Below are 57,671 nucleotides of genomic sequence, written 5' to 3'. Positions count from 1 at the left end.
CCGCCAGCACCGCCAGGCTCAACGATTCGTCCCGCTCATTGCGCACCGCGCGTTTGCTGATGCGACGTCTTAGCGTCTCGTCGTCGGCCTCGAAGCTTACCAGCAGCACCGGCAGTCCCCTCGCCTCGGCCTGCCAGCGCAGCAGCTCGCGCTGCTTGCGCTCGAGGAAGGTTCCGTCGACACAGACCATGTAACCGGCGTCCAGCAGGATCCCGGCGCAGGCGGCCAGGCGCTGGTAGGTCTTGTCGGTGGCCTCGCGGGTATAGATATCCACAGGCAGATCGTCACTACCCTGTTGTGGATTGAATCCATGCAGCACCAGGCGCTGAACATCTGAGCTCAGTCGCACCGCACCCTGGCGTCCCACCAGGGTACGGGTGAAGCGGCTCTTGCCGCTGCCCGACACCCCGACGCCGATCACCAGCGGCGGAAAGCGGAACTCCGCGTGGCGCTCCGCCAGGGTCAGGTAGCGGCGGAAACTGTTCATGGTCTCGGCCATCAGCGACGGACGCTCCTGGCCGCTCACCTGGCGACGCTGCAGCGCACGGCGCATGCCCGCCATGGACTCGATGACCTGCAACAGTGACAGGATCCGTGCCAGCTCGTAGTCGCCACTGCGACGTAGATAGCCATCCAGAGCCTGATGGGAGAGCGTCATCTCGCCACGCAGTTCGAGTTCCACCCTGAGACTCGCCAGGTCATGGCCGGGATCTGCCATCTCGGGATAGTCGAAGGGCTTGGGATCCTGGGCGGCACTCTGGGCGACTACCAGACGCCCGTTGTCACACAGACGTACATCGGAGTACTCCATGTACCAACGGCTGGGACGCAGGCGATCCTTGCGCACCTCGATGATCGGAGCGAGACGATCGAATTCCTGATCCAGCCACACCTTGAGGGCATCCAGGCGCTCGACGTCCTCGTCCCCGGTCAGCAGTGATCGACAGGCCGAGAACTCGGCCTCGCTGCGGTGCTTGAGCACCGTCAGCGGTTCCGGCAAATCGCTCTCCGGCGGCAACGGCTCGGCGTGAAACTCGGCCAGCGCGTCCAGCAGTTCTTCCAGGGTAAATGGCTCCAGCGCGGTGTCCGGCGAAGCGGCGTCATTGCCAGTCATGGTCGGCTCCTGTCAGGCCTGGGTCGTCATCTGGGCGAAGGCTTTCTCGGCAGCGTCCAGGGTCACCTGGATATCCTCCGGCGTGTGTGCACTGGACATGAAGCCAGCCTCGTAGGCTGACGGCGCCAGGTAGACTCCCTGCTCGAGCATGGCGGTGAAGAAACGGCGGAAGGCATCGGCGTCACAGGCGGTGGCCTGGGCAAAGTTCTCGACGCTGCTCTGGGCGGTGAAGAATACCCCGAACATCCCTCCCACGCGCTGGGTGATCATGTCGATACCAGCCTCGCGTGCCCGGCTTTCAAGCCCGTTGCACAGGGTCTCGACACGCTGCGCCAGGGCCTTGTGAAAGCCCGGCTCTTTCAGCTTGGTCAGCAGTGCCACCCCCGCCGCCATGGCCAGCGGATTACCGGCCAGGGTGCCGGCCTGGTACACCGGCCCCAGCGGCGATAGTTCGCTCATGATCTCGCGGCTGCCACCGAAGGCACCCACCGGCATGCCGCCACCGACGATCTTGCCGAGACAGGTCAGATCTGGGGTCACGCCAAAGTGTGCCTGGGCGCCGCCCAGGGCGACACGGAAACCGGTCATCACCTCGTCGAAGATCAGCACGCTCTGGTGGCGGTCACAGACCTGACGCAGGGTCTTGAGGAAGTCGGCACTCGGCGGGATGCAGTTCATGTTGCCGGCCACCGGCTCGACGATGATGCAGGCGATCTGACTGCCGATCTCCTCGAAACAGCGCTCCACCTCGTCGATGTCATTGTAGGACAGCGTGATGGTATGTTCGGCCAGAGCGGCAGGCACCCCGGGAGAACTGGGCTCACCGTGAGTCAGCGCGCCGGACCCCGCCTTGACCAGCAGCGAATCGCTGTGGCCATGGTAGTTGCCCTCGAACTTGACGATCTTGTCCCGCCCGGTGTAGCCACGGGCCAGGCGAATCGCCGACATGGTCGCCTCGGTGCCCGAGTTGGTCATGCGCACCATCTCGATGCTCGGAATGATCTCGCAGATCAGCTCCGCCATGGTGGTCTCGACCGCGGTCGGGGTACCGAAGGACAGGCCCTTGTCGAGGCGCTCGCGCACCGCGCCCAGAACGTCGGGATCGGCATGGCCGGTGATCATCGGTCCCCAGGAGCCCACGTAGTCGACGTAGCGCTTGCCTTCGACATCGAAAAGGTAGGCGCCCTTTGCGCTCTCCATGAACACCGGCGGACGATGCAGCCCCTTGAACGCGCGCACCGGTGAGTTGACGCCACCGGGAATATGCCGACAGGCCTGTTCGAAGAGCTCAGCGGATGTGGTCATGGCAACCTCTTTGCCCAAAAGTGAAATTCAATCATCGATGCCACAGACATCGATTCAGCGCGACACCGCCTGTGGATAACCCTGTGGAGGGCATGGGATAACCCGGTGAATTGGGCGCCAATACCTTCCAACAGGGGCTGATCGGGGTCTCTCATGCCGACTGCCGTGTCGCCATCATACCTTGACCTCGTCCGGCGAAAAGCGCGGCGTCGGCATTTTCCACAGCCGGCGAGGCAACGACTGCCCCTGGCCGGGCGTCCAGCCATGGGCCAGCGCCTGCCAGGCAAACACCTGAGCCTGCTCACAAGCCTGCACCAGACTTTCTCCCGCCGCCAGTCGCGTAGCCACGGCAGCGGCCAGGGTACAACCGGAACCATGAAAGGTCGCCGGCAAGCGGGGCCAGGTCCACTGACGATCGCTGTCCGGAGTATGCAGGGTATGGGCGACGCGCCCCTTGGCCGTCTGGCCCTGGGGATCATCGGTGCCGGTCACCAGCACCGCCTGGCAGCCCTGGTGCATCAGACTGACACAGCGCTCGGTATCATCCTGGTAGTCGAGCCCGGCCAGGCGTGCCAGTTCGCCGCGATTGGGGGTCAGGATATCGACCCTCGGCAGCAGACGCTCGAAGTAGGCGTCGATCAGCTCCTGGGTCGCAAGCGGTGATCCGCCCCCCGCCTTGAGCACCGGATCGGCAACCACCGGCACACCGGGCCGGCGGCGCACCACATCGACCACCGCGTCCAGCGCCTCGAGGTCGGCGATCAAACCGATCTTGATCGCCGCGATCGGCAGGCTCTCCAGCGCTGCGGCCGCCTGGCGAATGGTCGAGGCCGGCACCGGGTGAACCGCCTGGACGTCGACGAGGTCCTGTACCGTCAGTGCGGTAGGCACGGTCAGCGCCCAGCCTCCGCAGGCGGCCACGCTCTCGGCGTCGGCCACCAGGCCGGCACCGCCGGTCGGGTCATGCCCGGCCAGCACCAGCACCATCGGCAGGTGGGGCGAAGTCGAAGGACTCAGGCTATTCAAAAGGGTTTCACCACGGCCAGGATCACGATAGCCACCAGTGCCAGCACCGGCAGTTCATTGAACACACGAAAGAAGGTGGCACTGCGACGGCAACGATCCTCGGCCAGCTGCTTCAGGTAGATCAGGCAGACATGGTGATAGGCCACCAGCGCCACCACCAGCGCCAGCTTGGCGTGCAGCCAGCCCTGGCTCATCAGGGCCGGGTTCAACCACACCAGCAGGGCCCCCAGCAGCAATACCGCCACCATCGAAGGTGTCATGATGCCGCGATAGAGCTTGCGTTCCATCACCATGAAGGTATCCATGCTGGCGTACTCGCCCTTGTCCCGGGCCATGGCGTGGTACACGTAGAGCCGTGGCAGATAGAACATGGCGGCGAACCAGGTCACGATCGACATCAGGTGAAAGGCTTTTATCCACAGATACATGGCGACTCCTCAGGCTGTGGATGGATCAGACAGGCGGTAGTACCGCTCAATGGCATCCCGGGTGATGATACCGGAAATTCGCTTCTGCTTCGGTCGATAGCCGTGTTCCACGTAGAGTCCATCCACCTTGCTTTCGTTCAGCACGTTCAGCGCCTCGGTCAGGGTCGCCTGCAGGTGGATGGCCACCAGGTCCAGTCGCTGGCCGGGGATTTCCAGCAGGTCCAGCAACGCCTCCTTGTCTTCATCGGGGCTGGACGCCGCTGGTGACACCGGCGGTGGCGAGCGATCGACGTTCTTGCCCGCGATGACATCCGCCTGGCCACCGGGGGCGCCCCCCTTGTCCATCAACACGTCCATGGCAGCATTGTCGTCGCTGGCTTCGCGCTGATCTTCCGGCGCCGCCTGCGCCGCCTTGTGTTCCTGTTTCTCCCGCTGTTCCTGCTGTTGCTCCTGCTGCTCGAGCAGATAGCGCGCCAGGTCGGCCGCCTTCAGCGCCAGGGTCGGCTTGTCGTCGGTGGAACGTTCGATGATGATCCACACCGGTTTGGCCTCGAGCAATGCGCGAGCCTGGGTCTCCGAGATCCGTCGCCTGGTGCGCACCAGGCTGCGCTCCATCACCGCCGGCACCGACACCCGCGACAACGCCTGCATCAACGGTTGCTGGAGGGGGTGCAAGCCATGGCGCTTGACGCTGATAAAGAAGCCGTCACAGCGACACAGCTGGCGCGCGGTCAGGCAGGACACCACCACCGCCAGCATGCCCGGCAACAGAATATGCGGCATATGGGTCAGTTCGAGCAGCGCCATCAGCGCCGCCAGCGGCGCCTGCAATACCGCCCCCATCATCGCCGCCATGCCGATCATCGCGAATAGCCCAGGGTCTGCGGCCTTGTCCGGCCACATCCAGCCCCCGGCAATGCCGAACAGCGCCCCGGCGGCCGCGCCCACCACCAGCACCGGGCCGATGATGCTCACCGGCACCCCGCAGCCTACCGCGAAGGCAGTCAGCAGCAGCTTGCCCAGCACCAGCGCCATCAGAATATCCAGCGTCAAACGATTGAACAGCGCATCGGACAGGCTGTCGTAGCCGATGCCCTGGACCTGGGGGTAGCACCAGGCCAATAGCGCCGCCAGGGCACCGACCAGTGCCAGGCGCCACCACAGCGGCAGGCTGGCGATGCGCTCCGAGCGCGAGACATGGATGAACAGACCCGCCAGCAGACCGATACCGAAGGCCATGGCGGCGATCCAGTAGATATTGAACAGCGAGCCCATGGACAGATCGGGAACCGCGAAGGCTGGGTCGGCGCCATAGACCAGCTGGGAGACCAGGGCTCCCATGCAGGCCGCCAGGATGACCGGCATGAAGCCAACGATGGTGTATTCCATCATCACCACCTCCATGGCGAAGATGACCCCGGCGATGGGCGTATTGAAGGAGGCGGCGATACCTGCCGCGGTGCCGCAGGCCACCAGCACCCGCAGGCTGTTGTGGGGCAGGCGCAGCAGTTGGCCGAGGCCACTGGAGGCGGCGGCGCCCAGGTGGATCGCCGGGCCTTCGCGCCCGGCGGACAGCCCCCCGACCACCGACACCACCCCCACCCACCACTGGTTCAACCAGTTGCGCAGCGGAAAGCGGCCCTGGTGATAGGTCAGGCGTTCGATCACATGGCTGACGCCGATCTTGCGGGCGGCCAGTGGCTGACGCCACAGCAGCACACCAATCACCGTCACCGCGATGATCGGCAGCACCATGCGCAGGCCGGTAGACAACTGCTCGAAGGCTTCGGGATCGTCGTAGGGCATCACCAGCATGGCGCCGACCATCAACGCCAGCCGGAAGACCACCATCAGACTGCCGGTGATCAGCCCCGTCACCACCCCCAGCACGCACAGTTGCGGCAGGGCGTCGACGCTCGCCAGCTGGCGACGGAAGGCATCAAGACTGAGATCGGGCAGGCGCATGGAGGTGTGGGTCGCTTCCTTGAGAGCGAAGGGTCGAGTCCCTGACGCAAGATGAAAGGCAGGCTTACCTTAGGTGACTATCTCTTGTGTATCATAGAACGTGACTTGGCACCCAGGCCGCCGTCATCGTCGTCTCTCGGAACCCCCATCGCCTGGCCCGAGAATCTCCAGGCAGGCCTGTGGCCAGGCCATTCGGCTCGCCTTGCGGGCGGCCACATTTCCATGGCAATGCGCTGAAACAGCAAAGTGCAAAGGAGCGTTACGTGATCAAGGTTGGAATCGTCGGCGGCACCGGCTACACCGGCGTCGAACTGCTCAGGCTGCTGGCGCGCCACCCCGAGGTGGAGGTGGACGCGATCACCTCACGAAGCGAAGCCGGCCTCGGCGTGGCCGAACTCTATCCCAACCTGCGAGGTCACTACGACGAGCTGCGCTTTTCCGAGCCTGACCCGGAGCGCCTGGCGCGCTGCGATGCGGTGTTCTTCGCCACGCCCCACGGCGTCGCCCACGCGCTGGCCGGCGATCTGCTGGAGCGAGGCACCCGGGTGATCGATCTGTCAGCCGACTTCCGCCTGCGCGACGCCGGCGTCTGGGCCGACTGGTACGGCCAGCCTCACGGCGCCCCGGGTCTGCTCGAGGAAGCCGTCTACGGCCTGCCCGAGGTCAGCCGCGATCAGATTCGCCAGGCCCGCCTGATCGCCGTCCCCGGCTGCTATCCCACCGCGGTGCAGCTTGGCTTTCTGCCGCTGCTGGAAGCCGGGCTGATCGACGCCGACCACCTGATCGCCGACTGCAAGTCCGGCGTCACCGGTGCCGGCCGTGGCGCCAAGGTGCCCTCGCTGCTGGCCGAGGCCAGTGAATCGATGAAGGCCTACGGCGCCTCCGGCCATCGTCATCTGCCGGAAATTCGCCAGGGGCTCGGCGACGCCGCAGGGGGTGAGGTCGGGCTGACCTTCGTGCCCCACCTGACGCCGATGATCCGCGGCATCCATGCCACCCTGTACGGGCGCCTGACCGGCGACCCCGGTGATCTCCAGCGCCTGTTCGAAGACCGCTTCGCCAACGAGCCCTTCGTCGACGTGATGCCCGCCGGTAGCCATCCCGAGACCCGTAGCGTCAAGGGCGCCAACCTTTGCCGCATCGCCGTACATCGCCCCGGCAACAGCGACACCGTGGTGGTGCTGGCCGTCATCGACAACCTGGTCAAGGGCGCCTCCGGCCAGGCCATCCACGCCCTCAATCTGATGTTCGACTTCGACGAGACCGCCGGTCTCGACGCCCCAGCGATGATGCCCTGAGGCCCATCCCCCCGCTTGCTGCGGGGGAATGTCGACGTAACAGGCACCTTACCTCCGAGGAAAAGTTGACCCTTTTACTCTGGCTTGGGGATAATGACCGATGCGGTCGACGTCGGCTGATCCGCGACATCGACCGCTTTGACCCTGTTTCTCGACCCCGGGAGCTCTCATGAGCGGTGCCGAATCCTTTGTCCCCACCCCGCTACTGCTGTCCGACAACGCCCAGCGCCGACTCAAGGCATTGATGGCCGAAGACGGCGCCAGCAACATCGCCCTGCGCGTCTATGTCACGGGAGGCGGCTGCTCGGGATTTCAGTACGGCTTCGACGTGGCCGACGGCGTCAACGACGACGACACCGAGATTCCCTTCGGCGATGTCGCGTTGGTGGTCGACCCGCTGTCCTACCAGTACCTGGTCGGCTCCACCATCGACTATGAAGAAGGCCTGGCCGGCGCGCGCTTTCTGGTGCAGAACCCCAACGCCACCACCACCTGTGGTTGCGGCGCCTCCTTTATGGTGTAGCGACCTTGCTGCGCGTCAGCCGACGCGACAGCAACACGCCTCTCCAGACAGCGCTTGATGCAGCCCTTGATGTCACCCTCGACGCAGCCTCCCGGCTGCGTCTTGCGTTGTGTCGTGGCGCCACCAGCGTTGGCCCAGCGGATTCTCCCCCAACTTGACCCCTTCCCCGCAACTCGCCATGGTAGTTGAGGATTTCACAATAACGTCAACTGGGGAAAATCATGAAAACCGCCCTTACTTCTGCCGCTCTTACCTCCGCCCTGCTCGCCTTCGGTGTCATCGGCAGCGCCCAGGCCGAGACCCTGAACGTGGCCACCGACCCGAGCTTCGTGCCGTTCGAGATGATGGACCAGGAATCCGGCGAAATGGTCGGCTTCGACATGGACATCATTGCCGAGCTGGCCGAACGTGCCGGTTTCGAATACGAACTGCGCACCATGGACTTCAACGGCATCATTCCCGCCGTCCAGACCGGTAACGTCGACATCGCCATCGCCGGTATCACCATCACCGACGAACGTGCCGAGATCGTCGACTTCTCCGACCCATACTACGACAGCGGTCTGAAGATCCTGGTCAACGCCGACGAAGAAGGCGTCAGCGAGATCGATGACCTGTCCGGTATGCGTATCGGCACCAAGATCGGCTCCACCAGCTATGACTTCCTCCAGGAAAACCTGGGCGAGGACGCCGAGATCACCCCCTATCCGGGCACCAGCGACATGTACATGGCCCTGCTCGGCGGCAGCGTCGATGCCGCCTTCTACGACGCCCCCAACGTCGGCTACTTCTCCCAGACCCGTGGCGAAGGCAAGGTCAAGGTCGTTGGTCCGCTGTACGAAGGCCAGCAGTACGGCATCGTCTTCGTCAAGGGCAGCGAGTGGGTAGAGCCGGTCAACGAGGCCCTGGCGGCGATGAAGGAAGACGGCACCTACGACGAGATCCACGCCAAGTGGTTTGGTTCCACCAGCGAGTGATCGCAGTCCATAGCGACCTGGGCAACCGACCTGGGATTCATGGGGGCCGGTACACGACCGGCCCCCTTGGTGTTACCCGGACGTCACCCCGAGGCACTGTCTCGACCCCGGCATCAAGGCCTCTCGCCTTGTCCTGATTTCACGTGCATGACGGAGACCCACTCGTGGACGTCAACTTCCAATTCGACTGGTCGGCGGCGCTGTCCTCCATCCCCCAGCTGCTGACCGGCATCCCCTATACCCTGCTGATTTCCTTCGGCGGTCTGGCCATCGGCTTTGTCATCGGCATCATCTTCGGCCTGTTGCGCATTTCCCCGAGCGCCTGGCTGCGTGTTCCCGCCGTGGCCTACATCGAAATCTTCCGCGGCACCCCGGTACTGGTGCAGGTGCTGTTCATCTTCTATGGCCTGCCGAGCATCCTTGGTGGCCCCATCGACGCGGTCACCGCAGGTATCGCTGCCATCGCCGTCAACTCCGGCGCCTACATCTCGGAGATCGTGCGCGGTGGTGTGCAGTCCATCGAGCGCGGCCAGCGCGAGGCCGGCCTGTCGCTGGGCCTGTCCCGCCGCCAGACCTTCCGCTACATCATCTGGCCCCAGTCCTTCCGCCGTATGATCCCGGCGCTGGGCAACCAGGCCATCATCAGCATCAAGGACACCTCGCTGTTCGCCGTCATCGGCGTGGGCGAGCTGGTGCGCCAGGGCCAGATCTACATCGCCACCACCTTCACCGCCCTGGAGGTCTATCTGATGGTGGCGCTGCTCTATCTTGCCATCACCCTTTCCTTGTCCTTCGCCCTGCGCATGCTCGAGCGCAAGGGCCTGGTGGGCCAGTGAGGTGCAACATTCCATGGAAAATTCCGACATGAACCCAGCCTCTCACGCCCAGGGCGAGCCCATCGTCCGTATCGATAAACTCAACAAGCACTTCGGCTCGCTCCACGTGCTCAAGAACATCGACCTTGAGGTGGCCCAGGGCGAAGTGGTGGTCGTCATCGGCGCCAGTGGCTCCGGCAAGTCGACCCTGATCCGCTGCGTCAATGGCCTGGAAGAATTCCAGCAGGGCGCCCTCAGGGTCGACGGCAACGACCTCAAGCCCGACGGCAAGGCCAGCCAGGCGCTGCAGACCATCCGCACCGAGGTCGGCATGGTGTTCCAGCAGTTCAACCTGTTCCCTCACCTCAGCGTGCGTGACAACGTCACCCTGGCCCCGATGAAGGTGCGCGGCGAAAGCCGTGACAAGGCCGAGGCCACCGCGGAACGGCTGCTCGATCGGGTCGGCATCAAGGACCAGGCCGACAAGTACCCGACCCAGCTCTCCGGCGGTCAGCAGCAACGCGTGGCGCTGGCCCGCGCACTGGCCATGGAACCCCGTCTGATGCTGTTCGACGAGCCCACCTCGGCGCTGGACCCGGAGATGATCGGTGAGGTGCTCGACGCCATGCGTGAGCTCGCCAGAGAAGGCATGACGATGATGATCGTGACCCACGAGATGGGCTTCGCCCGGGAGGTCGCCGACCGCGTGATCTACATCCACAAGGGTGAGATCGTCGAGCAGGGCAAGCCCGAAGACGTCTTCGACAATCCGCAGAATGAACGTACCCAGAGCTTCCTGGCGCGGGTGCTCAAGCACTGAAAAACCGCCCGTTCGAGCCTCTGAAACGCCCTGTCGAGTGATCGACAGGGCGTTTTTTTGGCTTTTTGGGGCTGTGGACAAGATTTTTCACATTTGGCTGCGAAGCCCACTGCCACGGGGGCTGTGGGCAAGTCGGCGAGTTGTTCACCGTCGCGGTGACAACTGCCCCCGAGCTCGGTGGATAACTGGTGGAAGCCGAGCCTTGTGGGCAAGTCATGATTGTGTCCACAGGCAGATAACACGCCATCAAACGTTGGTACGTCCCTTGTCCAACAAAGGATCAACATTGTATCTATTTGTTTTTTGTAGATTTAAATGGTTTTTCCACAGAAAGTGTCCACACCAGTAGTTACAACCACTACAGAACTTCCTTTCTTATTCTTTTATTTTTTTATAGGTAGGTAAGTGAAGCTCCTGCCTGACGGACGGGGTGTGGAAAACCCTGACGTTTACCCACAGGAGGGTTTATACTGGCCGGCTATTTTTCGTACGAACCCAATATCCAGACCGCTGGCGCGCTGCGCCGAACGAGGTGAACCTTGGAGTATCCCGACCGCTTTGACGTCATCGTCATCGGCGGTGGCCATGCTGGAACGGAAGCTGCCCTGGCCTCTGCCCGCATGGGTTGCCAGACCCTGCTGTTGACCCACAACATCGAGACCCTGGGCCAGATGTCCTGCAATCCCGCCATCGGCGGGATCGGCAAGAGTCATCTGGTCAAGGAAATCGACGCCCTCGGCGGCGCCATGGGATTGGCGACGGACCTGGGCGGGATCCAGTTTCGCGTGCTCAACGCCCGCAAGGGCCCCGCGGTACGGGCGACCCGTGCCCAGGCCGATCGTGTGCGCTACAAGGCCGCGATTCGTGGCATGCTGGAAAACCAGCCGAACCTGACGCTGTTCCAGCAGGCCGCCGGCGACCTGATCGTCGACCAGGACACCGTGCGCGGCGTGGTCACCGAGACCGGACTGCGATTCCTGGCCGAAACCGTGGTGCTGTGCACCGGCACCTTCCTCGGCGGGGTGATCCACATCGGGCTGGACAACAGCCGTGGTGGTCGTGCCGGGGATCCGCCCTCCAACGCCCTGGCCGAGCGTCTGCGCGCCTTGCCGTTTCGGGTCGATCGCCTGAAGACCGGCACCCCGCCGCGCATCGATGCCAAGAGCGTCGACTTCTCGCGCCTCGAGGAGCAGCCGGGCGACAGTCCGACTCCGGTGATGTCCTACCTGGGATCGCGGGACATGCATCCGCGCCAGGTCAGCTGCCATATCGCCCATACCAACGAGCGCACCCACGAGATCATCTTCGACAATCTCGATCGCTCGCCGATGTTCTCCGGGGTGATCGAAGGGGTCGGGCCGCGCTACTGCCCGTCCATCGAGGACAAGGTCCACCGCTTCGCCGACAAGACCAGCCACCAGGTGTTCGTCGAGCCGGAGGGTCTGGATACCCATGAGCTATACCCAAATGGTATTTCGACCTCCTTGCCCTTCGACGTGCAGCTCAAGGTGGTGCGCTCCATCGAAGGTCTCGAGCGGGCCCATATCACCCGTCCGGGCTACGCCATCGAGTACGACTTCTTCGATCCGCGGGACCTGAAGCACTCGCTGGAAACCAAATTTATCCACAACCTGTTTTTCGCCGGCCAGATCAACGGCACCACCGGCTACGAGGAAGCGGGGGCCCAGGGCCTGCTCGCCGGGCTCAACGCCGCGCGTCGCGCCAAGGCGCTCGACGCCTGGTGTCCGCGCCGCGACGAGGCCTACCTCGGGGTGCTGGTGGATGACCTGATCACCCTGGGCACCAAGGAGCCCTACCGGATGTTCACCTCCCGCGCTGAGTACCGGCTGTTGCTGCGTGAGGACAACGCCGACATGCGCCTGACCGAACACGGTCGCGCACTGGGGCTGGTGGACGATGAGCGCTGGGCACGGTTCAGCGACAAGCGTGAAGCGGTGGAGCGCGAGAGCGCCCGGCTCAAGGCGACCTGGGTGCAGCCCGGGACCGATGCCGCCGCCGACATCGAGCGAATCACCGGCAAGCCGCTGGCCCGCGAGTACAGCCTGATGGACCTGCTCAAGCGCCCGGAACTCGGCTATGCCGACGTGGCTGCGGCCAAGGGTGAGCCGGTGAGCGACGAGACGGTCGCCGAACAGGTCCAGATCCAGGCCAAGTACCAGGGCTACATCGATCGTCAGCAGGACGAGATCGACAAGCTCAAGCGTCACGAGTCCATGGCCCTGCCGACCGATCTCGACTACAGCCGAGTCGAGGGGCTGTCCCACGAGATTCGCCAGAAGCTCGCCGAGGCGCGCCCGGAGACCCTGGCCCAGGCCGGGCGGATCAGCGGGGTGACCCCGGCGGCAGTATCGATCCTGCTGATTCACCTCAAGAAACGCCGGTTGCTCGATGATCGCGAGGTAGCCAGCGGATGAGTCAGGCGATGTCCCCGGCCCTGCAGCAGCGACTGCACGAGCGCTTGAGCGAGGGCCTTGCCGCCCTCGAGATCACGGCCACCGCCGCCCAGCTTGACCAGCTTCTGGCCCTGGTGGGTCTGTTGCACAAGTGGAACCGGGCCTATAACCTCACGGCGGTACGCGATCCGCTGGACATGGTCTCTCGCCACGTGCTCGACAGCGCCGCGGTGCTGCCCTGGGTCAAGGGCCCACGGGTGCTCGACGTGGGTGCGGGGCCTGGCCTGCCCGGCCTGGTGCTGGCGATCCTCAACCCCGAGCTCGACGTCAGTCTGCTCGACAGCAACGGCAAGAAGGTACGCTTTCAGCGTCAGGCGGTGATGGAGCTTGGGCTTGCCCGGGTGACCCCGATCCAGGCGCGAGTGGAAGCCTATACCCCGGCCGAAGGCGGGTTCGATCAACTGATCTCGCGGGCCTTTGCCAGCCTCGAGGACTTCGTCGAGCTGACCCGGCCGCTGCTGGCGCCCCACGGCCAGTGGCTGGCGATGAAGGGGCCGGCGGTGGACGGCGAGCTCGAACGCCTGGAGGACGACGTGCGCTGTGTCTCGCGCCATGCGTTGAGGGTGCCGTACGAGTCAGCGGGTCGAGAACTGGTTATGCTGGAACCCGAGGCCGGGGGCCGCTAGGCTCGGGCTTGGGGTTCGGTTTCACGATTTTGCCGCCACCAGCCACCCGAGAATTTCCACGCAAGGATGACGTCGTGACCAAAATCATCGCCTTGACCAACCAGAAGGGTGGGGTCGGCAAGACCACCTCTGCCGTCAACCTGGCCGCCAGTTTGGCGTCGCTGGATCGCCGCGTACTGCTGGTCGATCTCGATCCCCAGGGCCACGCCACCATGGGCAGTGGTGTCGACAAGCACAGCCTCGAGGGCAGCGTGCTCGACGTCATCCTGGGCGACAAGCGCCCGGTGGAGGTCATCCTCGACTGCCCCGAGGCGGGCTACGCCCTGCTGCCCGGCAATGGCGACCTGACCGCCGCCGAGGTCGAGCTGCTCGATCGTGGTGAAGGCCGCGAGCGGGCGCTGGCCAAGGCGCTGGACGAAGTCGCCGGCGAGTACGACGTGGTGATGATCGACTGCCCACCGTCGCTGAACATGCTCACCGTCAATGCGCTGACCGCCGCCGATGGGGTACTGATACCGCTGCAGTGCGAGTTCTATGCCCTGGAAGGCCTGTCGGCGCTGCTCGACACCGTCGAGCAGATCAAGGACAGCGTGAACCCGGGCCTCGAGATCTTCGGGATCCTGCGCACCATGTTCGACGCCCGCAACAGCCTGACCCGGGACGTCAGCAAGCAGCTGCGGGACTACTTCGGCGATGCCCTGCTCAAGACCACCATTCCACGCAACGTGCGGGTTGCCGAGGCGCCGAGTCACGGCCTGCCGGTCACCAAGTACGCACGCTTCTCGCGGGGGAGCCAGGCCCACCGGGTGCTGGCCAAGGAACTGATTCGTCGGCTGTCGCTGTAGCCCCGGCCAGGGTGGCAAGGGCCAGCAGTGTCGAATTTTTGAGCGTGCTGTGATGAGGATGAATCGATGACGCGCAAACGCGCCCTGGGACGAGGACTGGATGCGCTGATCGGGGCCGGTGCCCGCCGCCGCGAGAGCCTCGATCTGCCCGAGGTGGATGCCGAGCTGACGACCGACGGCGACGAAGACGCCACGGTGGTGCCGCCTCCCGCGCCGGAGGAACGTCTGGAGCGCCTGCCGCTGGGCCAGCTCAGCCGTGGACGCTACCAGCCAAGGCGCGATATCCAGCCCGAAGCGCTGGAGGAGCTGGCCGACTCGATCCGCGCCCAGGGCGTGATGCAGCCCATCGTGGTGCGTCCGATCGGTCCCGACCGCTATGAGATCATCGCCGGTGAACGCCGCTGGCGGGCCTCCCAGCTGGCCGAACTGGACGTCATCCCGGCGGTGATCCGCGAGGTGACCGACGAGGTGGCCCTGGCGCTGGCACTGATCGAGAACATCCAGCGTGAGAACCTCAACCCGGTGGAGGAGGCGCTGGCGCTCAAGCGTCTGCTCGACGAATTCGAACTGACCCAGCAGCAGGTCGCCGACGCCGTGGGCCGTTCGCGTACCCAGGTGACCAACCTGCTGCGCCTGCTGGCGCTGGACCCCGAGGTGCAGACGCTGCTCGAACGCGGTGACCTGGACATGGGCCATGCCCGCGCCCTGTTGACCCTGCCGGCGGCCAAGCAGCGCAAGGCGGCCCATGAGGTGGTCAACAAGGACCTGACCGTGCGCGCCACCGAGGCACTGGTCAAGCAACTGGCCAATGGCAAGCCAAAGGCCGCCAAGACTGCGCCGAATCAGGACGTGGCCCGGCTGGAGACCCGTCTGGCAGATCTGCTCGGCGCCCCGGTCAAGATCAGCCACGGCAAGGCTGGCAAGGGCAAGGTCACCATCCAGTACTCGAGCCTCGATGAGCTCGACGGCATCCTGGGCCACATCCGCTGAGTGGCGACGACCAGAGACAGCGACCAGGTTGCGCGTATCAGCGCAGTAAACCACTTAGGTCGCTAATCACTTTAGCGGCCTTTTCTCCGCATTTGGTCGTAAGCCAGCGCGAAGTGACGACAAATCGTCACGTCTTTGGTTGAAGCCGTTAGGGGGCTTCCCTATAATCGCGCCGGAGTCTGCCGGTGGTCTGTCGCCGGCGATCACGATGGATGACGAGTTCGCGCCAAGAGGCGCGTCGGGAGAGACACTTGGCGGCCAGGATCCAACGACCCCAGGTGCAGCGCCTGCTGATGGCACAGCTCGCTGTGCTGGCGCTGACCAGCGTTGCGGCGGCTGGCATCGACGGTATCTCCGGCGCTTCCTCGGCGGCCCTGGGCGGGCTGGTGGCCTTTTTGCCCAATGTGTTCTTTGCCTGGTGTGTGTTCCGGGCGCAGGGCGCGCGCTACTCCAAGGCCATCGTCAACAATTTCTATCGTGCGGAAGCCGGCAAGTTCGGTTTGACGGCGGCGCTGTTCACCCTGGTGTTCATCGCAGTGCCTCCCTCAAACCCGACTTTTTTCTTTGGCGCTTATGTGGTGACGCTGTTCGTTCATTGGCTGGGGCCCTGGCTGGTGAAACGACCGTCGCACACCTGACAACGAGGCAGACATGGCAGGCACGAATCCGACTCCGACGGAATATATCCAGCACCACCTGCAGAACCTGACCTTCGGGCTGCACCCGGACAATGGCTGGTCGATCGCCCATTCCGCCCAGGAAGCTTCCGACATGGGCTTCTGGGCAGTTCACCTCGATACCCTCGGCTGGTCCGTCGGTCTCGGTCTGATCTTCCTGTGGCTGTTCAAGAAGGCGGCCAACACCGCTACCACCGGCGTGCCTGGTGCGCTGCAGAACTTTGTCGAGCTGATGGTCGAGTTCGTCGACAACTCGGTCAAGGACACCTTCCACGGCAAGAGCAAGCTGATCGCGCCGCTGGCGCTGACCATCTTCTGCTGGGTCTTCCTGATGAACCTGATGGACCTGGTGCCGGTGGACTTCCTGCCGCTGCTGGCGGCCAAGATCGGCGCCCTGTTCGGCGCGGACCCGGCCCACGTCTACTTCAAGGTGGTACCGACCACCGACGTCAATGCCACCCTCGGCATGGCGCTGTCCGTGTTCGGCCTGATCATCTTCTACACCATTCGTGCCAAGGGCTTCTCCGGCTTCATCGGTGAGCTGACCCTGCACCCGTTCAACTCACCCAACAAGCTGGTCCAGGCGCTGTTCATCCCGGTCAACTTCCTGCTCGAGACCGTGACCCTGATCGCCAAGCCGATCTCCCTGGCCCTGCGACTGTTCGGCAACCTCTACGCCGGTGAGCTGATCTTCATCCTGATCGCGATGATCGGCCTGTGGCAGCTGCCGCTGCACTTCACCTGGGCGGTGTTCCATATCCTGGTCATCACCCTGCAGGCCTTCATCTTCATGATGCTGACCATCGTCTACATGAGCATGGCGGTGGAGAAGCACTGACGGTTTCGCTTCAACCCTAAACCCTTAACCCTAACCCACTGATAAACCTTAGTTTCAACTAAAAACTGGAGAGACCACCATGGAAGCACAAGTTCTGGGTATGACCGCCATCGCCGTGTCCCTGCTGATCGGCCTGGGTGCACTCGGCACCGCCATCGGCTTCGGTATCCTCGGAGGCAAGTTCCTGGAAGGCGCTGCACGTCAGCCGGAAATGGTTCCGATGCTGCAGGTCAAGATGTTCATCGTCGCCGGCCTGCTGGACGCCGTGACCATGATCGGTGTTGGTATCGCGCTGTTCTTCACCTTCGCTAACCCGTTTGTCGGTTAATGTCCGACCGCTCGTCCCGAGCCGTCGATCCGTTAACCCCAAACCCGTAACGCGAGAGGTGCTGGCGTGAACCTGAACCTTACCCTAGTCGGCCAGGCTATCGCCTTTGCGTTCTTCGTCTGGTTCTGCATGAAGTTTATATGGCCGCCGGTCATGCAAGCTCTGCAGGAACGCCAGAAGAAGATCGCCGATGGTCTGGATGCTGCCAGCCGTGCGGCGCGTGATCTCGAGGTGGCCGAGAAAGAGGCCGACGAGACCCTGCGCAAGAGCAAGCAAGAGGCGGCCGAGATCCTGGAACAGGCCCAGAAACAGGCCAACCAGAAGCTCGAGCAGGCACGCGAAGACGCCCGCCTTGAAGGCGAGCGCATGATTGCCAAGGCCAAGTCCGAGATCGAGCAGGAAGTGGCACGCGCGAAGGAAGACCTGCGCGCACAGGTGTCCCGTCTGGCGGTCCTGGGCGCTGAGCGAATCCTGGAGTCCTCCATCGACGAGAAGCAGCACGCTGCCATCGTCGACAAACTCGCCAAAGAGCTCTGAGGAGGTGCCCCATGGCGGAAACGTCAACTATCGCTCGCCCGTACGCCAAGGCTGCCTTTGAGCACGCCGTGGCCAAGGACGCGCTCGACGAATGGTCCGGCATGCTGGCCAGGGTCGCGCAGGTCGTCGGCGACGACGACATGCGCGCCCGGGTGCTCGGCAATCCCAAGCTGTCCAGCGCACAGAAGGCTGATGTTGTCGTCGACGTCTGTGGTGACGCCGTCAATGACGACCTCAAGAACTTCGTTCGCCTGGTCGGCCAGAAGGGTCGCCTGGCGGCGCTCGGCGCCATCGCCGAGCAGTTCGAGGTGCTCAAGGCCCAGCAGGAAAAGCGGGTAGAGGTGGAAATCGTTTCCGCCTTCCCGCTGGCCGAAGCCCAGGAACAATCGCTCGCGAGTGCACTGGCCAAGCGTCTGAACCGCGAAATCTCCATTACCACTCAGGTGGACAAGACGCTCCTGGGCGGCGTGATCCTGCGTGCCGGCGACACCGTCATCGACGGTTCGGTACGTGGTCGATTGAACCGCCTCCAGGAAGCCCTTTCCGCCTGAGTCTGAGGGACATGGCATGCAGCAACTGAATCCTTCCGAGATCAGCGACATCATCAAGCAGCGTATCGAGAAGCTTGACGTCGCATCCGAAGCCCGTAATCAGGGCACGATCGTCAGCGTATCTGACGGTATCGTGCAGATTCACGGCCTCGCCGACGCAATGTTCGGTGAGATGATCGAATTCCCCGGCGGCATCTTCGGGATGACCCTGAACCTCGAGCGCGACAACGTCGGTGCCGTGGTTCTGGGTGATTACCTGCAGCTGGAAGAGGGCATGACTGCCCAGTGTACCGGTCGCATCCTCGAGGTGCCGGTGGGTCCCGAACTGCGCGGCCGCGTGGTCGACGCCCTCGGTAACCCCATCGACGGCAAGGGCGACCTGGGCACCAAGGAAACCGACGCGGTCGAGAAGGTCGCACCTGGCGTCATCACTCGTCAGTCCGTCGACGAGCCGATCCAGACCGGTTTCAAGTCCATCGATGCCATGGTGCCGATCGGCCGCGGTCAGCGTGAGCTGATCATCGGCGACCGTCAGATCGGTAAGTCGGCGATCGCCATCGACGCGATCATCAACCAGAAGGGCACCGGCGTCACCTGTGTCTACGTGGCCATCGGTCAGAAGCAGTCGACCATCGCCAACGTGGTGCGCAAGCTCGAAGAGCACGGCGCCATGGAGCACACCATCGTGGTCGCCGCCGGCGCCGCCGATCCGGCCCCGATGCAGTTCCTCGCCGCCTACTCCGGCTGCACCATGGGCGAGTACTTCCGCGACCGCGGTGAAGACGCGCTGATCGTCTATGACGATCTGTCCAAGCAGGCCGTGGCCTACCGCCAGGTGTCCCTGCTGCTGCGTCGTCCGCCGGGCCGTGAAGCCTTCCCTGGCGACGTCTTCTACCTCCACTCCCGTCTGCTCGAGCGTGCCGCGCGTGTCAACGCCGACTACGTCGAGAAGTTCACCAACGGTGAAGTGAAGGGCAAGACCGGCTCGCTGACCGCACTGCCGATCATCGAGACCCAGGCCGGCGACGTGTCTGCCTTCGTTCCGACCAACGTGATCTCGATCACCGACGGTCAGATCTTCCTCGAAACCGACCTGTTCAACTCAGGCATCCGCCCGGCCATCAACGCCGGTCTGTCGGTGTCTCGTGTGGGTGGCTCGGCACAGACCAAGATCATCAAGAAGCTCGGCGGCAGCGTGCGTCTGGCTCTGGCCCAGTACCGCGAGCTCGCGGCCTTCTCCCAGTTCGCTTCCGACCTGGACGAAGCCACCCGCAAGCAGCTCGAGCACGGTCAGCGCGTCACCGAGCTGATGAAGCAGAAGCAGTACTCGCCGATGTCGGTTGCCGAGATGGCGATCTCCCTGTTTGCCGCCAACGAAGGCTTCCTGGACGACGTCGACGTCAACAAGGTGCTGGACTTTGAACATGCACTCCACGAGTACATGAAGTCCGAGCACGGCGAGTTGCTCGACAAGATCAACGAGTCTGGCGACTACAACGACGAGATCAAGGACGGCCTGAAGCAGGGTCTCGAGAAGTTCAAGTCCTCTCAGAGCTGGTAAGCGTCCACTGGCCCGCCGCAAGGCGGGCCAGGTGGTCGAACAGGATTCTGAGGGTCACCGAACAAGGGTAGATCGCCATGGCAGTCGGAAAAGAGATTCGCACGCAGATTGCGAGCATCAAGAACACGCAGAAGATCACCAATGCGATGCAGATGGTGGCGGCGTCGAAGATGCGCAAGACCCAGGAACGGATGTCGGCGAGCAAGCCTTACGCCGAACAGATCCGTCACGTGGTGGGTCATCTCGCCCAGGCCAACCCGGAATACAAGCATCCGTGGATGGAAGAGCGTGAGGCCAAGCGCGTCGGTTACATCGTCGTCTCCAGCGATCGTGGTCTCTGTGGCGGCTTGAACGTCAACCTGTTCAAGGCGACGGTCAAGGACGCTCAGGCGTGGCACGAGAAGGGCGCCGAGCTCGACTTCTGTGCCCTCGGCAGCAAGGCCAGCAGCTTCTTCCGCAAGTATGGGGGAAGCCTGGTCGCCGCCAAGAGTGGCCTGGGGGAAACGCCGAGTCTTGATGATCTGATCGGCAGCGTGAAGGTGATGCTGGATGCCTACGATGAAGGCAAGCTGGATCGTCTTTACGTGGTGCACAACGAATTCGTCAATACCATGACCCAGAAGCCGGTCGTCCGTCAGCTGCTACCGCTGACCGAGGACACCGCAAAGGTCGAGGAAGACGACGAGAACAAGCGTCCCAGCAGCTGGGACTACCTGTATGAGCCGGATGCCAAGGCGCTGCTCGACAGCCTGCTCGTGCGCTACGTTGAAGCGCAGGTGTATCAGGCGGTGGTCGAGAACACAGCGTGCGAGCAGGCGGCACGCATGGTTGCCATGAAGAGCGCGACCGACAACGCGGGCAATCTGATCGACGATCTGGAGCTGGTGTACAACAAGGCCCGTCAGGCGGCCATTACCCAGGAAATCTCCGAGATCGTTGGCGGTGCCGCCGCTGTTTAAGGCATGCAGGTTTCATTTGCAGGTATTAGAGAGGAACCAAGATGAGCGGACGTATCGTACAAATCATCGGCGCGGTGATTGACGTAGAGTTTCCGCGGGACGATGTTCCCAAGGTCTACGACGCGCTGAAGGTCACCGAAAAGGAGACCATCCTCGAAGTCCAGCAGCAGCTGGGCGACGGCGTGGTGCGCTGCATCGCCATGGGCTCGACCGAAGGGCTCAAGCGCGGCATGAACACCGATAACACCGGCGCGGCCATCTCCGTCCCGGTCGGCCAGGAAACCCTGGGCCGCATCATGAACGTGCTCGGCGAGCCGATCGATGAGGCCGGTGAGATCGGCGAGCAGGAGCGCATGCCGATCCACCGCGAGGCTCCGGGCTATGCCGACCAGGCGGCCACCAACGAGCTGCTCGAGACCGGCATCAAGGTCATCGACCTGGTGTGCCCGTTCGCCAAGGGCGGCAAGGTTGGTCTGTTCGGCGGTGCCGGTGTCGGCAAGACCGTCAACATGATGGAGCTGATCCGTAACATCGCCACCGAGCACAGCGGTTACTCCGTGTTCGCCGGTGTCGGCGAGCGTACTCGTGAAGGTAACGACTTCTACCACGAGATGCAGGAGTCCAACGTTCTCGACAAGGTGGCACTGGTCTACGGCCAGATGAACGAGCCGCCCGGGAACCGTCTGCGTGTGGCCCTGACCGGTCTGACCATCGCCGAGAAGTTCCGTGACGAAGGTCGTGACGTACTGTTGTTCGTCGACAACATCTACCGTTACACCCTGGCCGGTACCGAGGTGTCCGCACTGCTGGGCCGTATGCCGTCCGCGGTGGGTTACCAGCCGACCCTGGCCGAGGAGATGGGCGTTCTGCAGGAGCGTATCACCTCCACCAAGACCGGCTCGATCACCTCCGTGCAGGCCGTCTACGTGCCCGCGGATGACTTGACCGACCCGTCTCCGGCGACCACCTTCTCGCACCTGGACGCCACCGTGGTACTGGCGCGTTCCATCGCCGAGCTGGGTATCTATCCGGCCATCGACCCGCTGGACTCCACCTCTCGCCAGCTCGATCCGCTGGTGGTGGGCGACGAGCACTACAACGTCGCGCGCGGTGTTCAGGGCGTGCTCCAGCGCTACAAGGAGCTCAAGGACATCATCGCCATCCTGGGTATGGACGAGCTGTCCGACGAAGACAAGCAGATCGTGGCACGTGCGCGTAAGATCCAGCGCTTCCTGTCACAGCCGTTCTTCGTTGCCGAGGTGTTCACCGGCTCTCCCGGCAAGTACGTGTCGCTGAAGGAGACCATCCGTGGTTTCCAGGGCATCCTGGACGGCGAGTACGACGAGCTGCCCGAGCAGGCCTTCTACATGGTCGGCACCATCGACGAGGCCGTCGAGAAAGCCAACCAGATGAAGTAATCCCTCTAACCGGGAGACGTCATCATGACGAAAACCATCCAATGCGAGATCGTCAGTGCCGAAGCCTCGGTCTACTCCGGTAGTGCCGAGCAGGTGGTGGCGGCTGGCATCCTGGGGGATCTTGGCATCCTGGCCGGCCACACGCCGCTGCTGACCGAGCTGGCTCCGGGCCCTGTGCGGGTGCTCAACGAAGGCAGCGAGGAGCACTTCTACGTCTCCGGCGGCTTTATCGAAGTGCAGCCCGAGAAGGTGATCGTGCTGGCCGACACGGCGGTTCGCGCATCCGATCTGGATGAAGCGGCCGCCGAAGAGGCCCGCAAGCAGGCCATCAAGGCCATGGAGGACAAGTCGGCGGAGCTGGATTACACCCGCGCCGCGGCGGAACTCTCCGAGGCCCTGGCCCAGCTGCGTACCATCCAGCAGCTGCGCAGGAAGGCCGGCAAGGGCTAAGTTCCCTGGCGCCGATGCCCCACGCCCCCCGAATGGCTGACATTCGGGGGGCGTTTTCGTTGGTGATGGCCACAGCGAACCGCGACTGACGCTTCTTCGATGCTTGCCTTGTGTCTAATGTTCATCCAGACATGGCATCATGTCGCCTTTTCGAGCAGCCCCGATAGGTCGTCTCTTGGGGACACTGCGCCTCAGCGATTTGCGGCAAGGACGCCGGCCATGAGGAGACGCCCATGAATCTGACCCCCAGCCTGGATGCGCACAAGCAGGTGCTGCTGCGTGCCCTCGATCCCCGCGACAGCAAGACGCTGGAAGCCCGCCTGCCCGAGATTCGCTCGGCGGATCTGGCCGAGATCCTCGAGCGACTGATCGAGGATGAGGACCGCCTGGACAGCGCCGTGGCGCTGTTGGCCTGCCTGCCGGTGGGGCGCCAGGCCAGCGTGTTTGGTCACCTGCCGTTCGAGGCCCAGGATGAGATGGCGTCTCGCATCGAGGACGCCTGGCTGTCGCGGATCCTCGACAAGATGGGCTCGGACGAACGTGCCGACCTGTTCAAGGTGCTGGGAGATGATCGCAAGGAGGCGCTGTTACGGCGCATGGCGCGGCGCGAGCGCGAGGCGCTCAAGCGCTTGGCCAGCTACGAGGAGGGCACCGCCGGCGCCCTGATGACCGCCGACTATGTGGCGATCCCGATGGGGCTTACCGTGTCCCGGGCGATGATGCGGGTGCGCCAGACCGCTCCCGACGCCGAGACCGTCTACCAGCTGTACGTGGTGGACGAGTACGGCCGCCTGGCCGGGACCATGTCACTGAGACAGCTGATGGTGGCACGGCCCCAGGCGATCATCGACGAGTTGATGATCCACGACGTCATCAGCATCGGTGTGGACGCCGAGCAGGAAGAGGTCGCCCGGGTGGTGGCACGCTACGACCTGCTGGCGTTGCCGGTGACGGACACCGACGAGCGACTGGTCGGCATCGTCACCCACGACGACGCCATGGACGTGGTCGAATCCGAGGCCACCGAGGACATCCACAAGGGCATGTCGATCGGCCAGCTGGAAGGCGGCGTGTCCCGGGTGCCGCTGTGGAGCCTGTATCGCAAGCGAGTGATCTGGCTGGTATTACTGGTGTTCGGCAACCTCTTCTCGGGAGCCGGCATCGCCCACTTCGAGGACACCATCGCCGCCCAGGTGACCCTGGTGTTCTTTCTGCCGCTGTTGATCGGCAGCGGTGGCAACGCCGGCGCCCAGGCCGCCACCCTGATGGTGCGAGGCATGGCCACCGGTGACGTCGGCATCAAGGACTGGAGCAAGCTGCTCGGCCGAGAACTGCTGGTGGCAGGCTCGCTGGGACTGACCATGGCCCTGGCGGTTGCCCCCATCGGGGTCATTCGAGGCGGTGAGGCGGTGGCCTTGGTGGTGGCCATCAGCATGATCTGCATCGTCTTGTTCGGCAGCCTGCTCGGCATGTGCCTGCCGTTCGTGCTCGATCGGCTGGGCTGGGATCCGGCCACCGCCTCGGCACCGCTGGTCACCACCCTGATCGACGCCTCCGGGGTGGTCATCTACTTTTCCATCGCCACACTGGTACTGATGGGAAATTGATCGACCGCAGCGGGTGCAGCCAGGGAGCCCCCCGGACAGCGGACAGGAACGGCTGTGGAGTGTATGCTCTTGCGGGCGTTTTGCCTGTTACCCCCCTCGCTTACGGGTCACTCCATGGATTGGCTACAGATTGTCGTTCTCTCCTTGATTCAGGGGATCACCGAATTTCTTCCGGTATCGAGCTCCGCCCACCTGATACTGGTGCCGGTGTTCAGCGACTGGTCGGATCAGGGGCTGGCCTTCGACGTGGCGCTGCACCTGGGTAGCCTTGGCGCGGTGGTCATCTATTTCCGCGACGAGATCCTGCGCATGCTGACGAGCTGGTGTGCCAGCGTCGCCGGTCGCGGCACCGATCAGGACGCTCGGCTGGCCTGGTGGGTGATCCTCGCCACCGTTCCGGTGGGGCTGGCCGGACTGCTGTTCAAGGACGTCATCGAGCAGTATGCCCGCTCGCCCATGGTGCTGGCCTTCGGTCTGATCTTCTTCGGCCTGCTGCTGGGGCTGGCCGACTGGCGCTTCAGGGGTTCGCGCAGCGAGTATCAGCTGCGCTGGAGCGATGCCCTGTGGATCGGCATTGGCCAGGCGCTGGCGCTGATTCCCGGCACTTCGCGCTCCGGCATCACCATCACCGTGGCACTGATGCTGGGCATGGGGCGCGAAGCCGCAGCCCGCTTCTCGTTTCTGCTGTCGATTCCGGTGATCGTGCTGGCGGGGGGGCTCGAGGCCTGCGAGCTGATTCAGACGGGTGTCGATGTGCACTGGGGTGACATGGCGCTCGGCACATTGCTGTCCGGCGTCAGCGCCTACCTGTGCATCCATTTCTTCCTGTCGTTCATCAAGCGCATCGGCATGCAGCCCTTCGTCGTCTATCGCCTGCTGCTCGGTATCGCCCTGATCTGGCTGTTTGGTTGAAACATTCGAAGAGAATTTTCCATGACTGGATTCAAAGTTGTACGTCTCACCTGCCTGCACAGGTGGCTGGCGCCCCTTCTGATGGCACTGATGGTGTCCGGTTGCAGCGAAGAGACCACTACCCGTTCGCCGATCACCCTGGAAGGCGACATATTCGGTACCTTCTACCAGATCACCCTGGCCGACCCGCTGACGCAAGAGCAGGTCGAGGAGATCGAGCAGGGCGTGCTCGACGAGATGCACGCGGTCGACGCCTCCATGTCGACCTGGCGCGAGGATTCGGAGCTGTCTGCCTTCAATCAGTCGCCGCTGGGGGAGTGGCAGCCGATCTCCGACGAATTCATGGAAGTGCTGGCCATCAGCCAGTCGGTCAACCAGCAGAGCCACGGCGCCTTCGACGTCACCGTCGGTAGCCTGGTCAATCTGTGGAGCTTTGGCCCCGAGGCCCGTCCCCGGGAAATTCCCGATGAAGCCGTACTCGAGCAGCGCTTGTCTCAGGTCGGCATGGACGCGCTCGAGATCGATACCGCCGAGGCCCAGGCCCGTCGCCTGCGTGACGTCTACGTCGATCTGTCCGGGGTGGCCAAGGGCTTTGCCACCGACGAGGTGGCGGCTTACCTGGATCGCCAGGGAATCGCCAATTACCTGGTCAACCTCGGCGGGGAGGTCAAGGTCAAGGGGCGGCGTGACGGCGGCAAGGGCCTGTGGCGCATCGGTATCGAGGTGCCCGAGAACGGCACCCCCAAGGCTCAGCACGTGGTTGGCCTCGATGACGTCTCGGTGGCGACTTCTGGTGACTACCGTCACTACTTCGAGGCCGACGGCAAGCGATACTCGCATACCATCGATCCTCGAAACGGGCGACCGATCACCCATCGCCTGGCCTCTGTCACGGTGGTGCATCCGTCCAATGCCTGGGCCGACGCCTGGGCCACCGCGCTGAGCGTGATGGGCGAAGATGAAGGCATGCAGGCCGCCATCGACCAGGAGTTGCCGGTGGTGATGCTGGTGCGTCAGGGTGAGGGGTGGGAAAGTCGGGTCAGCCCCGCCTTTGTGACCCGTTTCGGGCAGGAGATGGTCGATACGCTGGGGCTGACGGTGGTGACGGATGACGACACCCCGCTAGAATAGAAGCGCTGTTCTCATGCAATCGGTCCCTGGCGCCGTTTGGCGGTTCAGCTTCGATACTGTAGCGATATTCGCTTCGATCTTTTGTTTTTGACAAGGAGTCACGATGAGCCTCGATGTGGTGATTCTCGCCGCCGGACAGGGCACCCGCATGCGCTCGAGCCTGCCCAAGGTGCTGCATACCCTGGCGGGCAAGCCGATGGTCCGTCATGTGGTCGATACCGCCCAGGGTCTCGACGCGGACCGCACCCACGTGGTCATCGGGCACGGTGGCGAGCGGGTGCGCGATGCCCTGGCCGACACCGAGGTTCGCTTTGCCCACCAGGCCGAGCAGAAGGGTACCGGTCACGCCGTCGCCCAGGCGCTGGGCCAGCTCGGCGATGGCAAGGTGCTGGTGCTCTACGGCGATGTGCCGTTGATCCGTCGGCAAACGCTGGCGGCCTTGCTGGAGCAGGTAGACGAGCGCCATATGGGGCTTCTGACCGTGACCCTGGACGACCCGGCGGGTTACGGTCGCATCGTGCGTGACGACCAAGGCGAGGTGGTGGCTATCGTCGAGCAGAAGGATGCCTCTGAAAGCGAGCTTGCGATCACCGAGTGCAACACCGGCATCATGGCCATGACCAGCGCCCAGCTGAAGCGCTGGCTGCCGGAGCTTTCGTCGGACAACGCCCAGGGCGAGTACTACCTGACCGATGTGATCGCCATGGCCGCCGCCGAGGGTATCGCCGTGGCTACCGCCCAGCCGTCGCGGCCGATGGAGGTGGAAGGCGTCAACAATCGCGCGCAGATGGCGAGGCTTGAACGCGCTCACCAGCGTGATATCGCCGACGCACTGATGGAAAAGGGCGTGGCCCTGGCTGATCCTGAGCGTCTGGATGTGCGTGGCAAGCTGAGCTGCGGGCACGACGTCTTCATCGACGTCGGCTGCGTGTTCGAGGGTGAGGTGGAACTCGGCGAAGGCGTGCGCATCGGCCCCTACACGGTGATACGCAATAGCCATGTCGGTGCCGAAAGCGTCATCGAGGCCCACAGCATCGTCGACGGTGCAGTATTGGCCGGGCTGAACCAGATCGGTCCCTTCGCCCGCCTGCGCCCCGGTTCCCGCCTGGCGGTCAAGGCCAAGGTCGGCAACTTCGTCGAGACCAAGAACGCCGAAGTGGGCGAGGGCAGCAAGATCAACCACCTGAGCTACGTGGGTGACGCCCGCCTGGGACGTGAGGTCAACATCGGCGCCGGTACCATCACCTGCAACTATGACGGTGCCAACAAGCACCGCACCGAGATCGGTGATGCCGCCTTCATCGGCTCCAATTCGGCGCTGGTAGCCCCGGTCAGTGTCGGCGAGGGCGCCACCGTCGGCGCCGGTTCCACCATCAGCCGCGACGTCGCCGATCATAGCCTGGCGGTGACGAGGTCTCGTCAGATCGCCAAGGCCAACTGGCCGAGGCCGACCAAGGACGAGAACTGAGGGACATTCGCTGTCCCTTTCAGCTTGGCGTCAATCTGGCGGGCCGTCCCCGCCAGATGGCCAAGGCCAAGGGCTCAAGGACGACTGATGGCGGAGATATGGCCGCCGATCCGGGCTAGACAGCCAGCCGATCGCCGGCGAGCCCGGTTTTATCGCTGCGGTGTCCCTGTTTCGCCGTTCAGTGGTAGCCAATAACGATACTTTCAAGGAGTGACGCCTATGTGTGGCATCGTCGCCGCGGTGGCCCAGCGCAACGTACAGAACATTCTGCTCGAAGGCCTCAAGCGCCTCGAGTACCGCGGCTATGACAGTGCCGGCATGGCGGTACGCAGCTCCAGGGGGACTCTGGAGCGACAGCGCGCGGTGGGCAAGGTGGCCGCGCTCGAGGAGCGACTGGAAGAGTGTGCACTGCTGGGACTCAGTGGCATTGCCCACACCCGCTGGGCGACTCATGGCCGTCCCAGCGAGCCCAACGCCCATCCTCACCAGTCACGGGACCGCCTGGCGGTCGTGCATAACGGCATCATCGAAAATCACGAGCAGCTGCGTCGGGAACTCACCGATCAGGGCTATGTGTTCGAGTCCGAGACCGATACCGAGGTGATCGCCCACCTGCTGGAGCGAGAGTCTCGCCGCGACGGTGATCTGCTCAGCGCCTTCCAGCGGGTCGTCGCTGGCCTCGACGGCGCCTACGCCCTGGGCGTCTTGGCGGTGGACGAGCCCGATGTGGTGGTCGGCGCGCGCAAGGGCAGCCCGCTGGTGGTCGGCGTCGGCATCGGTGAGGCCTTCCTGGCGTCCGACCCGCTGGCGCTGCTGCCGGTGACCGATCGTTTCATCTATCTGCGTGAAGGCGACGTGGTTCGGCTGTCCGCCAATGGTCGCATCGAGATCTTCGATTCCGAGGGGACCGCGGTCGAGCGTGAGGTCCAGACCTTCGAGCATGGTGACGGCGCCGCCAGCAAGGGCGAGTACCGCCACTTCATGCTCAAGGAAATCCACGAACAGCCGGCGGTGATCGCTGCGGCGCTGGAAGGCCGCCTGGGCGACCGCTCGGTGCTGGTGGAAAGCTTCGGTCCCGACGCCGAGCGCCTGTTCCAGCAGGTCCGCCAGATCCATATCGTGGCCTGCGGCACCAGCTATCACGCCGGCATGGTGGCGCGCTACTGGCTCGAGCGCTATACCGGCATCCCGGTGCAGGTGGAGGTCGCCTCCGAGTATCGCTACCGCAAGGTGGTGGTGCCCCAGGGCACCCTGTTCGTGACCCTGTCCCAGTCCGGCGAGACCGCTGACACCCTGGCTGCGCTGCGTTTTGCCATGGAGCAGGACAACTACCTGGGCAGCCTGGGTATCTGCAACGTACCGGGCAGCTCGCTGGTGCGCGAAGCCGACCTCACTTTGATGACCCAGGCCGGCCCCGAGATCGGTGTGGCCTCCACCAAGGCCTTCACCACCCAGTTGACCGCGCTGATGCTGTTCGCCCTGGCGCTCGGCCGAGTGCGAGGCATGGATGAGGACGAGCAGGCGGATATTGTCGCCGCACTGCGGACCCTGCCGGCGCTGTGCAGCCAGGTGCTGGGGCTGGACGAGGCCATCGAGCGTCTGTCCACGGCCTTCGCCGAGAAGCACCATGCACTGTTTCTGGGACGTGGCGCCCACTTCCCCATCGCCCAGGAAGGCGCCTTGAAGCTCAAGGAGATTTCCTACATTCACGCCGAGGCCTACCCGGCGGGCGAGCTCAAGCACGGCCCCCTGGCGCTGGTGGACAGCGAGATGCCGGTGATCTCGGTGGCGCCCAACGACGAACTGCTGGACAAGCTCAAGTCCAACCTGCAGGAGGTCAGGGCTCGAGGCGGCGAGCTGTACGTGTTCGCCGACGAGAACGTCGGCCTGAACGCCAGCGAGGGTATCCAGGTGCTGCATCTGCCCCACGTCCACGAGGCACTGGCGCCGATCCTCTACACCCTGCCGCTGCAGCTATTGTCGTACCACGTGGCGGTGCTCAAGGGGACCGACGTCGATCAGCCGCGCAACCTGGCCAAGTCGGTGACGGTGGAGTAGACATACCGTCTAGAGATAGTATGGCAGCGGTCGCAGCCTCGGCCTGACGGAAGGGAAGTCTTCCCATCAACTCCAGAGAAGGTGTTGATGCAGTCCGTTCTTGTTCTTGGAGGCTAAAGAGAGTGCGGTGACACCCTGGTGTCCCGCGCTCTTTTTTTGCCTGGGAATGGGGTCCACTTCAGTTCAGGGATGGAGAGCAAGTCACCGATCAATCAGGCAGGACTGCCGCCAAATAGCCCGGCACCGGATTTGACGATATCTCGTTGCGTTCTCGGTGGTGATGATTCTGATGTGCTATACAGTCATCAAGGCGCTGAACTGAAAGCGGCGTCGCTTTCGTTGATATTTCCACGCGTTATTTGCGGTCCCCCCTGTTGTGCTGACCTACACGGGGTAGAGGGTTTCAGGGGAGGGCTGCTGTTTCCGGTACACATAGTGACGCCGAGAGCTCAATCTTTCCGCTACTGGTAAGGGAGCCTCAGCTCTCATCGCTTGTCCTGTCACACGCAACAGCTGACGTGTGCGAGACTCACTCGGCCAGTGTGTTTCCATCCACAGGAGCATCATTCATGAGTACTCAAAGCGAGCAGGCTCCAACCCCGGTTTCGGACGACATGCAGACGGACTATACCGTCGGGCAGGACAACTTCGAGGGCAGCCTGGGGCCTATCGGCTTCGATATACACAACCGGGTCTTCGCCATTTCGGCGCTGGCCTCGATTGTCTTCATCGTGCTGACGCTGCTGTTCCCCGAGCGAGCCGGTAATCTCTTTCAGTCCATTGTCAGCTTCTCCACCGGCACCCTCGACAGCTACTTCATGATCGTGGTGGACGGCTTCATCCTGTTCTGTCTGGCACTGGTCGTGCTGCCATACGGCAAGGTCCGCCTGGGCGGCCCCGACGCCACGCCGGAGTATGGCTACCTGTCCTGGTTTGCGATGCTGTTCGCGGCCGGCATTGGCATCGGCCTGCTGTTCTTCGGCGTGCTGGAACCGGTCTATCACGCCAACGTCTCCTCGCCGCTAGGCACGCCCTCGCCCTTCGGTAGCGACGGGGAACTGAACGCTGAGGCCATCGCCGACGCCACCGCCATGGGGCTGGCCGGCACCTATCTGCACTGGGGCATCCACGGCTGGGCCGTCTACGTGGTGATGGCGCTGGCGCTGTCCATCTTTACCTACAACAAGGGCCTGCCCTTCTCCATCCGTTCGGCGTTCTTCCCGCTGCTGGGTGACCGCGTCTGGGGCTGGTGGGGCCACGTCATCGACATCCTGGCGGTATTCTCGACCCTGTTTGGCCTGGCCACCTCGCTCGGCCTCGGCGCCCAGCAGGCCAACGCCGGCATGAACTTCGTCTTCGGCCTGGAGGTCAGCATCACCACTCAGGTGGTCGTGATCGCAGCCGTCACCGCTGTGGCGCTGGTCTCGGTGTGGCGCGGTCTGGAAGGTGGCGTGAAGCGGCTTTCCGAGATCAACATGGGAATGGCCGTGCTGTTCTTCTTCTTCGTGCTGTTCGCCGGCCCGACCCTGGCAGCGCTCGCCGGCTTCTGGGCCGGCCTTGAGACCTACGTGACGAAGTTCATCCCGTTGTCGGCCCCCTTCGGCCGCGAGGACGACGCCTATCGCCAATCCTGGACTATCTTCTACTGGGCCTGGTGGATCAGCTGGGCGCCTTTCGTCGGCATGTTTATCGCCCGCGTCTCCCGGGGGCGCACGGTGCGTGAATTCGTGATCTGTGTGCTGGTGATCCCGAGTCTGTTCATCTTCATCTGGATGGGCGTGTTCGGCGCCACCGCCCTCGACCAGCTATATGCCAATCCGGCCGGCAGCCTGGTCAAGGAGTACGTGATCGACAGCTACAGTCCCGAGCTGTCGCTGTTCGGCATGCTCAACGAGCTGCCGCTGTCGGGCCTGATGTCGACCCTGGGCATCATCCTGGCGCTGATCTTCTTCGTCACCTCGTCGGATTCCGGCTCGCTGGTGATCGATACCATCACCGCCGGTGGCAAGATCGATGCACCGCGCCCTCAGCGCATGTTCTGGGCCACGGTGGAAGGTTTGATTGCCATCGTACTGCTGATCGGCGGCGGGCTTTCGGCGCTCCAGGCCGGAGTCACGGCCACCGCGATCCCCTTCTCGGTGGTGATGATTGTGATGTGCTACACCATCATCAAGGCGCTGAACGGCGAGCTTCGTCAGTTACGCCGCCGGGGTGGCTGAGTCCTCTCATCATGCGAAATCTGTCGGCTTTCTTTGGTTGTAAATACTCTATCTGCTGTCACAACAACGTCGACTAATCCCGTTTTGCTGCATCCAACTTTGCCCGGCCTCACGAGGTCGGGCTTGTTCCCTTCCTGTTGTGTAGTGCTGAGGGAAGCGTAGGCTCAAGTGTCGCCGCAGATTCAGGAGGTGCGGTCGAGTACAACGCGATATTCCGTCTACCGGGGTATGGCTCCCCTTAGCTCGATAGATCAATGTTCAAGTCATTGATGGTAATTAACTCAGTTTTTCTAGGCGCTGTCCGAAAAGTCGACGAGCGAAGGTTAGACAAGGCAAAAATCGGTGAGAAAGCGCAGTTTACGGGGTGTAAATGAGCATTTTGATCCGATTTTTAACGCCGTATTACCGAGCGCAGGCACTTTTCAGACAAGCCCTAGATAGGCGCTTGGAGCGTGACGCGCTCGGTTCCGGCAGCCCAAATCCACATGAAGTGACGAAGAGCTCTTTCCAGAGTGACGTCGGCCGCGAGGTATCGCCGACGGCGCGACGAGTCAGCGTCATAGCTGCGAGGCCAAAGGTATCCTGGCGCAGCGCCGGGAGGTCTTGAGGCGACAAAGCAGCTTTATCCGGAGTGTTGGTCCTGGGACATCGGAAACCTCGGCCTGCCAGAGGTAGCGCACCTGAATTCCGAGAGGAATGCGGCGCCCCTGGCGGCAGGGTGTTAAAGAGTCAGAATGATTTCATGTGTCATCTGTGTTGACAGGCTCCGCACTGCCGGTCCGAGAACCTGGGCGCAGCTTCTACTGCCTATCGATATATGCAGTACCGGTACTTGATAAAGAAGAAAGCTCGGAATTTTCCATATTTTCCGGTTCTAGCATTATGAATTTGTAAGATATATTTATATTGTTTTGCTAATTCGGACACTTCTTTTTCGTGCTTCATTAGGCACAATATCAAACGCCGTTCTCGAACCTTCGTTTCTATAGTCGTTAGTTAAGCGCTTGGTTATACGTGGTCGCCATTCCTGCGAGTGGTTTGCCGGTCATGCCTGGGTCTCCGAGCGTGCAGGCGTCGGTGATTCAGTTCAGCGACAGCCGCCATGACGACCGCCACGACAACGATAATGAAGGGAGACGGCGATGAGCGGATTGCGATCCACAAGCGCCTTGCTGACGGGAACCGGCCTTTGTGTGCTGATGCCGATCGCGGCCGAGGCGCAGACGTCGATGCAGGAACTCAATGACCTGAAGGCCCAGATCGAACAGCTCAAGGCCCAACAGCAGGCGGCCATGCAACTGGTTGAACAGCAGCAGGCCCAGATCGATAACCTGATCAACCAGCAGGCCAGCATGCAGGAGGACGTCGCCGACGTCAGCGAGAACGTGGTCAAGCGCACCGACAGTGGCGACTTCCTGGTGGGGGATACCACGGTGTCCTTTGGCGGCTACATCAAGGCTCAGGCGGCGTTCTCCGACAATGGGCTGAGCGACGGCAAGGCCAACGAGACGGTGACGGCGGGGCTGTTGCGCGCCACCGACGACGACGCCGACAATCGCGTCAGTTTCAGTGCGCGGGAAACGCGTCTGAGCTTCGGTACCAGTACACCGCTCGGTGGCGATACCATGAAGACCTATATCGAGACGGATTTCTATGGCGCCGACGACGAAGCCAACGAATTTGTTTCTCACTCCTACGCGCCGCGGCTGCGCCACGCCTACCTGAGCTGGGGCAACTGGCTGGCCGGGCAGTACTGGTCAACCTTCATGGATCTCAAGGGGCTTGGCGAGATCGACGCCTTCAGTACCCATACCGGCTCGATCTTCGTGCGCCAGCCACAGCTTCGCTATACCTACCCGCTGGATTGGGGCAGCCTGCAGTTCGCGGTGGAGAATCCCGAGGACGGCGACGATGACCAGGACACCCCGGACATGGTGGCCCGGGTCAATGTGGATCAGGAGTGGGGGCATGTTTCAGCGGCCACCGTGGTCAGGCGCTTCAGCCTGGATGACGCCGAGGACGACGACAGTCGCTGGGGGGCCGGTTACAGCCTGACCGGTCGATTCCCGGTGTTCGAAAAAGACGACCTCATGCTGCAGGCCAACTACGGCAACCTGGGGCGTTACATGGCGCTGGGCGCCTACCCCAACGCCAAGGTGGAGGACGGTCAGATCAAGATGGTGGAGTCCTGGGGCGCTTCGGCCATCTATCGTCACTACTGGACCGACACGCTGCGCTCGAGCATCGCCTACTCGGCGACTGAACTCGACAGCAACGGTAACGGCGACGACACCGACAGCTACGACAGCTTCTTTCTCAACCTGATGTGGTCGCCCTTTGCCAACACCACGCTGTCGGCGGAGTACCAGCGCTACGACCTGGATGAGGTGGACGGCGATACCTTCGACCTGGATAGGATTCAGTTCTCCGCCAAGTACGACTTCTAGAAGGCTGAAAAGCCCCTGTACCCGTCGGCTTTTCGGACAGAGTCCCGGCTGAGGGCGAGAAGCTCCGGCGCTCGGTGCCGCTTGTCAGCATCGCCCCGTTCGGCAACACCGGGCGGGGCGATGCTATGCTGGCGCCCCTGAAACCGTCGAGTCTGCCTTCTTGAACGATCGATCAGCGCAACCGCCCATGTACATTGGTTTGCCGATGTGGGCCAATCCCGACTGGCGTGGTGGTCTCTACCCACCCCACGCTGGGCGCGAGGGTTGGCTCGACGACTACGCCGCCGTATTCAACGCCGTCGAGGGAAATACCACCTTCTACAGCGGGGCGCCCAGGCCACGGACGGTGGAAGGCTGGTCTCGCCAGGCGCCACCGGGCTTTCGCTTCTGCTTCAAGCTGCCCCAGGCGCTGACACATGCAAAACGATTGTGCCAGGTCGAGACCGATGTGGGGGACTTCGTCGAGGCGCTGTGGCCGCTGAAGGACCGCCTCGGGCCGGTCATGATTCAGCTACCCAGGGACTTTGGTCCTGAGGAGGTGCCTGCTCTGGAGAAGGTTCTACGAGATTGGCCACAAGACGTACCCTGCGCAGTAGAACTGCGCCACAGTGAATTTTTCCACAAGGGGAGCGCCGAGAGGGATATCAACGCCCTGTTGATAAGTCATGGCGCCAATCGTGTGATGCTGGATGTCAGGCCGTTGTTTTCCGGACCGCCCGAGGCCCATTCGGGATTGATCCAGGCTCGCGCGGAAAAGCCAAGACGCCCACTACACGTGATCTCTACAGCAAAATTTCCTGTGATTCGTTTCATTGGGCATCTTGACAGGGCCATCAACGAGCACTATTTCACCCCCTGGATAAACCAGCTCTGCTTGTGGATAAAACAGGGGAAAACCCCTTTTCTTTTTGTGCATACGGCGGATAATCGCCAGGCTCCGGAACTGGCCAGAAACCTGTACGCCAGAGTCGCCGATAGAATGGGGTGGCAGGCATTGCCCGGGTTTCCGGGAGATCGACAGAATCAGCTGCTTTGACCAATGTTGGCTGGCGTTTGTTATTGTCATACGCTAGTTTTGTCGGCTGTTCGTCACTTGCCACGGGCCAGAGACGGTCGCCTCCTTATCCTTGGCTGGTGACTCGCCTGGACCCACCGGTCTCGACCAGCGCGAACCCTGCGCTGGGGAAGAGTGTTGTGCCGGCAGTGATCCTGCTGACATCCGTCAGACCCCTTGTACATCGGTGGATCCGTGACCCGGACCATCGAGGACGTGGCGACTACAAACACAACGCCGTCATTGCATCCGATCGATCGATGACGACACGTATCCGAAGGGTGATTTATGTCCAAAACGACACACGCGCAGTGGTCATCGCGCTTTTCCTTTATCCTCGCCGCCACAGGTTCCGCTGTCGGGCTTGGTAATATCTGGAAGTTTCCCTACATGGTGGGCGAGAGCGGTGGTGCCGCCTTCGTGCTCGTCTACCTGCTGTGCATCGGCCTGATCGGCCTGCCGATTCTGGTCACCGAGTGGATGATCGGTCGGCGTGGGCAAAGCAACCCGGTCAATGCCATGGCCAGCGTCGCGGCCAAGGCCGGGCAGCCCAGGGTCTGGGCCCTGGTCGGCGTCGCCGGAGTCATCGGTGCCTTCCTGATCCTGTCGTTCTACAGCGTGATCGGTGGCTGGTCGCTGTACTACACCCTCGGCAGCGTGACCGGTGACTTCAGCGGCCAGGACGCGGACGGTATCGGCGCCTTGTTCAGCGGCATGCTGGCAAGCCCCGGTCTGCTTCTGCTGTGGCACTCCATCTTCATGCTGCTGGTCATCGGTATCGTTGCTCGTGGCGTGACCAAGGGCCTGGAAGGCGCGGTCAACGTGTTGATGCCGGCCCTGGCGCTGCTTCTGGTGGTGCTGGTGGGCTACGGCATGACCACCGGCCACTTCGGTGAGGCGTTGAACTATCTGTTCAACCCGGACTGGTCGGCGCTCAACGGTGAGGTGGTACTGGCAGCGCTGGGACACGCCTTCTTCACCCTGTCACTGGGCATGGGCATCATGATCGCCTACGGCTCCTACCTCGGCGAGAAGGTCGACCTGATCAAGACAGCGCGCACCGTGGTGATCATGGATACCGTGATCGCACTTGGCGCGGGCCTGGCGATCTTCCCGATCGTGTTTGCCAACCAGCTCGACCTGGCCTCCGGCCCGAGCCTGATCTTCGTCACCCTGCCGTTGGCCTTCGGTAATATGGGCGGTGGCCTGATCCTGGGCCTGATGTTCTTCCTGCTGCTGACCTTCGCCGCCCTGACCTCGGCCATCTCGCTGCTCGAGCCGGTGGTCGAGTTTGTCGAAGAGCGCACGCCGCTGTCGCGTTCCGCCTCGGCGGTGGTCTCCGGCATCGGCGCCTGGGCGCTGGGTATCGCCGCTCTGCTGTCCTTCAACGTGTGGAGTGACCCGGTACTGTTTGGCCTCGGGGTGTTCGACCTGCTGGACAAGCTGACCAGCAAGTTCATGCTGCCGTTGACCGGCCTGGGTGCCATCCTGTTCGCGGGCTGGTTCCTCAACCGCAAAGGCGTGGCCGAAGACCTCGGTCTTTCCGGTGGCAAGGAAGCCCTGTGGGTCGCCTTGACCCGCTTCGTGGCGCCCATCGGTGTGGCGGTGGTATTCATCTCCAGCCTGTAACGGGCGGTATTGCTGCACGCCAGACCAGAGACCCGGCCTTGTGCCGGGTCTCTGCGTTTACAGGCAATGCCAGTCGATCCAGCGGAACCGGGCGGCAGGGCAAGACTGCCCGTACAGAGTGACCAAAGGGGGACGTCAACGAGGTGGCAGTGGGACCTCAATGGGAGCCCAACGAGACGTCAGTGCTTGTCATTGATGCCTGCAGCCAAAGACATGTATTTGGGAGAGCATGCCAGGAGGGACGCTTGGCGGTGCCTTTGACGCGCCTGGGGCTTTCAGGCGACAGACACCCGGTGGCGAGTCTCGTCGGTGCGATTCTCGCAAGGGATGGGCCGACCGTCGCTCGAGCCAGCGGCCAGGCCCCGAATATGGTACAGACCCGCGTTGTTGGCGGTCTGGCGCACGTCGGGCCGGTGGCCACGCGTGCTGGTTCAGTCTACCGGGTCAGTGCATTTCGTCGTCGTTGCCGTCTTCCGGCAGTTCGGCGATGTCTTCGGATAGACGCTTGAATTCCCGATGAAGCTCGATGCCGCGGCGGGCTCGCAGGTTGCGTTGGGCCGCGGTGCGGGAGCGCCTTTCGTGTTCGGCGACTTCCATGCTCATGAAGATGTCGAGGAGTTCACTCTTGACGGAGGATAACCTTTCGACATTACGCATGATCGATTCTCCTATGCAGTGAATGTGCCGGCATCCAGGACGCTGCGCGACACTGCCCTTTTACTATACCCCAGTTGACAAAAAGATGACGGTGTGGAACTTGATCCTGCAACGTTCTGCCAACGCTAGAAAAAAATCCATCCGGTTGCGCAGGTGTGGCCTGGACGCTCGATGCATGACTCAGCACAGGGCGCATTTGGCGCCGTCATGGGGCATACTGGAACCGGACCGGATCGATAGCGACGGGCGTTGCGCCCTGCCAGCTCCGGGTTCTCCCAGCCAGTCAAAGGAGTAGAGGGTGAGTCGCGCGCTGTTTGATGAAATGCGACGTCGCATGGAGCACTTCCGTCGGTCGGAGCAGAAGGTCGCACGCTTCGTATTGCGCAACCCCGACGAAGTTATCCACATGCGTATCGTCGATCTGGCCACCGAGGCCAAGGTCAGCGAGCCCACGGTGGTACGCTTCTGCCGGGCCCTGGGCTGCAACGGCTTTCAGGACTTCAAGTTGAAGCTGGCGCAGATGCTGGCGTCGGGCAGTCAGTTCGCGCAGTTCTCGATGAACGACAGCGACTCCGTGGCCGAGTTTTCCCACAGCATCTTCGATTCCACGGTGGGGACCCTGCTGTCGATCAGGGACCGGCTCGACAACGAGGCGTTGAACAAGACCATCAACGCCCTGGCCATGGCCAATCGCGTCGAGTTCTACGGCTACGGAGCCTCCGGTGCGGTGGCCTTTGACGCCCAGCACAAGTTTTTCAGGCTGCAGATTTCCACCGCCGCCTACGCCGATCCGCACATGCAGAACATGTCGGCGGTGACCCTCAAGGAAGGCGACGTGGTGGTGGCAATCTCGCAGACCGGTCGTACCCGGGCGCTGGTGGCCAGCGTCAAGCTGGCACGGGAGGCGGGCGCCACCGTGGTCGGTCTCTGTCCCAGCGGCTCCCCGCTGGCGGACGAGGTCGACCTGCCGCTGTACATCGATGTGCCCGAAGACACCGAGATCTACACGCCCATGAGTTCCCGCATTGCTCACCTGGTACTGGTCGACGTGCTGGCGGTGGGAGTGGCGAAGACCCGGGGCCCCAAGCTCGCCGAGCAGCTCAAGGCGGTAAAGCGCAGCCTCAACCCGCTTCGCTATCCGGAGTCCGATCCGTCCTGACCGAGGGCGCCCTGCCTGTCCATTTATCCAGCATCGCTGTGGTAGACTGGGCGCCCATTTTCGATCTCGAGCGGTGCCTTCTCCATGGACGACGTCACGGCGATCATCGACGGCCTCAATGCGGCGCAGCATGAGGCGGTCTGCGCTCCCCAGGGCAATATGCTGGTGCTCGCCGGCGCCGGTTCCGGCAAGACCCGCGTGCTGGTCCATCGCATCGCCTGGCTGATGCAGGCAGAAGGCCTCTCGCCCTACGCGGTGCTGGCGGTGACCTTCACCAACAAGGCCGCCAGGGAGATGCGCACTCGCCTGGAGGCGTTGCTGGGAATCTCGCTGCGCCACGTCTGGGTGGGTACCTTTCACTCCATCGCCCACCGCCTGCTGCGTACCCACTGGCAGGACGCTCGTCTGCCCCAGCACTTCCAGATCATCGACTCCGATGATCAGCTACGTCTGATCAAGCGCCTGTTGAAGGACAACAAGATCGATGACGAGCGTTTTCCGCCCCGTCAGGTGCAGTCGTTTATCAGCGGCTGCAAAGAGGAGGGATTGCGTCCTCACCAGGTCCGGATCAACGGTGACGCCTACGTGGAGCAGATGGTGGCGCTGTATGACGTCTACCAGCTGACCTGCGAACGTGGCGGCCTGGTCGACTTTGGCGAGCTGCTGCTCAGGAGCCTCGAGCTGCTGCGCGACAATCCTGCTCTGCTGGCCCACTATCAGGAGCGCTTCGCCCACGTACTGGTCGACGAGTTCCAGGATACCAACACCCTGCAGTATGCCTGGCTGAAGCTGTTGACCGGACAGCGCACGCCGATGACGGTAGTCGGCGATGACGACCAGTCGATCTACGGCTGGCGCGGTGCGCGGGTGGAGAACATTCGTCGCTTCGAGCAGGAGTTCAGCGACACCAAAACGGTGCGCCTGGAGCAGAATTATCGCTCCACCAGCGCCATCCTCGACGCCGCCAACGCCCTGATCAAGCAGAACTCGGATCGCATGGGCAAGGAGCTGTGGACCGCCGGCAGTCGTGGCGAACCGATCTCGGTCTACGCCGGTTTCAACGACATGGAGGAGGCACGCTTCATCGTCGACACCATCAAGGAAAAGGTCGACGAGGGGTTCAAGCGCCAGGAGGTGGCCATCCTCTATCGCTCCAACGCCCAGTCCCGCGTCATCGAGGAGACCCTGATTCGCCAGGGCATGCCCTACCGCATCTACGGGGGCCAGCGCTTCTACGAGCGCCTCGAGATCAAGAACGCCCTGGCCTACCTGCGGCTTCTGCTCAACCGCGACGACGATGCCTCGCTGGAGCGGGTGATCAATGTCCCTGCCCGCGGTATCGGTACCCGCACCGTGGAAGGGCTGCGCGATCGCGCCCGTCGTACCGAAGTGTCGCTGTGGCAGGCGATCCACGACACCCTGACCGACGGCTCGCTCAAGGGGCGTGCGGCCAACGCCGTGGGTGCCTTTGCCAATCTGATCGAAGGCCTCGACAACGACACCTCGGGGATGGCGCTTCACGAGATCATCGCCCACGTGAATCAGCGCAGTGGACTGATTGACCATCATCTGAGCGAGAAGGGTGAAAAGGGACAGGCTCGGGTCGAGAACCTGGAAGAGCTGATCAACGCCGCCCGTGCCTTCACCCAGGGTGAGACGCTGGACAACGTCGAAGCCGGGGAGGGCATGGCCGCGCTGGAAGCCTTTCTGGCCGAAGCTGCCCTTAACGCTGGCGAGCACGAGGCCGACGAATTCGAGGACAGCGTCCAGTTGATGACGCTGCACTCGGCCAAGGGACTCGAATTTCCCGTTGTGTTCGTGGCCGGGGTCGAGGAAGGTCTGTTTCCCCACCGCATGTCGCTGGAAGAACCCGGGCGCCTGGAGGAGGAGCGCAGGCTCTGCTACGTCGGGGTGACGCGCGCCATGCAGAAGCTCTACCTCACCCACGCCGAGATCCGGCGCATGCACGGCAAGGAGACCTTTCAGCGCCCGTCACGCTTTCTGCGTGAATTGCCGGAGTCACTGCTCGAGGAGGTGCGTCTGCGTGGCCAGGTGTCACGTCCGGTCAGCGCCCGGCCAGCGCCGTCGCGCTTCGCCCAGACGACCGTGGAGGCGAGCGGCGATCTGCCTGCCTTGTCGTTGGGCCAGCGGGTGCGCCATCCGGTATTCGGGGAGGGGGTCATCCTCAACGCCGAAGGAGAGGGCGAGCGGGCCCGTGTCCAGGTCAGTTTCGAAGGCCACGGCGACAAGTGGCTGGTGCTGGGCTTCGCCAAGCTGGAAGCGCTGTAACGGGGTTCTCGCCCCGTCGGCGAGGCACCGGCGTTCGCCGCTGCCCCTCAGGCAATGTTGGAGGAGGGCTGATCGCAGTCCTCTGGCCTGATCAACCTATCAACAGATGGATGCCTCGGTCAGGCCATGCGGGCCGGCTCGTGTGGCTCGAGGTCTTTTATTTATTCGTCGTAAAGGTTGTGAAGATAGTAGCGGGCGCCCTTGGCGGAACTATTGCCATTCAGGAGTAGTAGTTTGCCGTAACTCTTATGAAAGACTAATAAGCCTATCAAAGGTGCCATTGCTGGTTCGTTCGATGGCGATGCATCACTTATTTGCCAAAACTCCGAGGTTACTGAAGGTAAACGAAGTCTCAGCGAAGTGGTGGCGAATATATTTCGCTTTTTCAGTTATATTATTGATTTTGTTTGCCGATTTGGTTTTCTTGAGTGAGGTGGTAAAGCGAATCGAATCGGCAGTAAAGGGATTATTCTTTCCCCAAACGGAGTTTTTTATAGAAAATGATTGTACCAAGGTAATATTTTTTGCCGATGCCGGACTCCGCCATTCGAGGTAATTGTTTTTCCAACGCGAAGTTATTTAACTCTGCTTTCACCATTCATTGCTTGCTCAAGGTCGTCGGCCGACGAAATCAGGACAGCGTCGCGCCGCTGTGACAGGCAAACTCGCCCCGGCTCCCTATCGTCTGCGACGAATGGCATGGGCCGGGCAAGGTTGCGAGAGCTGGCGCTCGCATTGAAGAAGGAGAAGCAGGCATGAACAAGTTGGGAGCGGAGTTTTTCGGGACCTTCTGGCTGGTACTGGGAGGGTGCGGGAGTGCGGTACTGGCGGCGGCCTTCCCCGACGTCGGTATCGGCCTGCTCGGGGTCTCCCTGGCCTTTGGCCTGACCGTGCTGACCATGGCCTTTGCCATCGGCCACATTTCTGGTTGTCACCTCAATCCTGCGGTGTCACTGGGGCTCTGCGCTGCGGGACGCTTTCCCGTGTCTCAGCTGCCAGGCTACGTGATCGCGCAGGTGGCCGGCGGCGTGGCGGCGGCAGGGGTGCTCTACCTGGTGGCCTCCGGCCAGGCCGGATTCGACCTGTCCGGCGGCTTTGCCGCCAACGGCTTCGGTGAGCATTCTCCCGGCGGTTACAGCTTGTCCGCGGCACTGATCACCGAGGTGGTGATGACGGCGATGTTTCTGGTGGTGATCCTCGGTGCCACCGATTCGCGGTCGGCCGCCACGCTGGCACCGATCGCGATAGGCCTGTGTCTGACACTGATCCATCTGATCAGCATCCCGGTGACCAACACCTCGGTCAATCCGGCGCGCAGCACGGCGGTGGCGGTGTTCGTGGGTGACTGGGCGCTGGCGCAGCTGTGGTTATTCTGGGTGGCGCCGCTGATCGGTGGTGTGCTGGGTGCGCTTGTCTACCGCCTGATCGGAAGCGCTCGACCGGTGGACGAGCAGGCGACCTGAGGTGACTTGAGCAAGACGCAGGAAACCGGCCCGGCCATCGCCGGGCCGACCTGCGTGGTGGTGGCTTGCAGGCGAATTTCTCTTTGCCGCATACTGCTTGGCGGACACCACGCCGAGCGCGGGGAATGGCGCTTCAGCGCGGCTTCCTGCGCTCCCGGCGTCGACACTACAAGCTTCAGGAGCTCGCCCCATGGAACGTCGTTCCTTCCTCAGGACAGCCGGCCTCGGCGCCGCCGGCGTGGCCGCCGCCCCCTTCGTCAATACCGCCAGCGCACAGGAAACCATCACCTGGAACATGGTGACGTCCTGGCCGAAGAACTTTCCGGCCCTCGGCACCGGAGCCAACGATCTGGCAGAGCGCATCGAGCGGATGTCCGGCGGACGCATGAAGGTCAGGGTCCATGGTGCCGGCGAGATGGTACCGCCGATGGAGGTCTTTGACGCCGTGTCCCAGGGAACCGCCGAGATGGGCCACTCCGCTTCCTACTACTGGCGGGGCAAGGTCGCGGCTTCTCAGTTCTTTACCGCCGTGCCCTTCGGCATGACCACCACCGAGACCAACGCCTGGCTGTACTACGGCGGCGGCCAGGAGCTGTGGGACGAGCTCTACGCCGATCACAACCTCAAGCCTTTCGCGGTGGGTAACACCGGCACCCAGATGGCTGGCTGGTTCAAGAAGGAAATCAACTCGCTCGAGGATATGCAGGGCCTCAAGCTGCGTCTGCCAGGGCTCGCCGGCGAGGCGATGGCCGGGATCGGCGTGACCACCCTGACCATTCCGGGTAGCGAGATCTTCACCTCCCTGCAGACCGGCGTGCTCGATGCCGCCGACTGGGTGGGGCCCTACAATGATCTGGCCTTTGGTCTGCATCAGGTGGCGGACTACTACTACACCTCGGCCTGGAATGAACCCAGCGCGGTGCTGGAGGGCACGGTCAACCTGGATGCCTGGAATGCGCTGCCCGATGACCTCAAGGCGGTGGTCAACGAAGCCGCCAAGGCCTCCAACCTGGCCATGATCAGCGAATTTGCCTTCCGCAACGCCGAGGCCCTGGACGCCCTGGTCAACGAGCATGGCGTCAAGCTGCGCTCGTTTCCGGAGGAAGTACTGGCGGCCCTGCATGACTCCTCGCAGCAGGTACTGCAGAAGCAGGTCGACAACGACGAGGCGTCGGCGCGTATCTACGAGTCCTATCGCAATTTCCAGAGCCAGGTACGCAAGTTCTCTGATGTCGGTGAATTCGCCTACCTGAAGGCCCGCGATAGCGTGCTTGGCCAAGGCGAGTCCTGACGCCAGATAGGGTTTGAACGTGATGGCTCTGGCCCAGCGTCGGCGGGCCTGGCGAGGTGATGAAGGCTAGCGACGGAAAACCAGGCGCGCCGCGGGCGCGCCTCTCTTTCACTGGTCTCTCTCGAAGGCCTCGGTCAGGTATCGGATCGGACGCCGCGTATGCGACCGTTGTCATCCAGTGCCACCATCACATGGCGCGCCTCGGTGACCTTGTGCAGGTCGGCGTCTTCGGCGTCCTGGAGGGACCGGATCCAGACCTCCACGTCGATCTTGATGGAACTGTGGCCGATATCGCGCACCTCGGTGTAGACGCAGACCAGCGAGCCGACACGCACCGGGCACAGAAAGTCCATGCCTTCGATGGCGACGGTGGCGGTACGTCCCATCGCCTCGCGGCTGGCGGTCCATTCCGCGGCCTGATCCATCAGGCCCACCAGCCAACCTGCCGGGATATCGCCGTGGGCATTGGTATGCTGTCGTGTCGCGGCCAGCTGGAGCGTCAGCTGTCCCTTTGGCACGGGAACGTCATCGAGTTCTGTCATCATGGTGGGCGGCGCCTGGTCGTGGATGTTGTTGTGTCGTCATGGTACCCACCCGGGTCAGTCTTTCTCTACCGTTGGTGTCATGAAACGCCCAGGGGAGCGCATGTCTAGGTTGTCGCGTTGCATAGGTGCGCTCAAGCGCACGCTGTTGGCTCCCAGCCGGGGGCCGAGAACGCTGTCGATAGCGGTGTCGGGCGAAGCGCCGGCAGCGGTGTCGAGTGTGGCGCCGAGAGTGGCGTCAAGAGTGGCGTCGAGGCTGGTCTCGGGCCTGGTGCTTTCCGCCATGCTGGTGTCGGCGAAGGTTGCCGCCCATGACGTGGCCGGCTCTCTCGATGCGATTGGCTCGGATACCATGGCGGAGTTGATGCTGCGATGGGGCGAGCAGTTCGAAGAACAGCGACCGGGGGTCAGGCTGCAGCTTCAGGTGGCTGGTTCGGCCAGTGCACCGCCTGCCCTGATCGCCGGCACCACCCTGCTGGGCCCCATGTCCAGACCCATGCAGGAGGACGAGTCCGCGGCCTTTATCGAGCGCCATGGCTACGCGCCAACGCCGGTGGTGGTCGGCAAGGATGCCCTGGTGGTGGTGGTCAATCGCCACAACCCCTTGTCTCGACTGTCTCGAGCAGAGCTCGATGCGATCTTTTCCGACACCCTCGCGTGCGGTGCCAGCGAGAGCATCGAGCGCTGGCAGCAGCTGGGGCTCGAGCACCCGGGGGGCACCATCCACCTGTATGGCCGCAACGCGGTCTCCGGCACCCATGGATTGTTTCGTCGCCGCGCCCTGTGTGACGGCGAATTCAAGGTATCGGTCATGGTGTCGGCGGGCTCTGCCGCCGTGGTGGCCGCCGTGGGGGACGATCCCGCAGGCATCGGTTACGCCGGCCTGAATCACTTGAATGCGGACGTCAAGGCGGTAGCGATCGGCAACGCCGAAGACGGGATTCTTCCGCGCCGACAATCGCTGCGAAGCGGCGGCTATCCGTTGTCACGGGACCTGTTGATCTACGTCAATCGCCCCCCCGAGGGCGAGCTTCCCGACGTCGAACGGGCCTTTCTCGACATGGTGTTGTCACCCTCGGGCCAACGGGTGGTCAAGGAGCTTGGTTTCGTGGCGCTGCCGCCGTCTGTGCTGGCCGCTCAGCGACATGCCCTGGGGCTGGCTGAACTGCCACGGGACGGGCCTTGAGAGATGCCAGGCCCCGGTCGGGTTGTCATCTGGGTGTCATGAAGTTGTCGTAATCTTTCGCTATATACCGATGGCCCAAGATCAATGTCTGACCCTTCTCCGATAACCTCACTGCACCAGACGAGACAGCGACGTGACCGCCTGGCGACCATGCTGATCACGGCCGGAGGGGTTGGCGTGCTGTTGGCGGTGGTCGCCATTGCGGTATTTCTGCTGGTCGAGGTGCTGCCGCTGTTCTGGCCGGATGGCGCAAGCTTTCCGCTGGAGGCGCTGTGGTCTTCGCCAGACGTGAGCGGCGAGCCCGAATATCGCTGGCTGCCCCATCGGCTGGATGACGCCGCGGTGCCCCAGGCGAGCCTGGCCCCGCTGTTGTGGGGCACCCTGGAAGCGGCCGCCTGGGCGTTGGTGGTGGCGATTCCCCTGGCCCTGGGTGCTGCGGCGCACTCCAGCCTGTACATGTCTCCCGGCCTGCGCGCACGGCTCAAGCCGACGCTGGAGCTGATGGAGGCGATGCCCAGCGTGGTGCTGGGGTTTATCGCCGGTCTGGCGCTGGGGCCCTGGGTCGAACGTCACCTGGCGCAGTCGCTGTCGATTGTGGTGGTGCTGCCCGCGGCGGTGGTGCTGCTGGCGTTGGGCTACCGGTGGCTGCCCGATCGGCTGAAGACTGCCCTGACGTTACGCTGGGCGGCCCTGTGGTTGATACCCTGCCTGTTGCTGCTGGTGTGGCTGGCGATGAGCGTGGCGCCGATGTGGGAAGGATGGTGGTTCGATGGCGACCTGCGCCTGTGGGTCGAGGAGTCCTGGGGACTCGACGTGCAGGCACGCAACGCCTTGATCGTCGGGCTGGCCATGGGCTTTGCCGTGATTCCCGGCATCTACGCGCTTGCCGAGGATGCGCTGAGCGATGTGCCTCGGGAGTTGGCCGAAGGCGCCCAGGCCATGGGCGCGACCCGCTGGCAGACGCTCACCCGGGTGATGCTGCCGGTGGCGCTGCCCGGTGTCTTTTCGGCGATCATGATCGGCGCCGGGCGCGCCGTGGGCGAGACCATGATCGTGCTGATGGCCAGCGGCAACAGCGCGCTGATGACGGCGAGCCCGCTGGATGGCTTGAGGTCGCTGGCCTCGAGCATCGCCATCGAACTGCCGGAAGCGGCACCCGGGGGCAGTCACTATCGGCTGCTGCTGCTGGCGGCGCTGGCCCTGTTTGCCTTCACCTTTCTGGTCAACACCCTGGCCGAGGTGGTGCGCGCCCGCCTGAAGCGTCGTTTTACCCGGCGTAAGGGGGACGCATGAAGATTCCCGGCCACACCGCGGTGGGCATGCCCGGCAAGCGGCGCACCCGAGAGGGCCCCTGGGCCTGGTTGGCAGCGGCCTCGGTGGCGCTGTCGCTGATCATGCTGGGGGCCTTGCTGGTGCTCTTGAGCGTCAAGGGCCTGGCCAATTTCTGGCCAGCGACGGTCCACCAGTTGACCCTGAAGAGCGGTGAGATGGTGATAGGGGTTCCCCTGGAGACCCGCGAACTGCCCTCCGGGCAGGGGCTGGAGCGGCGCTATCTGACCGCCAATCGTGATGACGGCGGTGGCATCTGGCGGTGGCTCGCCAATGACCAGATCACCGAAGACACCACGCCGGAGGATCTGGTGGTGCTGGAGCGGCGCCACTGGGGCACCTTTCTGGGGCGTCTGGTGGCCTTGCAGTCGGGTGATCAGCGCTTGACCGGTCCGGATGCCTGGACGGTGCTCGAGTCTCGGCTGGAGGAGATCAATGCCCTGCGCGACGAACGTCGGCGTCTGACCCACGACGAGATATTACCGCTGATCCGCAGCATGGAAGACCAGGATGGCCACCGCTCGGAGGATCGACGTCTGGCCGACCTGCAGCGCCGGGCCAGTGAGCTTCAGCAGCGCATGCAGGGTGACCTGGTGGTGCTCGAGAATGGTCAGGGGCGCCGTCAGGAACAAGCCCTTGCCGAGATACTCGAGGCCTGGCGCCCCAACGCCATGGCCTGGCATGAAAAACTCGGCCACTGGGTGCGGGAGCTGTGGCAGTTTCTGTCCCAGGGGCCACGCGACGCCAATACCGCTGGTGGCGTCTGGCCGGCGATCTTCGGCACCATCCTGATGGTGCTGTTGATGTCGATTCTGGTCACGCCCTTCGGGGTGTTGGCGGCGGTCTATCTCAATGAGGTCGCCCACCAGGGTCGATTGACCCGACTGGTCCGGATCGGCGTGCGCAATCTGGCCGGGGTGCCGTCCATCGTCTACGGCGTGTTCGGACTTGGGGTCTTCGTCTATGGCATCGGCGGCAGCATCGATCGCTGGTTCTTTGAATCGACGCTGCCCTCGCCGACCTTCGGCACCGGCGGACTGCTGTGGGCCTCGCTGACCCTGGCGCTGTTGACCTTGCCGGTGGTGATCGTGGCCACCGAAGAAGGTCTGTCGCGGATCCCGCTGCACCAGCGTGAAGGCGCCCTGGCGCTTGGGGCCACGCGCTTCGAGACCTTGACGCGGGTGGTGCTGCCGATGGCCACGCCGGCGATGCTGACCGGCCTGATCCTGGCGGTGGCCCGGGCCGCCGGTGAGGTGGCGCCGCTGATGCTGGTCGGGGTCGCCAAGCTGGCGCCACAGGTGCCGCTGGACGGGGAGTTCCCCTTCCTCCACCTTGAAAGGAAGTTCATGCACCTGGGGTATCACATCTATGACGCGGCCTTTCACTCCAGCGATGTCCAGGCGGCGATGCCGCTGGTGTATGCCACAGCGCTACTGCTGGTCACGGTGATTCTGGTGCTTAACCTGACTGCAATATTCATGCGTCACTATTTGCGTAAGCGTCATGGTGCCCCGGTGCGCCGATGATGCAGGGAGAGGCAATGTCCATCGATGGCGAGCTGCCCAAGCGTCAGCTGGCCCAGGCAAGACTGGGAAATCGACGCGGGGCGGTCATGGAGTTTTCCGCGGCCGATACCTGCCTGGATATCCAGGGTTTGACCCTGGCCTATGGCGGCAAGACGGCGCTCAAGGATCTGACCCTGCGCATTCCACGCCATCGGGTCACGGCCTTTATCGGGCCGTCGGGCTGCGGCAAGTCGACGCTGTTGCGCGCCTTGAATCGCCTGCACGACCTCAATGAGGACGTCAGTCGTCACGGCCAGATTCATCTGGACGGCCACGATATCCATGACCCCAGGGTGGCGGTGGCCGAGCTCAGGCGTCGGGTGGGCATGGTGTTTCAGGCACCGAACCCCTTCCCCATGTCGATCTACGACAACGTCGCCTTTGGCCTGCGTCTGCAGGGAGGCTTGAGCAAGCGCCGCATCGACGATGTGGTCGAATGGGCACTGAAGTCGGCGGCGCTGTGGGACGAGGTCAAGGGGCGTCTACGGGCATCGGCCTGGTCGCTCTCGGGAGGCCAGCAGCAGCGTCTGGTCATCGCCCGGACCCTGGCGGTGGAACCTGAGGTGCTGTTGCTCGACGAGCCGGCCTCGGCCCTGGATCCGATCTCGACGCTGAAGATCGAGGAGCTGATTCGCACACTCAAGCCGCATCTGACCCTGGTGCTGGTGACCCACAACATGCAGCAGGCGGCGCGGGTGTCGGACTATACGGCGTTTTTGCACAACGGTGAGCTGGTGGAGTACGGCCCGACCGACACCCTGTTCACGCATCCGCGCCTGAGGCGCACCGAAAACTACATCACTGGACGCATGGTGGGCTAGCGTCCCGTTCCATGCTTCTTCAGGAGACCTTCATGGATATCACCAGCGATACCCACAGCCAGCACATCTCGAGGCAGTTCAATCATGAGCTCGAGGAACTCAAGACCCACCTGATGGCCATGGGTGGCCTGGTGGAAAAGCAGGTGCAGGATGCCGTCAGTTCGTTGCTCGACGCCGACTCTGCACTGGCCTCTCGTGTGGTCGACAACGACCGCGCGGTCAATGACATGCAGGTCAAGATCGACGACGAGTGCACCCGCGTGCTGGCACGCCGTCAGCCGGCGGCCTCTGACCTGCGACTGGTACTGGCGGTGATTCGTGCGGCGTCGGATCTCGAGCGCATCGGTGACGAAGCCAGCAAGATCGCGCGCAACGCCATCGAACTGGTCGACGGCAACAACGGCACCCGCGGCTTCGTCGAGGTGCGCAATATCAGCGAGCACGTGCGTCACATGATGCGTGACGCCCTGACCTCCTTCGCGCGTTTCGACACCGAACTGGCGATGCAGGTGGTGCAGGAAGACGAGCGGGTCGACAGCGAGTATCAGAGCGCCATGCGCTCGCTGATGACCTTCATGATGGAGGATGCGCGTTCGATCTCTCCGGTACTGGGCATCATGTGGATCCTGCGCGCGCTGGAGCGTGTCGGCGATCACGCCAACAACCTGGCCGAGTACGTCATCTATCTGGTCAAGGGCCTGGATATCCGTCACATCGACCCTGACGACCTCAACCAGGAACTGCTCGACGACAGCAGCACGTCTTGACCTCGACGCCCTGAGCGGCGTCAATAGGCCGGCCCCGTCAGGGTCGTTGCCTGCACTCTGAGCATCGGGCCATCGTCGAGACGATGGCCCGATGTCGTTGGGGCACTGTCATCTTCAGCCACTGCCAAGGATCGATGTCATGCTGAATGCCCTCGAGGCGGTCCGCCGCGGAACCCGCCTGGTCTATAGCCAGGGCCTGCGTCGTTATGTGTTTCTTCCCATTCTGGTCAACCTGCTGGTCTACGCCGGCATGCTCAGCTACGTGCTCGGTGAGTTCGGTGGCTGGCTCGATAGCTGGATGGCCATGGTGCCGAGCTGGCTGGAATGGCTCGACTGGCTGATCTGGCCGTTGTTCGTGGTCAGCCTCGTGCTGATCGTGTTCTTCAGCTTTACCCTGGTCACCCACCTGATCGCCGCCCCCTTCTACGGCTTCCTGGCGGCCCGGGCCGAGGTCGAGCTGACCGGCCGCGAGCCCATCGATGATCGTGGCTGGCTCAAGACCGGTCTCGACGCCCTGGGCAGGGAGCTGTTGAAGCTGGCCTATATCCTGCCGCGCATGATCGGGCTGTTTATCCTGAGCTGGATTCCGGTGGTCAACCTGATCGCGCCGCTGTTATGGGCGGCCTTCAGCGCCTGGGTCATGGCGATCACCTACCTCGACTACCCGATGGACAACAACAAGGTCAGCTTCGCCGATATGCGCAAGCGCCTGTCGGCGCGCTGGTGGCCGAGTCTCAGCTTCGGTGGCCTGGTGACCTTGATCACCTGGATCCCGCTGGCCAACCTGTTTCTGATCCCCGGAGCCGTGGCCGGTGCGGTGCTGATGTGGGATCAGCACTATCGGCAGTTGCCGGTGGTTCGGCGTTGAGAGGCACTGTCGGCGCTGTTGTTGGTTGTAAGGCGTTGAGCAGCAGTTTGAGCACCGCTATTGGCGCTGTTGTTGGTTGTAAGGCGTTGAGCAGCAGTTTGAGCACTGCTATCGGCGCTGTTGTTGGTTGTAAGGCGTTGAGAAGCACTGTCGGCGCTGTCGATGAACGTACGGCGTCAAAAGGGGATAGCAGGGAGTGGCCATGACGGCGCTGTTGCCAAGTCTTTTGCTCTATATCGCGGCGGCGCTGGCCGAGATCGCCGGTTGCTTTGCGGTGTGGCGCTGGTGGCGAGATGACGCCTCGGCATGGTGGCTGCTGCCCGCGGTGGCGAGTCTGGTGGCCTTCGCCTGGCTGCTCAGTCAGACCGATGCCGACTACGCCGGGCGTGCCTTTGCCGCCTACGGGGGCGTCTACATCGTGGCGTCGCTGGGCTGGCTGTGGTGGGTCGAGCAGCGCCTGCCGGATCGCTGGGACCTGATCGGGGGAGTGCTGTGTCTGGTGGGTGCCGCGGTCATCCTGCTGGGGCCCAGGAGCTGATGGGAGCACGCCCTGTTCGTTCTGGCGGGGCCTAGGCGCTGTCCGAAAAGTCGACGAGCGCAGGCACTTTTCAGACAAGCCCTAGTGCACAGCGCCGGCGCGGCCGAGCGCCACTGGGTCGGCCGCTGCCAGCCGGCTCGAGGGAAAGATGCAGCGGAAGGTTGCGCCCTCGCCGAGTCGGGAGTCGATATCCAGGCGTGCCTCGTGGCGCAGCAGCACATGCTTGACGATGGCAAGCCCCAGGCCGGTACCACCGGTGGCGGTGCTGCGGCCCTTGTCGACCCGGTAGAAGCGTTCGGTAAGGCGTGGCAGGTGCCTCGGATCGATGCCTTCGCCGTCGTCTTCCACCTCGAGGCAGGCGCCTTCGCCGTAGGCACGCCAGCGTAGCGTGATATGGGCGCCGTCACCGGCGTAGCGCACCGCATTGAAGGCCAGGTTGGAGACCGCGCTGTGCATCTCCTTCTCGCTGCCGGTGAGACTGCGCGATTCTTCGACGACGACCTCGATCTGCTGGCGGCCGCCTGACAACGCCTCGGCGTCGCGCTTGACCGCCTGCAGCAGGGTGGTGGGGTCGAGGCGAACGTGATCGCTGCCGCCCTGGTCGTTCTCGAGTCGTGACAGCAGCAGCAGGTCGTTGACCAGATTCTGCATGCGGCGCGTCTGGCTCTGCATCTGGGCGACCCCCTTGCCCAGCCGCTCCGGCAGCATGCCGGCCATGTCGCTGTAGGTCTCCAGGTAGCCGGTGAGCACGGTCAACGGCGTGCGCAGCTCGTGGGAGACGTTGGCGACGAAGTCGCGGCGCATCTGTTCCAGGCGATGCAGACGGGTGATATCGCGGGCCATGACCAGGCGTTCATCGTCACCGTACAGGGTGATCTGGAACTGCAGGATCATGTTCTCGTCGATGGGGGAGGGCAGGCTCAGCGGTTCGCGGTAGTCACGGGCATTGAAGTAGCCGACGAAGCGCGGGTCGCGCAGCAGGTTGGTGATGTGCTGGCCGCGGTCCAGCGCCGGCTTCAGGCCGAGCATGCGCTCGGCAGAGCTGTTCCACCACTCCAGGTCGCCGTGGCGATCGAGCATCACCACGCTGTCGCGCATCGCCTCGGACGATTCCTGGATACGCTGCAGGGTCGAGCGCAGGCGGCGCTGGGTGATCCGCTGGCCTTTCTGGTAGCGATAGAGGCGATCGAACAGCTCGCCCCACAGGCCACTGGCGGTGGGAGGTTCCTGCTGGGGGCGGTGGGTCAGCCAGTCGTGCATCGCGTGCAGGTTGCGCAGGTGATAGCTGAGCCCAAGCGCCAGGCCCAGGCCGATGCCTACGCTGGACAGCGAGAAGGGCCAGCCCAGCAAGGCGCCGAGACCCACCAGCACGGCCAGGCGCCAGACTTCTCGTCTCCACAGACGACCCACGTCAGTTCTCGGCTCCGTTCACCTCATCCCTCCTGGTGCTGCGTTGCGTCGATGGCTCGCTCAGACCTTGGCCGAAAAGCGATAACCGGTACCGCGTACGGTCTGGATCAGTTGCTGATGGGGTTCCCCCAGGGCCTTGCGCAGGCGGCGGATATGCACGTCGACGGTACGTTCTTCCACGTAGACGTTGCCACCCCAGACCTGATCGAGCAACTGGCCACGGGTGTAGGCGCGCTCCTGGTGGGTCATGAAGAACTGCAGCAGGCGATATTCGGTGGGGCCCATGTCCAGTGACTTGCCGTCGACGCTGACGCGATGGCTGACCGGGTCGAGCTTGAGGCCTTCCACCTCCACCGGGTCCTCGACGCCCCGCGGAGTGGCGCGGCGCAGCACTGCCTTGAGTCTGGCCACCAGTTCTCGCGGCGAGAATGGCTTGGTGATGTAGTCGTCCGCGCCGGCTTCGAGGCCCTGGATCTTGTTGTCCTCCTCACCTTTGGCGGTGAGCAGGATGATCGGCAGCTCTGCGGTGGTTTCCTCGCGCTTGAGCCGGCGGGCCAGTTCGATGCCGCTGGTGCCCGGCATCATCCAGTCCAGCAGCAGCAGGTCTGGCTGGTCATCGACGATGATGGCGTGGGCGGCCTGAGCATTGTCCGCCTCGAGCACCCGGTAGTCGGCCATTTCCAGCGCCACCGCGATCATTTCGCGGATCGGGGCTTCGTCATCGACGATCAGTACGGTCTTGGCGGTCATCCCGGGAGCCTCTTGGTCAGGGTCTTACACTCGACGGTGACAAATGACACCACGTCAATGTGACAATTAGATGACATTGTATCCATTGTCGAGCGACCGAGACGGGCATTTCCCTCACCCGAGGGAGGGATAGAGGCTCAGTCCGAGTCCGGCGAACAGCAATAGGCCCGACCAGTGGTTGTTGAGAAAGGCCTGGAAGCAACGGTCGCGGTCACGGCTCTTGATCAGCCGCTGCTGGTGGACAAAGGTCGCGCCCATGGCCAGCCAGCCGAGCCAGAAGAAGCCGCCCAGCGCCAGCAGGCTGCCGGCCCAGGCCAGCAGCCCCAGGGTAGCCAGCTGCAATAGCGCAATGATGCGGGTATCCCAGCGACCGAACAGTACCGCGGTGGACTTGATGCCGATCTTGAGGTCGTCGTCGCGGTCGACCATGGCGTATTCGGTGTCGTAGGCCACCGTCCACAGCACGTTGGCGGTAAACAGCAGCCAGGCGACCATCGGGACTTCGCCGAGCACCGCGCCGAAGGCCATCGGAATGGCCCAGGAGAAGGCCGCGCCCAGCACTACCTGGGGGAAGTGGGTGTAGCGCTTCATGAAGGGATAGCTGGCGGCCAGCACCGCTCCGATCAACGACAGCCACACGGTAAAGCCGTTGGTCAGCCAGACCAGCGCGAAGGCCGATCCCAGCAGACACACGAACAGCACCTTGGCCTCCCGCTCACTGATGCGGCCGGTAGCCAGCGGTCGGTTCCTGGTGCGTTTGACGTGGCCATCGAAGTGGCGATCGGCGTAGTCGTTGACCACGCAGCCCGCCGCTCGCATCAGGTAGACGCCGGCGACGAAGATCAGCAGGGTGTCACGGGCCGGAATGCCCTCGGAGGCCACCCACAGCGCCCACAGGGTCGGCCACATCAACAGCCAGGTACCGATGGGGCGATCCAGACGCATCAGCGCCAGAAAGTCGGGAATTCGGTTCAGGTATCCAGGGGGACGCAGCAGCGAACGATCCATCGGTCTCTCTCATGCTCTGGCGCAGGTCAGGCGAAAATAAGGCGTAAGTCGGGCAACAGACGCTCCTCGGAGAAACATCGCCGAGAAGCCTTGGCGCAGCCTAGCGCGAGCCGACGGCCATGACCAGCAAGGCGAGCCCAGCCAGGCTCGACCGGCACGACAAGACCAGCAGGCCATCATCATCCGTACAGGGCTTCGGCGGGCTACCGTCAGCCCACGCCATGGTTGGCGCCTCGGTGTCCGAAGCGGGCGACAACAGGGAGTCAGCCGGTGGCAGAGGCCGGCAGCGACAACGCCCGGCCCATGGCCGGCATAAAGCTCTCCTGCACCAGCAGCACCCAGCCGCTGTGACGAAATACCGAGCGGCGTTGCCACAGCCCGGTATAGCCGTGGATCGGCCGCGTGATGTGGCTGATCTGAATGGCGCTGCGCTCGAGATCGGGCTGGCGAAACAGCCAGCTGCCGAGAGAGGTCTCGCCGAGGCCTTCGAAGGGAGCGTCGTGACGCTCGACGATCGGTGCCACGCTGCGCGCCACCACCCAGGGCTCCTCGTTCACGCACAGGGCGACCTCGCGCAGCCAGGCCTGCTCGTCGCTGGCCAGGCCCAGCACGCGAGCCTCGTCAGGCCACGGCAGGCCCTTGGCCTCCGCCAGCAGGCGTACGCGAAAGTGCCCGGCGCCTGCCGCCTCGATCAGGCGTTCGGTCAGGGAGTCCCGCGAGGCCAGCCAGGCGTGCCAGCCAGCGGGCACCGCGATGCCACCGGAGGCCAGCGACACCCAGCCGGGGTCGACGATATCGGCCGCTTCGGCATTCGGCGAAGAGGCTGTGGCTGGCGCGGGATTACCCGGTTCGGACCCCGAGCGCTCGATCTGGGAGCGGAATGTGGAAGGAAGCTGTGTCATGCGGCCTCGGCAGGGCTGTCGTCAGCGGAGGGCGGTGCTCCGGTCGGTCGGCGCATAGTGTACCATGTGGCCCAGCACTCACCCGCTGGTGTGGCCCCGTGCGGGCCGGCCCAGCTTCAACAGCGACCGCCCGGCGGTCGTCGGCAGAGTCGAAGGAAGCGATGCAAGGACCCTTGACCATCATCGGTACCGGCATGGCGGGCATAGGCCTTGCACGCCAGGTGCGGGCGCTGGACGCCCACCGACCGATCACCCTGATCAGCGCCGACTCAGGCGATGACTATTCCAAACCGCTGCTGTCCACCGGCTTCGCCAAGGGCCTGGCGGCGGACCGGCTGGCCGCGCGCTCGGCGCTGGAACTGGCCGACCAACTGGGCGCGGTGGTACGTCCCCACACCAGGGTCGATGCCATCGATCTGGCGTCGCGCACCCTGAGCCTGGGCCAGGAACGCCTGCCCTGGTCGGATCTGGTGATGGCCACCGGTGCCAGCCCCGTGGCGCCCTTCGAGATTCCCGATGCCCTGGGCGGACGGGTGTTCTCGATCAATGATCTCGACGACTATCGGCGTTTTTCGGCGGGCCTCGAGGCGCTGGGGCGCCCGGCTCGGGTGGCCATCGTCGGCCTCGGACTGGTCGGCTGTGAATTTGCCAACGATCTGCACGCCGGTGGTCATCGCGTCTGCCTGGTCGGCCCTGAACCCTCGTTGTTGCCCAGATTGCTGCCCCGGCGACTGGGTCAGACCCTGAGCCAGGCCTTCATCGAGGCCGGCATCGACGTCATCCATGGCCGTCTGGTGAGCAGGCTCGAAGGTGCCGGTGGTGACATCGGCGTGCACCTCGACGACGGCCATGAGCTGGAGGCGGATATGGTGCTGGTGGCTACCGGTCTGAAGCCGCGCTCTCGGCTGGCGCGAGAGGCCGGTATCGCGACAGATGGTGGGGCTATCGTCGTTGATCGTTACCTGAAAAGCTCCGATCCTCGTGTGCATGCGCTGGGTGATGTGGCCTCGGTGGACGGTGTCAATGCCATGTACGTGCAGCCGCTGCAGGCTTCGGCCAAGGCGCTGGCTGCGACCCTGTGCGGTCGTCCCACCCAGGTGCGTTACGGGCCCTGGCCGGTGCTGGTCAAGACGCCGCTGCTGCCGGTGGTGGCGCTGCCGCCGATGACCGACAAGGTGCATTGGCGAATCGAGGCCGACGGCGAGGATATCAGCGCCCTGGCCGAGGATGACGAAGGGCGTCTGCAGGGCTTTGCGTTGACGGGAAAATGCGTTCGTCGGAAAGTCGAACTGGCGCGGGCGGCACCGCCGTTGCTAGGCTAGGTTCGTCAACGGCGCGGGTTGTACGCGATACAGCCGTCGTTGAAGGTGCCACCGAGGCAGGGTAATTCTATCGGGGACGACCGCCACGACGTGTGGCTGGCCGGTGTCGTATCGCCGGTTTCGTATCGATGGAAGAGGCAAGGTCCCGTCGGCGGTGGCTCTCGCTAGTCGAAAGACAGTCAGGAAGCGCTGAGCGCACCGTGATGTCCATCGTCGTGGACAACGACCCTGTTGTCACGGCGCAGGGCCGGGGACTGCCCGTGTGGACACTCGGACAGTGTTTCCATAACAATGATGCCGGTGTCACGGCACCGGAGTATCAAGCCAAACCAGGAGGGCTGTATGCGCAAGCCAGAACTCGCCGCGGCGATTGCCGAGCGTGCCGATCTATCCAAGGACAAGGCCAGCCAGGTGTTGAACGTCATCCTCGACGAAATCACCGGTAGCGTGTCTTCCGGCCAGGACGTGTCGTTGATCGGCTTCGGCACCTTCACCGTGCGCGAGCGTGCCGCCCGCACCGGCAAGAACCCTCAGACGGGCCAGCCGCTGAAGATTCCCGCCAGCAAGACAGTCGCCTTCAAGCCCGGCAAGGGGCTCAAGGACGCAGTCGCCCGCTGAGGTGACGACTACCACCGCCTGTCCTCCAGGCGGTGGATCGATATCGCGGCCCGGTAGCGGGCCGCGCCTACCCGTCGACCGGTGAGGCAACATGACCCTGAGACTGATGCTTTGGCTGCTGGGCGTCATGCTCAAG

Annotated in this window: 52 protein-coding genes (2 of these 52 running past the window's edge); 41 read left to right on the top strand and 11 right to left on the bottom strand. The window is 63.5% G+C overall.

Annotated features, from left to right (window positions below; translation table 11 throughout):
- The 5 genes from NKF27_RS21085 to NKF27_RS21065 form a co-directional block, all read right to left on the bottom strand.
- Window positions 1-1,114 carry the 5' portion of a bifunctional aminoglycoside phosphotransferase/ATP-binding protein gene (locus NKF27_RS21085; RefSeq protein WP_045992728.1) on the bottom strand. It extends 128 nt beyond the left edge of the window, so 1,114 of the gene's 1,242 nt are visible here — the first part of the coding sequence; its start codon is at window positions 1,112-1,114; the stop codon falls past the left edge of the window.
- Between the two features lie 12 nt (window positions 1,115-1,126).
- Window positions 1,127-2,419 carry a glutamate-1-semialdehyde 2,1-aminomutase gene (gene hemL / locus NKF27_RS21080; protein ID WP_213229470.1) on the bottom strand — a complete coding sequence of 431 codons (1,293 nt, stop codon included), beginning with the start codon at window positions 2,417-2,419 and terminating at the stop codon, window positions 1,127-1,129.
- A gap of 174 nt (window positions 2,420-2,593) precedes the next feature.
- Entirely contained in the window at window positions 2,594-3,406 is an 813-nt protein-coding gene (locus NKF27_RS21075) for a hydroxymethylpyrimidine/phosphomethylpyrimidine kinase (protein ID WP_213229534.1), read from the bottom strand.
- A gap of 35 nt (window positions 3,407-3,441) precedes the next feature.
- The gene (gene hemJ, locus NKF27_RS21070; RefSeq protein ID WP_045992725.1) at window positions 3,442-3,873 is read right to left on the bottom strand and encodes a protoporphyrinogen oxidase HemJ; all 432 of its coding nucleotides are present in this window, start codon (window positions 3,871-3,873) and stop codon (window positions 3,442-3,444) included.
- Window positions 3,874-3,882: 9 nt separating this feature from the next.
- On the bottom strand, window positions 3,883-5,838 hold the full coding sequence (locus NKF27_RS21065) for a chloride channel protein (RefSeq protein WP_253554780.1): 1,956 nt from the start codon (window positions 5,836-5,838) through the stop codon (window positions 3,883-3,885).
- Window positions 5,839-6,101: 263 nt separating this feature from the next.
- Here NKF27_RS21065 and argC point away from each other — a divergent pair, with 263 nt between their 5' ends.
- From argC to NKF27_RS20930, 27 genes are all read left to right on the top strand, one after another.
- Window positions 6,102-7,136, top strand: coding sequence for an N-acetyl-gamma-glutamyl-phosphate reductase (gene argC, locus NKF27_RS21060; RefSeq protein ID WP_045992723.1), 1,035 nt, complete (start codon window positions 6,102-6,104; stop codon window positions 7,134-7,136).
- A 169-nt stretch (window positions 7,137-7,305) separates the two neighbouring features.
- On the top strand, window positions 7,306-7,659 hold the full coding sequence (gene erpA / locus NKF27_RS21055) for an iron-sulfur cluster insertion protein ErpA (protein WP_108131956.1): 354 nt from the start codon (window positions 7,306-7,308) through the stop codon (window positions 7,657-7,659).
- 221 nt (window positions 7,660-7,880) lie between these two features.
- The gene (locus tag NKF27_RS21050) at window positions 7,881-8,636 is read left to right on the top strand and encodes a transporter substrate-binding domain-containing protein (protein ID WP_108131957.1); all 756 of its coding nucleotides are present in this window, start codon (window positions 7,881-7,883) and stop codon (window positions 8,634-8,636) included.
- Window positions 8,637-8,800: 164 nt separating this feature from the next.
- A complete protein-coding gene (locus NKF27_RS21045) occupies window positions 8,801-9,472 on the top strand; it encodes an amino acid ABC transporter permease (protein WP_045992720.1) in 672 nt (223 codons plus the stop codon).
- Window positions 9,473-9,500: 28 nt separating this feature from the next.
- The gene (locus NKF27_RS21040; RefSeq protein ID WP_124804532.1) at window positions 9,501-10,271 is read left to right on the top strand and encodes an amino acid ABC transporter ATP-binding protein; all 771 of its coding nucleotides are present in this window, start codon (window positions 9,501-9,503) and stop codon (window positions 10,269-10,271) included.
- A gap of 539 nt (window positions 10,272-10,810) precedes the next feature.
- Window positions 10,811-12,706, top strand: a complete 1,896-nt coding sequence (gene mnmG / locus NKF27_RS21035) for a tRNA uridine-5-carboxymethylaminomethyl(34) synthesis enzyme MnmG (RefSeq protein ID WP_045992718.1) — start codon at window positions 10,811-10,813, stop codon at window positions 12,704-12,706.
- Between the two features lie 8 nt (window positions 12,707-12,714).
- On the top strand, window positions 12,715-13,371 hold the full coding sequence (gene rsmG, locus NKF27_RS21030; protein WP_231498560.1) for a 16S rRNA (guanine(527)-N(7))-methyltransferase RsmG: 657 nt from the start codon (window positions 12,715-12,717) through the stop codon (window positions 13,369-13,371).
- Window positions 13,372-13,445: 74 nt separating this feature from the next.
- Window positions 13,446-14,216, top strand: a complete 771-nt coding sequence (locus NKF27_RS21025; protein ID WP_045992716.1) for a ParA family protein — start codon at window positions 13,446-13,448, stop codon at window positions 14,214-14,216.
- Between the two features lie 66 nt (window positions 14,217-14,282).
- The gene (locus NKF27_RS21020; protein ID WP_045992715.1) at window positions 14,283-15,206 is read left to right on the top strand and encodes a ParB/RepB/Spo0J family partition protein; all 924 of its coding nucleotides are present in this window, start codon (window positions 14,283-14,285) and stop codon (window positions 15,204-15,206) included.
- Between the two features lie 278 nt (window positions 15,207-15,484).
- Window positions 15,485-15,844 carry an ATP synthase subunit I gene (locus NKF27_RS21015; RefSeq protein ID WP_231498561.1) on the top strand — a complete coding sequence of 120 codons (360 nt, stop codon included), beginning with the start codon at window positions 15,485-15,487 and terminating at the stop codon, window positions 15,842-15,844.
- Window positions 15,845-15,857: 13 nt separating this feature from the next.
- Entirely contained in the window at window positions 15,858-16,721 is an 864-nt protein-coding gene (atpB, locus tag NKF27_RS21010) for a F0F1 ATP synthase subunit A (RefSeq protein WP_045992713.1), read from the top strand.
- 79 nt (window positions 16,722-16,800) lie between these two features.
- Window positions 16,801-17,049, top strand: coding sequence for a F0F1 ATP synthase subunit C (gene atpE / locus NKF27_RS21005; protein WP_045992712.1), 249 nt, complete (start codon window positions 16,801-16,803; stop codon window positions 17,047-17,049).
- A gap of 66 nt (window positions 17,050-17,115) precedes the next feature.
- Window positions 17,116-17,586 carry a F0F1 ATP synthase subunit B gene (locus NKF27_RS21000; RefSeq protein WP_045992711.1) on the top strand — a complete coding sequence of 157 codons (471 nt, stop codon included), beginning with the start codon at window positions 17,116-17,118 and terminating at the stop codon, window positions 17,584-17,586.
- Between the two features lie 11 nt (window positions 17,587-17,597).
- A complete protein-coding gene (locus NKF27_RS20995) occupies window positions 17,598-18,137 on the top strand; it encodes a F0F1 ATP synthase subunit delta (protein ID WP_045992710.1) in 540 nt (179 codons plus the stop codon).
- A gap of 16 nt (window positions 18,138-18,153) precedes the next feature.
- Entirely contained in the window at window positions 18,154-19,698 is a 1,545-nt protein-coding gene (gene atpA / locus NKF27_RS20990; protein WP_045992709.1) for a F0F1 ATP synthase subunit alpha, read from the top strand.
- Window positions 19,699-19,775: 77 nt separating this feature from the next.
- Window positions 19,776-20,657, top strand: coding sequence for a F0F1 ATP synthase subunit gamma (gene atpG / locus NKF27_RS20985; RefSeq protein ID WP_045992708.1), 882 nt, complete (start codon window positions 19,776-19,778; stop codon window positions 20,655-20,657).
- Window positions 20,658-20,698: 41 nt separating this feature from the next.
- A complete protein-coding gene (gene atpD, locus NKF27_RS20980) occupies window positions 20,699-22,075 on the top strand; it encodes a F0F1 ATP synthase subunit beta (protein ID WP_045992707.1) in 1,377 nt (458 codons plus the stop codon).
- Between the two features lie 24 nt (window positions 22,076-22,099).
- Window positions 22,100-22,525: a F0F1 ATP synthase subunit epsilon gene (locus NKF27_RS20975; protein ID WP_045992706.1), complete on the top strand. Its 426-nt coding sequence runs from the start codon at window positions 22,100-22,102 to the stop codon at window positions 22,523-22,525.
- Between the two features lie 233 nt (window positions 22,526-22,758).
- Window positions 22,759-24,132, top strand: a complete 1,374-nt coding sequence (mgtE, locus tag NKF27_RS20970) for a magnesium transporter (RefSeq protein ID WP_253554778.1) — start codon at window positions 22,759-22,761, stop codon at window positions 24,130-24,132.
- A 114-nt stretch (window positions 24,133-24,246) separates the two neighbouring features.
- A complete protein-coding gene (locus NKF27_RS20965) occupies window positions 24,247-25,044 on the top strand; it encodes an undecaprenyl-diphosphate phosphatase (protein WP_253554777.1) in 798 nt (265 codons plus the stop codon).
- Window positions 25,045-25,065: 21 nt separating this feature from the next.
- Entirely contained in the window at window positions 25,066-26,175 is a 1,110-nt protein-coding gene (locus NKF27_RS20960; RefSeq protein WP_253554776.1) for an FAD:protein FMN transferase, read from the top strand.
- A gap of 103 nt (window positions 26,176-26,278) precedes the next feature.
- Window positions 26,279-27,643 (top strand): bifunctional UDP-N-acetylglucosamine diphosphorylase/glucosamine-1-phosphate N-acetyltransferase GlmU, encoded by a 1,365-nt coding sequence (gene glmU / locus NKF27_RS20955; RefSeq protein WP_253554775.1) that lies wholly within the window; start codon window positions 26,279-26,281, stop codon window positions 27,641-27,643.
- A 219-nt stretch (window positions 27,644-27,862) separates the two neighbouring features.
- The gene (glmS, locus tag NKF27_RS20950; RefSeq protein ID WP_253554773.1) at window positions 27,863-29,701 is read left to right on the top strand and encodes a glutamine--fructose-6-phosphate transaminase (isomerizing); all 1,839 of its coding nucleotides are present in this window, start codon (window positions 27,863-27,865) and stop codon (window positions 29,699-29,701) included.
- A 569-nt stretch (window positions 29,702-30,270) separates the two neighbouring features.
- On the top strand, window positions 30,271-31,920 hold the full coding sequence (locus NKF27_RS20945) for a BCCT family transporter (RefSeq protein ID WP_253554772.1): 1,650 nt from the start codon (window positions 30,271-30,273) through the stop codon (window positions 31,918-31,920).
- A 1,142-nt stretch (window positions 31,921-33,062) separates the two neighbouring features.
- Window positions 33,063-34,367 (top strand): DcaP family trimeric outer membrane transporter, encoded by a 1,305-nt coding sequence (locus NKF27_RS20940; RefSeq protein WP_253554770.1) that lies wholly within the window; start codon window positions 33,063-33,065, stop codon window positions 34,365-34,367.
- 187 nt (window positions 34,368-34,554) lie between these two features.
- Entirely contained in the window at window positions 34,555-35,403 is an 849-nt protein-coding gene (locus NKF27_RS20935; RefSeq protein WP_253554768.1) for a DUF72 domain-containing protein, read from the top strand.
- Between the two features lie 306 nt (window positions 35,404-35,709).
- On the top strand, window positions 35,710-37,050 hold the full coding sequence (locus NKF27_RS20930; RefSeq protein ID WP_253554765.1) for a sodium-dependent transporter: 1,341 nt from the start codon (window positions 35,710-35,712) through the stop codon (window positions 37,048-37,050).
- Window positions 37,051-37,494: 444 nt separating this feature from the next.
- Here the strand turns inward: NKF27_RS20930 and NKF27_RS20925 are convergent, their stop codons facing one another.
- Window positions 37,495-37,707 (bottom strand): PA3496 family putative envelope integrity protein, encoded by a 213-nt coding sequence (locus NKF27_RS20925; RefSeq protein ID WP_045994480.1) that lies wholly within the window; start codon window positions 37,705-37,707, stop codon window positions 37,495-37,497.
- 298 nt (window positions 37,708-38,005) lie between these two features.
- Here NKF27_RS20925 and hexR point away from each other — a divergent pair, with 298 nt between their 5' ends.
- The 4 genes from hexR (at window position 38,006) to NKF27_RS20905 (ending at window position 43,909) form a co-directional block, all read left to right on the top strand.
- Entirely contained in the window at window positions 38,006-38,866 is an 861-nt protein-coding gene (gene hexR / locus NKF27_RS20920) for a transcriptional regulator HexR (protein ID WP_045994481.1), read from the top strand.
- A gap of 84 nt (window positions 38,867-38,950) precedes the next feature.
- On the top strand, window positions 38,951-41,155 hold the full coding sequence (uvrD, locus tag NKF27_RS20915) for a DNA helicase II (RefSeq protein WP_253554763.1): 2,205 nt from the start codon (window positions 38,951-38,953) through the stop codon (window positions 41,153-41,155).
- A 755-nt stretch (window positions 41,156-41,910) separates the two neighbouring features.
- Entirely contained in the window at window positions 41,911-42,618 is a 708-nt protein-coding gene (aqpZ, locus tag NKF27_RS20910) for an aquaporin Z (protein WP_253554761.1), read from the top strand.
- A 190-nt stretch (window positions 42,619-42,808) separates the two neighbouring features.
- On the top strand, window positions 42,809-43,909 hold the full coding sequence (locus tag NKF27_RS20905; protein WP_108449565.1) for a TRAP transporter substrate-binding protein: 1,101 nt from the start codon (window positions 42,809-42,811) through the stop codon (window positions 43,907-43,909).
- 134 nt (window positions 43,910-44,043) lie between these two features.
- Here NKF27_RS20905 and NKF27_RS20900 read toward each other — a convergent pair whose 3' ends face one another.
- Window positions 44,044-44,451: an acyl-CoA thioesterase gene (locus NKF27_RS20900; RefSeq protein ID WP_124804648.1), complete on the bottom strand. Its 408-nt coding sequence runs from the start codon at window positions 44,449-44,451 to the stop codon at window positions 44,044-44,046.
- 244 nt (window positions 44,452-44,695) lie between these two features.
- Between NKF27_RS20900 and NKF27_RS20895 the strand changes: the two genes are divergently transcribed.
- The 7 genes from NKF27_RS20895 (at window position 44,696) to NKF27_RS20865 (ending at window position 51,525) form a co-directional block, all read left to right on the top strand.
- Window positions 44,696-45,637: a PstS family phosphate ABC transporter substrate-binding protein gene (locus NKF27_RS20895; protein ID WP_253554759.1), complete on the top strand. Its 942-nt coding sequence runs from the start codon at window positions 44,696-44,698 to the stop codon at window positions 45,635-45,637.
- Window positions 45,638-45,787: 150 nt separating this feature from the next.
- Window positions 45,788-46,930, top strand: a complete 1,143-nt coding sequence (locus tag NKF27_RS20890; RefSeq protein ID WP_253554757.1) for an ABC transporter permease subunit — start codon at window positions 45,788-45,790, stop codon at window positions 46,928-46,930.
- Window positions 46,927-48,492, top strand: coding sequence for a phosphate ABC transporter permease PstA (pstA, locus tag NKF27_RS20885; RefSeq protein WP_253554755.1), 1,566 nt, complete (start codon window positions 46,927-46,929; stop codon window positions 48,490-48,492). The genes NKF27_RS20890 and pstA overlap by 4 nt, the downstream gene beginning before the upstream one ends.
- Window positions 48,493-48,578: 86 nt before the next feature.
- Complete coding sequence (pstB, locus tag NKF27_RS20880; protein WP_045994491.1) at window positions 48,579-49,352, top strand: phosphate ABC transporter ATP-binding protein PstB; 774 nt, start codon at window positions 48,579-48,581, stop codon at window positions 49,350-49,352.
- A 32-nt stretch (window positions 49,353-49,384) separates the two neighbouring features.
- On the top strand, window positions 49,385-50,119 hold the full coding sequence (phoU, locus tag NKF27_RS20875) for a phosphate signaling complex protein PhoU (protein ID WP_045994487.1): 735 nt from the start codon (window positions 49,385-49,387) through the stop codon (window positions 50,117-50,119).
- A gap of 139 nt (window positions 50,120-50,258) precedes the next feature.
- Complete coding sequence (gene cysZ / locus NKF27_RS20870; protein ID WP_108449564.1) at window positions 50,259-50,987, top strand: sulfate transporter CysZ; 729 nt, start codon at window positions 50,259-50,261, stop codon at window positions 50,985-50,987.
- Between the two features lie 202 nt (window positions 50,988-51,189).
- On the top strand, window positions 51,190-51,525 hold the full coding sequence (locus NKF27_RS20865; protein WP_253554753.1) for a YnfA family protein: 336 nt from the start codon (window positions 51,190-51,192) through the stop codon (window positions 51,523-51,525).
- Window positions 51,526-51,606: 81 nt separating this feature from the next.
- Here NKF27_RS20865 and phoR read toward each other — a convergent pair whose 3' ends face one another.
- From phoR to NKF27_RS20845, 4 genes are all read right to left on the bottom strand, one after another.
- Window positions 51,607-52,935: a phosphate regulon sensor histidine kinase PhoR gene (gene phoR / locus NKF27_RS20860; protein ID WP_045991648.1), complete on the bottom strand. Its 1,329-nt coding sequence runs from the start codon at window positions 52,933-52,935 to the stop codon at window positions 51,607-51,609.
- A gap of 60 nt (window positions 52,936-52,995) precedes the next feature.
- Window positions 52,996-53,685, bottom strand: coding sequence for a phosphate regulon transcriptional regulator PhoB (gene phoB / locus NKF27_RS20855; protein ID WP_045991649.1), 690 nt, complete (start codon window positions 53,683-53,685; stop codon window positions 52,996-52,998).
- 114 nt (window positions 53,686-53,799) lie between these two features.
- Complete coding sequence (gene ubiA, locus NKF27_RS20850; protein ID WP_253554751.1) at window positions 53,800-54,693, bottom strand: 4-hydroxybenzoate octaprenyltransferase; 894 nt, start codon at window positions 54,691-54,693, stop codon at window positions 53,800-53,802.
- 263 nt (window positions 54,694-54,956) lie between these two features.
- Window positions 54,957-55,595: a chorismate lyase gene (locus NKF27_RS20845; protein ID WP_253554750.1), complete on the bottom strand. Its 639-nt coding sequence runs from the start codon at window positions 55,593-55,595 to the stop codon at window positions 54,957-54,959.
- A gap of 161 nt (window positions 55,596-55,756) precedes the next feature.
- On the opposite strand from NKF27_RS20845, the gene NKF27_RS20840 reads away from it, so the two are divergent.
- The 3 genes from NKF27_RS20840 to NKF27_RS20830 form a co-directional block, all read left to right on the top strand.
- Window positions 55,757-56,917 carry an FAD-dependent oxidoreductase gene (locus tag NKF27_RS20840; RefSeq protein WP_253554747.1) on the top strand — a complete coding sequence of 387 codons (1,161 nt, stop codon included), beginning with the start codon at window positions 55,757-55,759 and terminating at the stop codon, window positions 56,915-56,917.
- A 342-nt stretch (window positions 56,918-57,259) separates the two neighbouring features.
- Entirely contained in the window at window positions 57,260-57,535 is a 276-nt protein-coding gene (locus tag NKF27_RS20835) for an HU family DNA-binding protein (RefSeq protein WP_045991652.1), read from the top strand.
- A gap of 91 nt (window positions 57,536-57,626) precedes the next feature.
- Window positions 57,627-57,671 carry the 5' end (the start) of a hypothetical protein gene (locus tag NKF27_RS20830; RefSeq protein WP_045991653.1) on the top strand. It continues 312 nt past the right edge of the window, so 45 of the gene's 357 nt are visible here — the first part of the coding sequence; its start codon is at window positions 57,627-57,629; its stop codon lies off the right edge, out of view.

The organism is Halomonas sp. DN3, assembly GCF_024137905.1.
Lineage (GTDB): Bacteria > Pseudomonadota > Gammaproteobacteria > Pseudomonadales > Halomonadaceae > Halomonas > Halomonas litopenaei.
The sequence above is the reverse complement of the archived record's forward strand: the minus strand, read 5'-3'. Positions and strand labels throughout refer to the sequence as shown.

Coding starts and splice junctions, on each gene's coding strand:
- hemL (WP_213229470.1), bottom strand. CDS start 2,419: ATGACCACATCCGCTGAGCTCTTCGAACAGGCCTGTCGGCATATTCCC.
- NKF27_RS21075 (WP_213229534.1), bottom strand. CDS start 3,406: ATGGTGCTGGTGCTGGCCGGGCATGACCCGACCGGCGGTGCCGGCCTG.
- hemJ (WP_045992725.1), bottom strand. CDS start 3,873: ATGTATCTGTGGATAAAAGCCTTTCACCTGATGTCGATCGTGACCTGG.
- NKF27_RS21065 (WP_253554780.1), bottom strand. CDS start 5,838: ATGCGCCTGCCCGATCTCAGTCTTGATGCCTTCCGTCGCCAGCTGGCG.
- erpA (WP_108131956.1), top strand. CDS start 7,306: ATGAGCGGTGCCGAATCCTTTGTCCCCACCCCGCTACTGCTGTCCGAC.
- NKF27_RS21050 (WP_108131957.1), top strand. CDS start 7,881: ATGAAAACCGCCCTTACTTCTGCCGCTCTTACCTCCGCCCTGCTCGCC.
- NKF27_RS21040 (WP_124804532.1), top strand. CDS start 9,501: ATGAACCCAGCCTCTCACGCCCAGGGCGAGCCCATCGTCCGTATCGAT.
- rsmG (WP_231498560.1), top strand. CDS start 12,715: ATGTCCCCGGCCCTGCAGCAGCGACTGCACGAGCGCTTGAGCGAGGGC.
- NKF27_RS21020 (WP_045992715.1), top strand. CDS start 14,283: ATGACGCGCAAACGCGCCCTGGGACGAGGACTGGATGCGCTGATCGGG.
- atpB (WP_045992713.1), top strand. CDS start 15,858: ATGGCAGGCACGAATCCGACTCCGACGGAATATATCCAGCACCACCTG.
- atpE (WP_045992712.1), top strand. CDS start 16,801: ATGGAAGCACAAGTTCTGGGTATGACCGCCATCGCCGTGTCCCTGCTG.
- NKF27_RS20995 (WP_045992710.1), top strand. CDS start 17,598: ATGGCGGAAACGTCAACTATCGCTCGCCCGTACGCCAAGGCTGCCTTT.
- atpA (WP_045992709.1), top strand. CDS start 18,154: ATGCAGCAACTGAATCCTTCCGAGATCAGCGACATCATCAAGCAGCGT.
- atpG (WP_045992708.1), top strand. CDS start 19,776: ATGGCAGTCGGAAAAGAGATTCGCACGCAGATTGCGAGCATCAAGAAC.
- atpD (WP_045992707.1), top strand. CDS start 20,699: ATGAGCGGACGTATCGTACAAATCATCGGCGCGGTGATTGACGTAGAG.
- NKF27_RS20975 (WP_045992706.1), top strand. CDS start 22,100: ATGACGAAAACCATCCAATGCGAGATCGTCAGTGCCGAAGCCTCGGTC.
- mgtE (WP_253554778.1), top strand. CDS start 22,759: ATGAATCTGACCCCCAGCCTGGATGCGCACAAGCAGGTGCTGCTGCGT.
- NKF27_RS20965 (WP_253554777.1), top strand. CDS start 24,247: ATGGATTGGCTACAGATTGTCGTTCTCTCCTTGATTCAGGGGATCACC.
- NKF27_RS20960 (WP_253554776.1), top strand. CDS start 25,066: ATGACTGGATTCAAAGTTGTACGTCTCACCTGCCTGCACAGGTGGCTG.
- glmU (WP_253554775.1), top strand. CDS start 26,279: ATGAGCCTCGATGTGGTGATTCTCGCCGCCGGACAGGGCACCCGCATG.
- glmS (WP_253554773.1), top strand. CDS start 27,863: ATGTGTGGCATCGTCGCCGCGGTGGCCCAGCGCAACGTACAGAACATT.
- NKF27_RS20945 (WP_253554772.1), top strand. CDS start 30,271: ATGAGTACTCAAAGCGAGCAGGCTCCAACCCCGGTTTCGGACGACATG.
- NKF27_RS20940 (WP_253554770.1), top strand. CDS start 33,063: ATGAGCGGATTGCGATCCACAAGCGCCTTGCTGACGGGAACCGGCCTT.
- NKF27_RS20935 (WP_253554768.1), top strand. CDS start 34,555: ATGTACATTGGTTTGCCGATGTGGGCCAATCCCGACTGGCGTGGTGGT.
- NKF27_RS20930 (WP_253554765.1), top strand. CDS start 35,710: ATGTCCAAAACGACACACGCGCAGTGGTCATCGCGCTTTTCCTTTATC.
- NKF27_RS20925 (WP_045994480.1), bottom strand. CDS start 37,707: ATGCGTAATGTCGAAAGGTTATCCTCCGTCAAGAGTGAACTCCTCGAC.
- uvrD (WP_253554763.1), top strand. CDS start 38,951: ATGGACGACGTCACGGCGATCATCGACGGCCTCAATGCGGCGCAGCAT.
- aqpZ (WP_253554761.1), top strand. CDS start 41,911: ATGAACAAGTTGGGAGCGGAGTTTTTCGGGACCTTCTGGCTGGTACTG.
- NKF27_RS20905 (WP_108449565.1), top strand. CDS start 42,809: ATGGAACGTCGTTCCTTCCTCAGGACAGCCGGCCTCGGCGCCGCCGGC.
- NKF27_RS20900 (WP_124804648.1), bottom strand. CDS start 44,451: ATGACAGAACTCGATGACGTTCCCGTGCCAAAGGGACAGCTGACGCTC.
- NKF27_RS20890 (WP_253554757.1), top strand. CDS start 45,788: ATGCTGATCACGGCCGGAGGGGTTGGCGTGCTGTTGGCGGTGGTCGCC.
- pstA (WP_253554755.1), top strand. CDS start 46,927: ATGAAGATTCCCGGCCACACCGCGGTGGGCATGCCCGGCAAGCGGCGC.
- pstB (WP_045994491.1), top strand. CDS start 48,579: ATGGAGTTTTCCGCGGCCGATACCTGCCTGGATATCCAGGGTTTGACC.
- phoU (WP_045994487.1), top strand. CDS start 49,385: ATGGATATCACCAGCGATACCCACAGCCAGCACATCTCGAGGCAGTTC.
- cysZ (WP_108449564.1), top strand. CDS start 50,259: ATGCTGAATGCCCTCGAGGCGGTCCGCCGCGGAACCCGCCTGGTCTAT.
- NKF27_RS20865 (WP_253554753.1), top strand. CDS start 51,190: ATGACGGCGCTGTTGCCAAGTCTTTTGCTCTATATCGCGGCGGCGCTG.
- phoB (WP_045991649.1), bottom strand. CDS start 53,685: ATGACCGCCAAGACCGTACTGATCGTCGATGACGAAGCCCCGATCCGC.
- ubiA (WP_253554751.1), bottom strand. CDS start 54,693: ATGGATCGTTCGCTGCTGCGTCCCCCTGGATACCTGAACCGAATTCCC.
- NKF27_RS20845 (WP_253554750.1), bottom strand. CDS start 55,595: ATGACACAGCTTCCTTCCACATTCCGCTCCCAGATCGAGCGCTCGGGG.
- NKF27_RS20840 (WP_253554747.1), top strand. CDS start 55,757: ATGCAAGGACCCTTGACCATCATCGGTACCGGCATGGCGGGCATAGGC.
- NKF27_RS20835 (WP_045991652.1), top strand. CDS start 57,260: ATGCGCAAGCCAGAACTCGCCGCGGCGATTGCCGAGCGTGCCGATCTA.